The sequence below is a fragment of the Chloroflexota bacterium genome (assembly GCA_020850535.1).
Lineage (GTDB): Bacteria > Chloroflexota > UBA6077 > UBA6077 > JACCZL01 > JADZEM01.
In genome coordinates this window covers 1-57,127 of record JADZEM010000021.1, presented here as the reverse complement: position 1 = coordinate 57,127, position 57,127 = coordinate 1, and the positions used below count along the sequence as shown (strand labels likewise).

The 57,127-nt window shown below is 68.3% G+C and carries 54 protein-coding genes and 1 pseudogene (1 of these 55 cut by a window edge); 28 read left to right on the top strand and 27 right to left on the bottom strand.

The annotated features are described in order from the left end of the window. The 4 genes from IT306_03875 to IT306_03860 all read left to right on the top strand — a co-directional run. Positions 1–327: the final stretch of a rhomboid family intramembrane serine protease gene (locus IT306_03875; GenBank protein MCC7367534.1), read on the top strand. 375 nt of this gene lie to the left of the window's left edge; the window shows 327 of its 702 coding nt (coding positions 376–702); the start codon falls outside the window, past its left edge; it ends in the stop codon at positions 325–327. Positions 328–446: 119 nt separating this feature from the next. Beyond that, positions 447–1,196 (top strand): YebC/PmpR family DNA-binding transcriptional regulator, encoded by a 750-nt coding sequence (locus tag IT306_03870; GenBank protein MCC7367533.1) that lies wholly within the window; start codon positions 447–449, stop codon positions 1,194–1,196. 140 nt (positions 1,197–1,336) lie between these two features. After that, a complete protein-coding gene (locus IT306_03865) occupies positions 1,337–1,828 on the top strand; it encodes a hypothetical protein (GenBank protein ID MCC7367532.1) in 492 nt (163 codons plus the stop codon). A gap of 101 nt (positions 1,829–1,929) precedes the next feature. Next, positions 1,930–2,931: an NTP transferase domain-containing protein gene (locus IT306_03860; GenBank protein MCC7367531.1), complete on the top strand. Its 1,002-nt coding sequence runs from the start codon at positions 1,930–1,932 to the stop codon at positions 2,929–2,931. Positions 2,932–2,944: 13 nt separating this feature from the next. On the opposite strand, the gene IT306_03855 is transcribed toward IT306_03860, so the two are convergent. Beyond that, positions 2,945–4,219: an AI-2E family transporter gene (locus IT306_03855; protein ID MCC7367530.1), complete on the bottom strand. Its 1,275-nt coding sequence runs from the start codon at positions 4,217–4,219 to the stop codon at positions 2,945–2,947. Between the two features lie 227 nt (positions 4,220–4,446). On the opposite strand from IT306_03855, the gene thiE reads away from it, so the two are divergent. Beyond that, positions 4,447–5,136: a thiamine phosphate synthase gene (gene thiE, locus IT306_03850; protein ID MCC7367529.1), complete on the top strand. Its 690-nt coding sequence runs from the start codon at positions 4,447–4,449 to the stop codon at positions 5,134–5,136. Positions 5,137–5,156: 20 nt separating this feature from the next. On the opposite strand, the gene IT306_03845 is transcribed toward thiE, so the two are convergent. Beyond that, on the bottom strand, positions 5,157–5,579 hold the full coding sequence (locus tag IT306_03845; GenBank protein MCC7367528.1) for an NUDIX domain-containing protein: 423 nt from the start codon (positions 5,577–5,579) through the stop codon (positions 5,157–5,159). A 146-nt stretch (positions 5,580–5,725) separates the two neighbouring features. On the opposite strand from IT306_03845, the gene IT306_03840 reads away from it, so the two are divergent. Continuing rightward, a complete protein-coding gene (locus IT306_03840; GenBank protein ID MCC7367527.1) occupies positions 5,726–8,062 on the top strand; it encodes a hypothetical protein in 2,337 nt (778 codons plus the stop codon). On the opposite strand, the gene pepE is transcribed toward IT306_03840, so the two are convergent. Next, entirely contained in the window at positions 8,034–8,816 is a 783-nt protein-coding gene (gene pepE, locus IT306_03835) for a dipeptidase PepE (GenBank protein MCC7367526.1), read from the bottom strand. The genes IT306_03840 and pepE overlap by 29 nt on opposite strands. 164 nt (positions 8,817–8,980) lie before the next feature. On the opposite strand from pepE, the gene IT306_03830 reads away from it, so the two are divergent. Further along, a complete protein-coding gene (locus tag IT306_03830; protein MCC7367525.1) occupies positions 8,981–11,086 on the top strand; it encodes a diguanylate cyclase in 2,106 nt (701 codons plus the stop codon). On the opposite strand, the gene IT306_03825 is transcribed toward IT306_03830, so the two are convergent. Both IT306_03825 and IT306_03820 read right to left on the bottom strand, forming a co-directional pair. Further along, the gene (locus IT306_03825; GenBank protein MCC7367524.1) at positions 11,047–11,325 is read right to left on the bottom strand and encodes a hypothetical protein; all 279 of its coding nucleotides are present in this window, start codon (positions 11,323–11,325) and stop codon (positions 11,047–11,049) included. The genes IT306_03830 and IT306_03825 overlap by 40 nt on opposite strands. A gap of 33 nt (positions 11,326–11,358) precedes the next feature. After that, entirely contained in the window at positions 11,359–11,499 is a 141-nt protein-coding gene (locus IT306_03820) for a hypothetical protein (protein ID MCC7367523.1), read from the bottom strand. Positions 11,500–11,737: 238 nt separating this feature from the next. Here IT306_03820 and IT306_03815 point away from each other — a divergent pair, with 238 nt between their 5' ends. Continuing rightward, positions 11,738–13,711, top strand: coding sequence for a peptide ABC transporter substrate-binding protein (locus IT306_03815; GenBank protein MCC7367522.1), 1,974 nt, complete (start codon positions 11,738–11,740; stop codon positions 13,709–13,711). A gap of 51 nt (positions 13,712–13,762) precedes the next feature. Here the strand turns inward: IT306_03815 and IT306_03810 are convergent, their stop codons facing one another. Together IT306_03810 and IT306_03805 are read right to left on the bottom strand one after the other, a co-directional pair. Continuing rightward, on the bottom strand, positions 13,763–15,013 hold the full coding sequence (locus IT306_03810; GenBank protein MCC7367521.1) for a HAMP domain-containing histidine kinase: 1,251 nt from the start codon (positions 15,011–15,013) through the stop codon (positions 13,763–13,765). Then, entirely contained in the window at positions 15,010–15,705 is a 696-nt protein-coding gene (locus IT306_03805) for a response regulator transcription factor (GenBank protein ID MCC7367520.1), read from the bottom strand. The genes IT306_03810 and IT306_03805 overlap by 4 nt, the downstream gene beginning before the upstream one ends. A 67-nt stretch (positions 15,706–15,772) precedes the next feature. Here IT306_03805 and IT306_03800 point away from each other — a divergent pair, with 67 nt between their 5' ends. Next, positions 15,773–16,366, top strand: coding sequence for a hypothetical protein (locus IT306_03800; protein MCC7367519.1), 594 nt, complete (start codon positions 15,773–15,775; stop codon positions 16,364–16,366). On the opposite strand, the gene IT306_03795 is transcribed toward IT306_03800, so the two are convergent. Both IT306_03795 and IT306_03790 read right to left on the bottom strand, forming a co-directional pair. Further along, on the bottom strand, positions 16,249–17,436 hold the full coding sequence (locus IT306_03795; GenBank protein ID MCC7367518.1) for an MFS transporter: 1,188 nt from the start codon (positions 17,434–17,436) through the stop codon (positions 16,249–16,251). The two genes, IT306_03800 and IT306_03795, sit on opposite strands and share 118 nt — an antisense overlap. Positions 17,437–17,563: 127 nt before the next feature. Beyond that, the gene (locus IT306_03790) at positions 17,564–18,706 is read right to left on the bottom strand and encodes a response regulator (protein ID MCC7367517.1); all 1,143 of its coding nucleotides are present in this window, start codon (positions 18,704–18,706) and stop codon (positions 17,564–17,566) included. Positions 18,707–18,888: 182 nt separating this feature from the next. On the opposite strand from IT306_03790, the gene IT306_03785 reads away from it, so the two are divergent. The 3 genes from IT306_03785 to IT306_03775 are packed head-to-tail and all read left to right on the top strand — an operon-like array spanning position 18,889 to position 20,861. Next, entirely contained in the window at positions 18,889–19,401 is a 513-nt protein-coding gene (locus IT306_03785) for a thiamine pyrophosphate-binding protein (GenBank protein ID MCC7367516.1), read from the top strand. Positions 19,402–19,403: 2 nt separating this feature from the next. Next, on the top strand, positions 19,404–19,991 hold the full coding sequence (locus IT306_03780) for a phosphonopyruvate decarboxylase (GenBank protein MCC7367515.1): 588 nt from the start codon (positions 19,404–19,406) through the stop codon (positions 19,989–19,991). A gap of 42 nt (positions 19,992–20,033) precedes the next feature. Further along, positions 20,034–20,861 (top strand): transglutaminase family protein, encoded by an 828-nt coding sequence (locus IT306_03775; GenBank protein MCC7367514.1) that lies wholly within the window; start codon positions 20,034–20,036, stop codon positions 20,859–20,861. A gap of 87 nt (positions 20,862–20,948) precedes the next feature. On the opposite strand, the gene maf is transcribed toward IT306_03775, so the two are convergent. Next, on the bottom strand, positions 20,949–21,704 hold the full coding sequence (maf, locus tag IT306_03770) for a septum formation protein Maf (protein MCC7367513.1): 756 nt from the start codon (positions 21,702–21,704) through the stop codon (positions 20,949–20,951). 326 nt (positions 21,705–22,030) lie between these two features. Between maf and IT306_03765 the strand changes: the two genes are divergently transcribed. Together IT306_03765 and IT306_03760 are read left to right on the top strand one after the other, a co-directional pair. Beyond that, complete coding sequence (locus tag IT306_03765) at positions 22,031–23,731, top strand: hypothetical protein (GenBank protein ID MCC7367512.1); 1,701 nt, start codon at positions 22,031–22,033, stop codon at positions 23,729–23,731. Positions 23,732–23,881: 150 nt separating this feature from the next. Beyond that, entirely contained in the window at positions 23,882–24,301 is a 420-nt protein-coding gene (locus IT306_03760) for a hypothetical protein (protein ID MCC7367511.1), read from the top strand. A gap of 114 nt (positions 24,302–24,415) precedes the next feature. On the opposite strand, the gene IT306_03755 is transcribed toward IT306_03760, so the two are convergent. Continuing rightward, the gene (locus tag IT306_03755) at positions 24,416–25,864 is read right to left on the bottom strand and encodes an amidase (GenBank protein MCC7367510.1); all 1,449 of its coding nucleotides are present in this window, start codon (positions 25,862–25,864) and stop codon (positions 24,416–24,418) included. A gap of 225 nt (positions 25,865–26,089) precedes the next feature. Here IT306_03755 and IT306_03750 point away from each other — a divergent pair, with 225 nt between their 5' ends. The 6 genes and pseudogenes from IT306_03750 (at position 26,090) to IT306_03725 (ending at position 30,133) form a co-directional block, all read left to right on the top strand. Then, positions 26,090–27,169 carry an Ldh family oxidoreductase gene (locus tag IT306_03750; protein ID MCC7367509.1) on the top strand — a complete coding sequence of 360 codons (1,080 nt, stop codon included), beginning with the start codon at positions 26,090–26,092 and terminating at the stop codon, positions 27,167–27,169. A gap of 90 nt (positions 27,170–27,259) precedes the next feature. After that, the gene (locus tag IT306_03745) at positions 27,260–27,832 is read left to right on the top strand and encodes a hypothetical protein (GenBank protein MCC7367508.1); all 573 of its coding nucleotides are present in this window, start codon (positions 27,260–27,262) and stop codon (positions 27,830–27,832) included. A gap of 32 nt (positions 27,833–27,864) precedes the next feature. Continuing rightward, positions 27,865–28,224, top strand: a complete 360-nt coding sequence (locus tag IT306_03740; GenBank protein ID MCC7367507.1) for a PadR family transcriptional regulator — start codon at positions 27,865–27,867, stop codon at positions 28,222–28,224. Beyond that, entirely contained in the window at positions 28,214–28,813 is a 600-nt protein-coding gene (locus IT306_03735) for a hypothetical protein (GenBank protein ID MCC7367506.1), read from the top strand. The genes IT306_03740 and IT306_03735 overlap by 11 nt, the downstream gene beginning before the upstream one ends. A gap of 268 nt (positions 28,814–29,081) precedes the next feature. Further along, positions 29,082–29,222: pseudogene (locus IT306_03730) on the top strand (transposase). Positions 29,223–29,257: 35 nt separating this feature from the next. Continuing rightward, positions 29,258–30,133 carry a serine/threonine protein kinase gene (locus IT306_03725; protein ID MCC7367505.1) on the top strand — a complete coding sequence of 292 codons (876 nt, stop codon included), beginning with the start codon at positions 29,258–29,260 and terminating at the stop codon, positions 30,131–30,133. A gap of 278 nt (positions 30,134–30,411) precedes the next feature. Here IT306_03725 and IT306_03720 read toward each other — a convergent pair whose 3' ends face one another. The 4 genes from IT306_03720 to uvrB form a co-directional block, all read right to left on the bottom strand. Beyond that, positions 30,412–31,587, bottom strand: a complete 1,176-nt coding sequence (locus tag IT306_03720) for a thiolase family protein (protein MCC7367504.1) — start codon at positions 31,585–31,587, stop codon at positions 30,412–30,414. Between the two features lie 248 nt (positions 31,588–31,835). Then, complete coding sequence (locus IT306_03715; protein ID MCC7367503.1) at positions 31,836–32,363, bottom strand: Uma2 family endonuclease; 528 nt, start codon at positions 32,361–32,363, stop codon at positions 31,836–31,838. Between the two features lie 104 nt (positions 32,364–32,467). After that, complete coding sequence (gene uvrA, locus IT306_03710) at positions 32,468–35,581, bottom strand: excinuclease ABC subunit UvrA (protein ID MCC7367502.1); 3,114 nt, start codon at positions 35,579–35,581, stop codon at positions 32,468–32,470. 27 nt (positions 35,582–35,608) lie between these two features. Then, positions 35,609–37,723, bottom strand: coding sequence for an excinuclease ABC subunit UvrB (gene uvrB / locus IT306_03705; GenBank protein ID MCC7367501.1), 2,115 nt, complete (start codon positions 37,721–37,723; stop codon positions 35,609–35,611). Positions 37,724–38,002: 279 nt separating this feature from the next. Between uvrB and IT306_03700 the strand changes: the two genes are divergently transcribed. Next, entirely contained in the window at positions 38,003–39,016 is a 1,014-nt protein-coding gene (locus IT306_03700) for a CHAD domain-containing protein (GenBank protein ID MCC7367500.1), read from the top strand. A 47-nt stretch (positions 39,017–39,063) separates the two neighbouring features. Here IT306_03700 and codA read toward each other — a convergent pair whose 3' ends face one another. Both codA and IT306_03690 read right to left on the bottom strand, forming a co-directional pair. Then, a complete protein-coding gene (codA, locus tag IT306_03695) occupies positions 39,064–40,347 on the bottom strand; it encodes a cytosine deaminase (GenBank protein MCC7367499.1) in 1,284 nt (427 codons plus the stop codon). A 68-nt stretch (positions 40,348–40,415) separates the two neighbouring features. Further along, on the bottom strand, positions 40,416–41,204 hold the full coding sequence (locus tag IT306_03690) for an enoyl-CoA hydratase/isomerase family protein (protein MCC7367498.1): 789 nt from the start codon (positions 41,202–41,204) through the stop codon (positions 40,416–40,418). Positions 41,205–41,366: 162 nt separating this feature from the next. Between IT306_03690 and IT306_03685 the strand changes: the two genes are divergently transcribed. Together IT306_03685 and IT306_03680 are read left to right on the top strand one after the other, a co-directional pair. Beyond that, positions 41,367–42,332, top strand: coding sequence for a DUF4349 domain-containing protein (locus tag IT306_03685; protein MCC7367497.1), 966 nt, complete (start codon positions 41,367–41,369; stop codon positions 42,330–42,332). A gap of 80 nt (positions 42,333–42,412) precedes the next feature. Beyond that, a complete protein-coding gene (locus tag IT306_03680) occupies positions 42,413–43,198 on the top strand; it encodes a hypothetical protein (protein MCC7367496.1) in 786 nt (261 codons plus the stop codon). A gap of 134 nt (positions 43,199–43,332) precedes the next feature. Here the strand turns inward: IT306_03680 and IT306_03675 are convergent, their stop codons facing one another. Then, entirely contained in the window at positions 43,333–44,463 is a 1,131-nt protein-coding gene (locus IT306_03675; protein MCC7367495.1) for a glycosyltransferase, read from the bottom strand. Further along, positions 44,457–46,001, bottom strand: a complete 1,545-nt coding sequence (locus IT306_03670; GenBank protein ID MCC7367494.1) for a molybdopterin-dependent oxidoreductase — start codon at positions 45,999–46,001, stop codon at positions 44,457–44,459. Before IT306_03670 ends, IT306_03675 begins: the two co-directional genes overlap by 7 nt. Before the next feature lie 24 nt (positions 46,002–46,025). Here IT306_03670 and IT306_03665 point away from each other — a divergent pair, with 24 nt between their 5' ends. Both IT306_03665 and IT306_03660 read left to right on the top strand, forming a co-directional pair. Further along, complete coding sequence (locus IT306_03665) at positions 46,026–46,340, top strand: lycopene cyclase domain-containing protein (GenBank protein ID MCC7367493.1); 315 nt, start codon at positions 46,026–46,028, stop codon at positions 46,338–46,340. Beyond that, entirely contained in the window at positions 46,337–46,654 is a 318-nt protein-coding gene (locus IT306_03660; protein MCC7367492.1) for a lycopene cyclase domain-containing protein, read from the top strand. The genes IT306_03665 and IT306_03660 overlap by 4 nt, the downstream gene beginning before the upstream one ends. A 115-nt stretch (positions 46,655–46,769) precedes the next feature. On the opposite strand, the gene IT306_03655 is transcribed toward IT306_03660, so the two are convergent. From IT306_03655 to IT306_03630, 6 genes are all read right to left on the bottom strand, one after another. Further along, on the bottom strand, positions 46,770–47,636 hold the full coding sequence (locus IT306_03655) for a carotenoid biosynthesis protein (GenBank protein MCC7367491.1): 867 nt from the start codon (positions 47,634–47,636) through the stop codon (positions 46,770–46,772). Then, positions 47,636–48,805 (bottom strand): glycosyltransferase, encoded by a 1,170-nt coding sequence (locus tag IT306_03650; protein MCC7367490.1) that lies wholly within the window; start codon positions 48,803–48,805, stop codon positions 47,636–47,638. The genes IT306_03655 and IT306_03650 overlap by 1 nt, the downstream gene beginning before the upstream one ends. A 48-nt stretch (positions 48,806–48,853) precedes the next feature. Then, a complete protein-coding gene (locus tag IT306_03645) occupies positions 48,854–49,204 on the bottom strand; it encodes a DUF1232 domain-containing protein (protein ID MCC7367489.1) in 351 nt (116 codons plus the stop codon). A 164-nt stretch (positions 49,205–49,368) separates the two neighbouring features. Then, a complete protein-coding gene (locus IT306_03640) occupies positions 49,369–50,238 on the bottom strand; it encodes a metal ABC transporter permease (GenBank protein MCC7367488.1) in 870 nt (289 codons plus the stop codon). Beyond that, positions 50,231–51,052: a metal ABC transporter ATP-binding protein gene (locus tag IT306_03635; GenBank protein MCC7367487.1), complete on the bottom strand. Its 822-nt coding sequence runs from the start codon at positions 51,050–51,052 to the stop codon at positions 50,231–50,233. Before IT306_03635 ends, IT306_03640 begins: the two co-directional genes overlap by 8 nt. 158 nt (positions 51,053–51,210) lie before the next feature. Continuing rightward, positions 51,211–51,672, bottom strand: coding sequence for a transcriptional repressor (locus IT306_03630; protein ID MCC7367486.1), 462 nt, complete (start codon positions 51,670–51,672; stop codon positions 51,211–51,213). 754 nt (positions 51,673–52,426) lie between these two features. Here IT306_03630 and IT306_03625 point away from each other — a divergent pair. Both IT306_03625 and IT306_03620 read left to right on the top strand, forming a co-directional pair. Next, a complete protein-coding gene (locus IT306_03625; GenBank protein MCC7367485.1) occupies positions 52,427–52,819 on the top strand; it encodes a hypothetical protein in 393 nt (130 codons plus the stop codon). Beyond that, positions 52,816–54,354 carry a hypothetical protein gene (locus tag IT306_03620; protein ID MCC7367484.1) on the top strand — a complete coding sequence of 513 codons (1,539 nt, stop codon included), beginning with the start codon at positions 52,816–52,818 and terminating at the stop codon, positions 54,352–54,354. Before IT306_03625 ends, IT306_03620 begins: the two co-directional genes overlap by 4 nt. On the opposite strand, the gene IT306_03615 is transcribed toward IT306_03620, so the two are convergent. Together IT306_03615 and IT306_03610 are read right to left on the bottom strand one after the other, a co-directional pair. Beyond that, positions 54,351–55,115 carry a glycosyltransferase gene (locus IT306_03615; protein MCC7367483.1) on the bottom strand — a complete coding sequence of 255 codons (765 nt, stop codon included), beginning with the start codon at positions 55,113–55,115 and terminating at the stop codon, positions 54,351–54,353. The genes IT306_03620 and IT306_03615 overlap by 4 nt on opposite strands. Next, a complete protein-coding gene (locus IT306_03610) occupies positions 55,112–55,777 on the bottom strand; it encodes a methyltransferase domain-containing protein (GenBank protein ID MCC7367482.1) in 666 nt (221 codons plus the stop codon). Before IT306_03610 ends, IT306_03615 begins: the two co-directional genes overlap by 4 nt. Positions 55,778–55,947: 170 nt before the next feature. Between IT306_03610 and IT306_03605 the strand changes: the two genes are divergently transcribed. After that, entirely contained in the window at positions 55,948–56,814 is an 867-nt protein-coding gene (locus tag IT306_03605; protein ID MCC7367481.1) for a ChbG/HpnK family deacetylase, read from the top strand. Positions 56,815–57,127: the final 313 nt, after the last annotated feature.

Sequence of the window (57,127 nt, the reverse complement as noted above, 5' to 3'; positions counted from 1 at the left end):
TTCAACTGGGGCTCGACGGTCCCGAGCGTCGGCGCGAGCGGCGCCATCGCCGGCGTGCTGGCAGGCTACATGGTGCTCTATCCGTCCGCCCGCATCCGCACGCTGCTCTTGATCGGCCCGTTCATCACGATGACCCGCGTCCCGGCCATCATCATGATCGGCTTCTGGTTCGTCACGCAGCTGGTGTCCGGACTGGCAGCCGTGGGAGCGTCTGCTCAGACGAGCGGCGTGGCGTTCTGGGCGCACGTGGGCGGGTTCGTGGTGGGTCTGCCACTGGTACTGCTGCTGCGCGGCCGGGAGCAGACCTACGCCTACGCCGCACGCTAGTTCGCCTGCGGCCCGGCCCGGCCTGCTACACTTTTCTGCTACCACACTCGAAGACAGCATCTGCTCGGCAGCAGCAGCACCAATGCCAGGTTGTGCGAAACCCGGGGGAGGAACTCACCGTGTCCGGCCATTCTAAGTGGTCTCAGATCAAGCGCCAGAAGGGCGCCGCCGACGCCAAGCGCGGCCAGCTCTTCACCAAGCTCGGGCGTGAGATCTCAGTCGCAGCACGCGACGGCGGCGGCCCCGATCCGGACGCCAATGCTCGTCTCCGTCTCGCCGTCCAACGGGCGCGCGAGGCGAACATGCCGATGGACACCATTGACCGCGCGATCAAGCGCGGCGCTGGCGGTGGAGACGCCGCCGCGCTCCAGGAGATCCTCTACGAAGGCTACGGCCCGAACGGCGCGGCCATCCTCATCGAAGCCATGACCGACAACCGCAACCGGACGGTGGCGGAGATCCGCAACGCCTTCAAGAGTGGCGGCGGCAGTCTCGGAGAGGCCGGCTGCGTGGCCTGGCTGTTCGACAACCGTGGCGTCATCAGCCTCCAGCCGAACGGCGAGGATCCGGACGAGGTCGCGCTCAAAGCCATCGACGCCGGCGCTGACGACTTTCGCGTGGACGATGACGGCATCGAGATCTACACCGAGCCGGCCAGCCTGGACAGCGTGCGGAGCGCGCTCGAACAGGACAAGCTGCAGATCGCGAATGCTGAGCTGGCGATGATCCCGAAGACCACCCTCGAGCTGCAACCGAAGGAGACCGTTACCGTCCTCAAGCTGATGGAGCGGCTCGAGGAGCTGGACGATGTACAGCGCGTCTACTCGAACGTCGAGCTCTCGGAAGAGGCGCTGAGCGAGTACGCGTAGCCTCGACGGCGCTCGGGCGGCGCGACGGTTGGGCCTCGGTCCCGATCCGCCGCTGCGAGCGCCACCTGCCGCCCGGCCCCCCGCCGGACCCGCCTGCCGCCCGGTTCGCGCGGCCCCATTTCGAACTCGGTGGAGCACAGATGGTGATGGAAGAGGTCACGCAAGAAGAGAGCACGACGCCGTACTCGGTTGACGTGACCTGGTTTGAAGAGAACCACTACTCATTCGATGACTTCGTGCAGTCGCGCATGTGCGACTCGTGTCAGGATCGCGTTGACGAAGAGGTGGAGGAGCGTTTCACGGTCCTCGACAAGAAGACGGGACGCGCCAGTTTCGAGATCCGGCGCACCCGGTACGGCTCGAACCCGGTCCGCGTGATTCATGATTGCTGCTCGAAGAAGCGCCACTACATCACGCCAGACATGCCGACGCTCGAAGCGGTCTTCCGCGTGTTCCTGGCGAACAGCAATGTACCGCTCACCCTGGCACAGGTCCGCGAGCAACTGGCCGAGTGGTGCCCTGGCGGCGGCTGCCAGTGGCTTCTGCTCCCCGCCGAGCAGCTTGAGCGGCTCATCCAGCACGACCGCTACTATGGCATCCGTCCGGCCGCCCTCGACGCCGCCGCTGCCTGATCGTTCGCGACATTGGCTCAGAGCATGGCGGACACCCGCTGTCCGCTGCGCTCCCCCGGCCGCGGGCGTGCCTCCCAACACTCCTACAGGTTTGAAGCACTATGAAGGTGGTCATCCCGCTGGCCGGCCTCGGCAAGCGTATGCGCCCACAAACGCACTCGAAGGCGAAGCCGATGATCCGGCTCGCCGGCCGCCCGATCCTCGGCCATCTCCTGGAGTGGCTCGACGGCGACCACGTGGACGAGATCATCCTGATCATCAGTCCTCACCAGACCGACGTCGAGGCGTACGCCCGCGGCGCGACGAAGCGCCCGCTCAGAATCGTGGTGCAGGATCACCCGCGCGGACAGGCCGACGCCATCGCCCGGACGGCCCCGTACGTTGACGAGCCGGTGCTGATCGTGTTCTCGGACACGCTGGCCGATGTGACGTTCGACCACCTCGCCTCGACGGATGCTGACGGCCTGATCTACGTCAAGGAGATCCCCGATCCGTCCCGCATGGGCATCATCGTGGTCGAGAACGACCGTATCGTCGACATGATCGAGAAGCCGGCCAACCCGATCAGCAAGCTGGCGACCATCGGCATGTACTACTTCAAGCCGAGCGCCGGCCTGTACGACGCCATCGAACGGGTACTGGCCGCGCCGCCGCGCCTGGGCGGCGAGTACTACCTTGCCGACGCGATCAAGCTCATGATCGACGATGGCAAGCATCTCCGCCCGCACCTGGCCACCGAGTGGGAGGACAACGGCACGCCCGAGTACACGCTCCACGCCCACCGCTGGCTGCTCGATCGGTCCGGCGGGCAGGCGTCCCCGCGCGACGGCGTGACCATCGTACCGCCGGTCTTCATTGCCGACGACGCCGTCGTCAGCGAATCGGTCATCGGGCCATACGTAACAGTCGAGTCCGGGTGCCGTGTCGAGCGATCCGTGCTCTCGGACACGATCCTGGCCCCTGGCGCCTCGGTCAAGAACCAGATCCTGGAGCGGACGCTGCTCGGAGACCGGACGGCCCTGGTGGGGACGCCGCTCTCGGCGAACCTCGGCGACGACTCCACGCTGGGGCCGCCCGACCAGGACGAGCTGCCCAGCCTGTAGAGACCGGCTCGCGCTACCCCCGGCTGACGCCGCCGTCCGGGTGCAGGCGGCGGCGGACGCTCGGGCCGACCGGCGCCGTCGGCGGCACGTTCGCGGCTGGCGTCTCCAGCGGCGACGGCCCCTCAGATGACGGCACGGGCGAGTCGTCGGCGTCGTCGTAGAGCCGCTCGCCCATCGGCTGCGGGTGCCCAGGATTAACCGACGCGAGGCTGCTGGCGCTCCGCGTCCGCCGGTCCTCCAGCATCGCGTGGTAGAAGGTCGCCATCGTGGCCATGACCGCCACCACCGGCACGCCGAACAGCGCACCCCAGACCCCGGCGAGCTTTGCGCCAGCCAGGATGCCCAGGAACACCAGCAGCGGGTGAACGCCGACCGCGCTGCTCATCACGCGGGGCGCGACGACGTTGACCACGACCGTCTGAAGCGCCACCACCAGCACCCAGACGACCAGGAAGCCGGTGGTCGACTCGAAGACGGCGATGGAGAGCGGCAACACCAGCGCCAGCGGCGGCCCCACGAACGGGATCATCATCAAGACCGTGTTGACGACCGCCGTCAGCAAGATCAGGTCGAGACCGGCCATCCACATGATGAACGCCGTCCCGAGCGAGTACAGCAACGCCTGAATCAACTGCCCTCGCAGGAACCCGGCAAAGGCGCGGTTGACGCTGTCCAGAAAGAAGACGGCATCCTCGCGCACCGTCAGCGGCATCACGGCCAGCAGCCCTCGGATGATTCGCTGCCCGTCCAGCATGATGTAGAACGAGAGCATCAACACCAGGATCAGTTGGACGATGAACGAGGCGATCCCCGTCGCCAGCGTGACGGCGTTCGCCAGGATCAACGGGCCGACGGCCTCGACGCGCCGCACCAGCTCGTCGATCTGGAGCAGGGCCGCGATGTTCGCCGTCAGGCCGCGCTCGTCCAGCAGCGCCTGTGCCTGCACGAAGTGCCCTTCCAGGAAGGCGAGGTAGGCCGGCAACTCCGAGCTGAGCTGGATGATCTGGCGCGACAGCGCCGGCACGAACCAGATGACGCCCGTGGCCCCGACGATCAGCATGCCGACGTAGGCGACGGTCACGGCGGCCGGCCGAGGCATGGTTGCGCCACGTTCGAGGAAATCCACGACCGGCTCGAGGACGAAGGCGACGATCCACGCCAGGAAGAACAGCAGGATCACGTCCGCGAACTGAGCGGCGATCTGCCAGATCAGCCCGGCCAGATACAGACTGCATATCGCCACCAGCACGATGACGAGGGCGCGAATCCACGGGTCACGGGTGCTCATCGGTCCGCCTTCGTGGCCGGCCACGCCACCCAGGTGACGGTACGCCGTCTGCCGATTCTAGCGAATCGCGCCCGTACAGGACACGATTAGCAGCCTCCCACCAGGACGGGCCACAATCCTGGCAGCGCGTGGGCCGCTCCCGCCAGCCGGGACACCCATGCCGCGCGGACCCCGGTGACTGACTGACGCGGCAGGCCGGCAGACGGCGTGCCTGGGAGCAACCGAGCATGGCGAGCGACGACGCAGCTGACAAGGCGTATCGCGCCGAGCTGCTCGCGCGCATGACGCGCAGCGGCCTGTACCTCGTGACGGACGACCGGCTGCCGGCCGACGTCCTGGTTGAGAAGCTGACGGCGGCCATTCAGGCCGGCGCGGATGTGGTGCAGTTCCGCGACAAGCGCACGGACCGCGCGGCCGTCTGGGCCGTTGGTCGGCGCGTGGCGGAGACCTGCCGTTCGTTCGGGGCGCTGTTCATCGTGAACGACGACGCCGAGCTGGCCGCCGAGGTTCAGGCCGACGGCATTCACGTCGGGCAGGAGGACGCGCCGCCATCCGACGTACGCAGGGTGGTCGGGCCGCGTCAGATCATCGGACTGTCGGTCTCGCATCTCCACGAGGCCGACGACGCAGCCGTCAACCCTGATCTGGACTACATCGGATTCGGGGCGCTGTACGGCACGCCCACCAAGCCCGACGCCGAGCCGGCCGGCCCCGACATGCTGGCCGAGGCGCGCACGAAGGTGTCGTTCCCCATCGTCGGGATCGGCGGGATCACGGCAAGGAACCTCGGCCCGGCCTTCGCGGCGGGGGCGGACAGCGTTGCCGTCGTGAGCGCAGTTTTCAGCGCACCAGATCCTGCCGCGGCCACGCGCGACCTGCTGGCAGCCATCGCCGAGGCGCGGAAGGGCAGAACCTAGTCGCAGGCGCTGCCCGTTCGTCAGACCCGGCCCGCGCTGAGCGCCGTCCAGACATCGCGAATCCACGGGACGCAGTCGCTGGACGCCAGCTCGGCCGGGTCGATCCAGCGGTACTCGTCGTGCTCCCAGTCCAGGCGCAGGCTGGACGACGCAGTGTCGAACAGGAACGGGTACACCACCCAGACCCAACCCTGCCCGGGGCGCTCCATCCGCAGCGGTTCCGGCGCGCCGACCAGGCTGATCGCGGCAGCCTCCAGGCCGGTCTCTTCCACGATCTCAGTCAATGCCTGGTCGAGCGGTGCGATGCCGTCCTCCAGGAAGCCCGTCACACAGTGCCAGCGGCCCGGCGACGATCCGACCGACTGGCTGCGCTTGAGCAGACAGATACGCCCGTCAAACCGTAGGAAGCAGGCGACGACGGATCGTTCAAGCAGCGCCACCATCTCGCCCTCCCAGCCTGCCCCAACCGACACACAGACGCTGGCCTATTCTACCGCCGCGACCGCGCTGACCAGGAGAATTGTCGTCCTGCCGGGCCGTCCGTCGCCTGACGTCACACGGCTGGGGCCGCTACACTCGCAACGCCACCATGTCACGCTACGGATTCCCAGCAGACGACTACACGCCGCACGGGTACCTCGCGAACCCGCACGCCGTCGCGCACTCCTGGAGCGATGGCGAAGGCGGCTGCCTGCGGAGCAGCCGCACGCATCTGGGTGTCGGCTGGCAGTTGCCCTGGGCGCTCCAGGCAAAGGCCAGCGCCGATCTGGTCGTGGCGCTGGAGTGCCGGGGCGAGCGCATCGTCAGTCGTGCCGACTTTTCGGCCTGCGACGTGTTCAGCCCGCACCACTCGGCGACCCTGCTGACGTTGCGCTGGCAGGCGTTCGGACGAACCTGGGACGCCTCCTACGTGCAGGTCGACGCCGACCGCCTCGGGTTGGAACTCGTGTCGTCGGCGTTGCCGGGCGAACCCGACGGGCCAGTATCCGACCCCGTGGTGCTCACGGTCGGCGTCGTCGGCTGGCGGCAGCCCGGCGGCGACAGCCCGGCGCCAGCGGTCAGGCGCGACGGGCTGCTGAGCCTGGGCGAGCCGTTCGGCGGGTGGCGGCTCGACGTTGGCGATGCGCTCGTCACGACAGCGGACGGACGCATCCTGCTCCAGCACCCAGAGACGGACGAGGATGCTGGCTGGCTCACCCTGGGCCTCACGGATCGGGCAGCCGCCGCCGCGAGCGTCCTCCTGCCGCCGGGCGACAGCATCGTGCGCGCCTCGGCAGCCCGCGTTGCGCTTCAAGCTGACGCCAACGCACCCGCGTTCGACCCGTCAGACATCGTGCAGGCAGTCGCGAGGGCGCGGCGGGCCGACGATCGGTTCTGGTCAAAGGCGGCGCGGCTGGTCGGCGACTGGCCGCACCACTGGCGGCGCGGCTGGGTCTACGACATCGAGACTACCCGCATGTGCATGATCCCTGCTGGAGGCGTCTTCACCGACGTCTGGCCGGCCTGGATGATCCAGTGGCCGCGCGCCGTGGTGGCCGAGGGCACGCTCGACGTGGCGCGCCTCGCCTACGCCGACCCGGCGCTGGCCTTGCGGGCGGCCCTCTCGCTGTTCCGCGACACCACCGCCGACAATATCCCCTGCATCTTCCAGTACGGCGAGCCCAACATGGTGGCGGCGGATGGCGGCGTCTGCGGCACCTCACCGGCCTGGTGCGTGCCGTTCTACAACCTGGAGCTGCTCTACCGGCGGACGCTCGACCGCGCGTGGCTGGCGGCGATCTACCCGCATCTCGCCCGCTATCTCTCGTGGTGGCTGCGCGAGCGCACCGACGCCGATGGCTGGGCCGTCTACAAGTGCACCTGGGAGGCCGGCGAGGACGACACGCCGCGCCTGGACCCCGAGCGGCGCGGCGACAACGTCGTCTCGGAGTACGTGCGGCCCGTCGAGCTCCAGGCCACCAAGGCGCTCTCGGCTGGGGTGCTGGCGCGGTTCGCCAGCGCCCTGGGCCAGTCGGATGAGGTTGCGCGCTGGGAACGCGTCCAGAGCGACTTTGCCGAGCGCACGGGGCAGTTGTGGGACGACGAGGCCGGCCGCTTCCGGGACTGGGATCGGCGGCGCGCCGGCTTCCTGCAGCCGGCATCCGCGGGTGAGACGAACTACTGGGGCATCGATCCCTGCCGCTACTCAGCATTGGCGTTCACGCCAGTGCTGGCGGGGCTGGCGACCGGCGCGCAAGCCCGGGCGCTCGGGCGCGAGCTTGAGGCGTACGGCGGACCGCCGTGGACCCTCTGGGCCTCGTGGAGCTACGTCGTGCTCGAAGCCGCATGTCAGCTGAGCCAGTCGGCCTGGGCCGGCACCATCGCGGCTGGCATCGTCGACCGGGTGTACCGTGAGCTGGACGCCCGCCAGATTGACGCACCATCGCACCCCACGCCCGGCGTCGCGCGGGAGTACTGGCCGCTCGACCTCGACACCTGGGCCTCCTGCGAAGGGTACGGCTGGGGCGCGAACACGGCCACGCTGCTGATGCGCCAGATCGTCGGTTTCCGCGAGGGACCACTCGAAACCGATCCGACGCCCGGCGCGCCGGGCTGGCGAGCGCCGGTGTTGCGGTTTTCGCTCGCACCCCAGTTGCCCGACGATCTGCTGGTTCCCGGCGCGGTCTACAAGGTGGTGAACCTGCCGTATCGCGGGGCGCAGCTCTCCATCGGCTACCGCGTCGAGCGAGCCGCGACGGACGCCGAGCCGGCCCAGCTCACGGCGCTGGTCGCCGCCGAGGCACCGACCTCCTGCGCGGCCGTGGTGAACGCGACGGCTGTGGCGGTACCCGCCAGGCCGGTACCCGTCGTGGCCGCCGAGCACACCTGGCCGCTCCGCAACGGGGAGGCGATCTCCATCACCCTGCAGCCCGTGCCGGCCGGCTGAGGTCTCCGTACGCGGGCGGCGCGGGCGGGGGCGGGCTGTCGAACCGGGCCGGCTCGCGGAGCAGCCAGGAGAGATCCGTGCCCGGCTCGAACATCTCTGACTCACGGCCCCGCCTGAAGAGGCGCGCCCCGGCCACGCCGTGCAGCGTCAAGACGTCGTCATGCCGACGCAGCCACGACCCCTCGCGCAGCCCGAGCACCGGCACGTCATTCTCGTCCAGGAACTCTAGCAGCCGCTGCTCGCGGGTCTCGCCCTTGTGCTCGGAGTCGGGATCGGCGTCGACGTAGTGCGGATTGATCTGGAACGGCACCAGTCCGACCGCCTCGAAGGTCGGCGGCTGTACGATGGGCATGTCGTTCGTCGTCCGCAGCGTCGGGCAGGCCATGTTCGTGCCGGCGCTCGATCCGATGAAGCGCAGCTCACCGGCCTGCACGCGCCGCCGGATTGTGGTGACGAGGTCACGCTCCCACAGCGCCTTCAGCAGCCTGAACGTGTTGCCGCCGCCGATGAACACGACGTCCGCGTCTTCGAGCGCGGCCTGTGGATCGCTCGCGCTGTGCAGCCCGACGACCGGCACCCCGATGGGCGCAAGCCGTTCCTGAACCCAGGCCGTGTAGCGCTCACGATCTGAGCCGGCGAACGGTACAAATGCAACCGTCCGCGCGCCAGCCACGAACTCGGAGATGGCGTCCAGCACGTGCTGGAACGGCTCGTAGCCGTGGACGCTGGTGCTGCTCAGGAGGAGCAGATCGATCGACATGCAGGCAGACTCCGTCTCAGGCTCGCTCGGGATTGTAGCGTTGATCCTCCAGGCTCACTTGCCACGGAATGTCCACTGTTCCCGGGTTCGCTCCGTTGAATCAGGCGACGCACCGCTTCCACGCTCCATGACCCCTCACTTCTAGGAGACCAGTTGCTATGCCGCTCACCATCGTCTCGCGGCTCGATCCACGCCGAAGTCTGCGAGCGCGAGTGGGGCTGGCCTTCGCGGCCGGCTCGCTCATCTTCGCGGTGCTGGTCAGCCTGCTGGTCGGCAACTTGATCGCCCGAAGCCTGCACCGGTTCGCGGGCGTCCGGCTTGGCGAGCTGGCGTATCAGACCGCCGACAAGCTCGACCGCCAGATGTTCGAGCGGTACAAGGATGTCAGCGTCCTGGCCGCCGTCCCTGGACTGCGAGACGGCGAGTGGACGGTGGCCGAACAGCGCGAGGTGCTGGAGAAGCTCCAGCGCAGCTACCCCGACTACGCCTGGATCGGCGTTGTTGCGCCCGATGGCACGGTGGTGGCGGGCACGGGCGGCATTCTCGAAGGCGTCAGCATGGCCCAGCGCACACCGTTCCTGAACGGGCGAACCGCACCATCCGTCGGCGACGTGCACGAGGCGATCCTGCTGGCGAGGCTGCTGCCCGAGACCAGCGACGGCGTCATGCGGCTGCTCGACATCTCCGCGCCGATCTTCGCACCGGACGGCTCGCTGCGAGGCGTCCTGGTGGCCCACCCGAGCTGGGCCTGGACCCGCGAGGTTCAGGCTTCGCTGGAGCAGTCCGCCGGCTCCGAGCATGGCATCGAGATGCTGATCCTCGGGGCAGATGGCACGGTGCTGCTCCAGCCCGACGGCTCCATGCAATCCTCAGCGCCGCTCCCGCTGGAGAGCGTCTCGGCGGCAAGACAGGGGCAAACCGGGGCTCGCATCGAATCGTGGCCCGACGGCGTCGAGTACGTCACGGGCTTTGCGCGGAGCCGGGGCTTTCAGTCGTACCCGGGCCTGGGGTGGATCGTCCTGGTTCGTCAGCGCAGCGACGTCGCACTGGCGCCCATCCAGGCGATCCAGCTTGCCATCGTCCTCGTGGCGTTCGCCCTCGGCCTGGTCTTCGCCGTGGTCGGCTGGCTGTCGGCCGCTCGCATCCTTCGGCCGCTCCGTCGGCTCGCCGTGACGGCCGAGCGGGTGCGCCTGGGCCAGCGCGATCTGCCGCTGCCCGAGGTGAACGGCCGCGACGAGTTCAGCAGCCTCGCGCGCACCGTCCACCGGATGATCGCAGAGGTGGCGGCGCACGAGACCGAGCTACGCGAGCTGAATCAATCGCTGGAGGACCGCGTTCGCGAGCGCACCCGTGAGGCCCAGTTGCTGTCGCTGGTGGCTCGGCACACCGACAACGCGGTGCTGATCACCGACGGCGCTCACAAGGTGATCTGGGCAAACGCGGGCTTCATGCGACTGACCGGTTTCAGCCTGGGCGAGGTGCTCGGGCGACGCCCCGCCGAGGTGCTGGCCGTGGCCGCCGACTCGGACCTGTCGCCGACGGTGACGCCGTTCGCGGACGGCCGGACGCCAGACGGGCAGACCGTCGAGCATGTCTGGCGCACCCGCTCGGGAGAAGAGACCTGGGTGGCCGTCGAGTACCAGACCATCCACGACGAGGACGGCGCGCTGACCAACAGCGTGCTCATCGCCCGGGACGAGACGGCCTGCCGCGCCGTCGAGGACAAGCTGCGGCATGACGCGCTGCACGACTCGTTGACGGGCCTGCCCAATCGGGCGCTGTTCTCAGACCGGCTGGCGCATGCCGTGCGCCGGATTCTCCGCGAGCCGGGCCTGCGCTTCGCCGTGCTGTTCTCGGACCTGGACGGCTTCAAGAGTGTCAACGACACGCTTGGGCACGCGATGGGCGACCGGCTCCTGATCGGGACGGCCCGCCGCCTGGAGGCGTGCCTCCGCCCCGGCGACACGGTGGCGCGGCTCGGCGGCGACGAGATGGCCGTCCTGCTGGAAGCGCCGGTCAACGTCGCCGAGGCGCGTGCCATTGCCCAGCGCATCCTGGACACGCTGGAAGAGCCGTTCGTGCTGGACGGCAACCGTGTCCAGGTCGGTGCAAGCGTCGGCATCGCCCTGTGCGACGATCCGAGTCTGAGCGCCGAGGTGATACTGCACCACGCCGATACCGCGATGTACGAGGCAAAGCGGCGAGGCAAGGGCCAGTGGGCCGTCTACGGGAGCGACGCGGCGTCGCTCGCGCGGACGGCCTGATCGTCGTGCCTGAGGCGCAGCGCCGTGCGGTGCAGGAGCTGCAGGTGCGGTCCGACCTCTGCCGTGAACGCGTCCCCGGACCAGGGCGACGCGGCCTCGGCTGCTTCCGAGTAGGCATGCGCCACTACCTCGAACAGCACCGCCAGCGCTCCGAACGGGCCGCCCAGGGTGGCGCCACAGATCGCACACTCGGGAGCGTGCTCGGTGGCCGGCGCAACGGCATCAAACCTGATGGGCATCGGCGCCCCTCCCCATGAACGGCAGACCGTAGATCATCGGTGCTCCCAGTCGCGAAACACGCCGAGCAACGTCGCTCGGACCGTTGGCCTGAGATCGTCCTCAGACAGCGCGCCGTCCAGGTCTTCGGCGACCAGATCGACAAGCTCCCGGCAGGTCAGCTCTGTATCTCGCATGTTCGCTACGGACTCCCTGGCGTCGGCGCCGACACATCAGCAGCCCGCTCAGCGGAAAGCGACATGACGCAGGGGTCCAGTCCCCACTTTGCACCAGACGTTACACCCCAAACCTGGCGATTTCCGATCATCTTGTCGTGACCCATCCTGGTTTGAGCGCTTACGCCGTTCATGAGGGCGAACTCAGCTATCCTGAACACAGCACACCGACCAGGGGGGCATGTAGGTGGCGGGGGACGTGTACCAACGCGATGATGCAACGAGAATCCCGCTGAGGACTCGCCGACTGGTCAGTCGGCGGCGCTTTCTCGGCCTGATCGGTCTGTCTGGCGGGAGCCTGCTGTTGCAGGCCTGCACCACTGCCGCTCCCGCCGCTCCGACAGCCGCGCCGACGGCTGCCCCGGCGATGCCGCCAGCCAGTCCGTCACCCGCCCTCCAGACCACGACCAGTCCGTCGCCGGGCATCGCGCCGCTGCCGTCACCCTCGGCGTCGCCCGTTGCGTCGCCATCGCCGGCCGTCTCGGCATCGCCGGCCGCCACGTCGGCGGTCGTCGCCCCGCCAGCCGTGCCCGGCGCACCACCTGCGACCGGGACGCTCCGGATCCTCTCCTGGCAAGCGCCAAACCAGTTGAATCCGTACCTGAGCAGCGGACAGGCCGATCTGCTCGCTGCCCGCTGCTGTCTGGAGCCGCTGCTGACCGTGGACAACAGCGGCCGTCTGGAACCGGTCCTGGCAGCGGACGTGCCGTCGCGTGAGAATGGTGGTCTTCCAAACAGCCGGACGGTGGTCTACCGGCTGAAGGCCGGCCTGACCTGGGCGGACGGCCAGCCGCTGACCGCCGACGACGTGGCGTTCACCTACAGCTTCATCACCAACCCCGAGACGGCGGCCACCACCACCGCTGCGTACCGTCCACTCGCCTCGGTCGAGGCGCTCGACGCGCTGACGGTCAAGCTGACGTTCCGCGAGGCCACCGGCGGCTGGTACGTCCCCTTCGTCGGCAGCACCGGCATGGTGCTCCCGAGGCACGCCTTTGCCGGATACGCCGGCGCCGCGGCCCGTACGGCCCCGTACAACCTGAAGCCGTTCGGGACCGGGCCGTACATGGTCGACAGCTTCGCGCCGGGCGACCGGCTGACGCTGGTGACCAACCCGCGCTATCGGACTCCTGGCCGGCCGGCGGTGGGCCGCGTCGAGTTGAAGGGCGGCGGCGACGCCACCACCGCCGCGCGGGCCGTGCTCCAGACCGGCGAGTTCGACTACGCCTGGAATCTCCAGGTCGAAGGCCCGGTCTTGCAGGACATCCTGCGGTCGGGGCGCGGCGAGGTGGTCACATCAGGCGGCGCTGGCGTGGAGCTGCTGCTGCTCAATCAGGCCGATCCAGGTGTCGAGCCCGATGGTGAACGGTCCTCACCGGCCACCCGCCATCCGTTCCTGACCGATCCCGTCGTCCGCAAGGCGATGGCGCTCGCCATCGACCGCCAGACGCTGGCCGACGTGCTGTACGGCAACGGGCTGGCCGGGACGGTCGCGGCCACTGTCCTGACCACGCCGACCGATCTGGCCTGGACCGGCGCCCGCGCGACGTTCGACCTGCCAGAGGCCAATCGCCTGCTGGACGGCGCAGGCTACCAGCGCGGCTCGGATAGTATTCGACGCACGCCCGGCGGCGCACGAATGGCCGTGCTGTTCTCGACCAGCGTCAACTCGCTCAGGCAGAAGGAGCAGGCCATCATCAAGGACGGCTGGCAGAAGCTCGGCATCGATACCGAGCTAAAGGCCGTCGACTCGGGCGCGTTCTTCGGGCCGGCCAGCAATCCCGACGCGGTCATCCGCTTTGAGGCCGACGTCCAGATGCTGACGGTGCCGTTCACCTCGCCGTTCCCGGCGGCGCTGATGAAGCGGTTCTACGGCAAGGATCCGGCGAAGGACTGGGCCCAGAAGTCGAATAGCTGGGCGCCGGCCAACATCGTCAAGTGGGCCGACCCTGAATACGACCGCGTCTACGACGATGTCCTGGTCGAGACGGACCCAGGGCGAGCGCGGGCGCTCTGGCAGCGCCTCGACGAGCTGGCCGTCGGGTCGGGCGTGGTCGTGCCGCTGGTGGACCGTCTCTTCGTCGGGGCGCGCGCGCCGGGCCTCAGCGGACCGGCCCCGCGCGCGTTCGACGTGGAGACCTGGAACATCGCCGAGTGGACGCTGACGCCGTAGTCCGGGCAGGCGGTCCCGGCGTTTGAAACCGCCGCCGATCCCTGGCTGTACTCATGCCGATGCCTTCGGCAGCACGAAACTGAACCTGGCCCCCTGGCCGGGCGCGCTCTCCGCCCAGACGCGTCCGCCGTGCGCCTCCACCAGTCCGTGGACGATGGCCAGGCCAAGCCCGGCCCCGCCCTGCCCGCGCACCCGCGACTTCTCGCCGCGATAGAACCGCTCGAAGATGTGCGGGAGATCCGTCGGAGCGATCCCCTCGCCGGTATCGACGACATCCACCCGCACGGCGTCCGCCTCCTCGGCCGCTTCGAGGAGGATCGAGCCATCGGACGGGGTGTGGCGGATGGCGTTCTGCACGAGATTCACCAGGATGCGCTGCACGCGGGCGTGATCCATCAGGACCGGCGGCAAGTGTCCGTCGACGTGGCCCTGCAGCCGCACCTGCTTCTCGTGGGCCTGCGGCTGGAGCGATTCGAGGGTGTCGGAGATCAGATCGTGCAGAGAGCCCGGCTCGATGTTGAGCGTCAGCACGCCGGCGTCGAGCCGCGACAGCTCGAAGAGGTCGTCGATCAGGCCGTTCAGCCGCTGCACCTCGCCCAGCACGGTGTGCAGGTAGCGTTGAGTCGTTTCGGCATCCGTGACCACGCCATCGTTGAGGGCCTCCACCATGACCCTGATCGAGGCCAGCGGCGTGCGCAGATCGTGCGAGATCGCGGCGAACAGGTGGCGGCGGGCATCCTCCATCTCACGACGGCGGCGATCCGCGGATTCGAGCTGCTCGGCCATCCGGTTGAAGTCATGTCCGAGGGCGATCAGTTCGTCGGGTCCGGACGGCTGCACGCGAATGCCCGCCGATCCGCCGGCCACCTGACGTGCAGCGACCCCGATCCGCCCGACTGCGCGGCGCACATCCTCGGCTGTCCAGCTTGCGAATGCGACGGCAACCACCGCTGCGAACGCCAGCAGCAGGCCCAGCAAGCCGAGATCGTGCGGCGAGATGAACATCAGCACGGCAGTCACCACGATGTTGACAAACGCGATGCCGAGTACCAGCAACTGCGCCAGCAGCAGGCGGGCACGCAGGCCGCCCAGGCCAACCCGTGGCGCGAGCGTCATGGCGGCCACGCCGATCAACAGCGAACCGGTCCCGGACGCCGCAAGGCAGATCATCAGGTCGCGCAGGTCCGAGCCGGGCATCCCCATCACGCCTTTGCTCAGGAGGGCCGCCCCGACGATGCCACTCGCCAACGCCAGCAGCGGCGTGCGATAGGCCGCCAGCAGGCCGCCGACGCGCCCGCTCACGGCTGCGGCTCGACCTTGTAGCCGACGCCCCAGACGGTCTTCACGTAGCGCGGGCGCACCGGGTTCGGCTCGATCTTCTCACGCAGGCGGCGGATGTGGACCGTGACGGTGCTCGGGTCGCCGTACCACTCGAAGTCCCAGACGTTGTCCAGCAGCTGCTCGCGGCTGAAGACCTGCCCCGGGCTTTTCGCCAGGAAGTAGAGCAGGTCGAACTCCTTGGCGGTGAGATGGACGACCTGGCCGTCCCGCTCGACGACCCTGCCGCCCGGGTTGATCCGCAGACCGCCGAGCCGCAGGGCGTCGCCGGGCAGCGTGAGGGCGACGGCCTGGCTGCGGCGCAACACGGCCTTGACCCGCGCGATCAGCTCGCCGGGGCTGAACGGCTTGGTCAGGTAGTCGTCCGCGCCGATGCCCAGGCCCAGGATCTTGTCGCTCTCCTCGCCCTTGGCCGTCAGCATGATGATCGGGACGCTGGTTTCGGCCCGCAACTGGCGGCAGACCTCCAGCCCGTCGATCTCCGGCAGCATCAGATCCAGCACCACGAGATCGGGCGCCGACTGGCGGGCCAGCCGCAGCGCCGTCCGTCCGTCGGCGGCAGCGTCCACCTGGAACCCCTCACGGAGCAGGTACCGCTGCACGACCTCGGTGACGATTGCCTCGTCATCGACCACGAGGATTCGCTCGCCGCTCATGGCTCCTCTTTCCGCGGATGATGGATGGTCGCCGGTTCGGAGAGTGTCGCACTGGTCAATGAACGCCATGCCTGCCGACCTTCTACCCGCGAGCTTGATCCGAGCTTCCTGCCAGTGTGCCGGCGAATGTCGGGTCAGGCGACAACAGTTCTTACGACGATCTTACGGGCAGCCTGCCGAGCGCGGTCAGCCACACCCGACCGTAACGGCGGAAGTCGGCACGGGACTATCCCCATGGATCGCGGCTCAGCCCCGCGCCAGCCCGTCAGCCCTGGCCAGCCCACGGCACGCAGGTTGCCAGGAGCAAGCCGCCAGTCATCGGGACGCAGCACGGACACCAACGCCCCCGGGCATCACCATGTACGGCACCAGCCGGTGCAGCGACTGCCGCCGGGCCACGAAGTTCTTCGGCGACCATCGCGTCCGCTATACCTTCGTGGATGTTGACCGGGATGCCGAATCCCGACCTCGCCGACGCTCCAGACCAGCCTCGAAGGCGTGTAGGCTGCCGCGGAGGCTCGCGCGGCAGCCCGCTGAATCAGATCACGTACCGCGTGCCCCAGCAGCCGAGCGCAGACGCATCGCCGCAATCGTGCAGGCGGCGCAGACTATGGACGCAGGGATCGTCGCCAGGAAGCCCGGCGCGAACGTCCCGACTTGATCGTGCAAGACGGCGACGCCCCACGGTCCGAGGAATGCGCCACTGCCGAACCCGATGTCCAGGATGCCGGTCATGCGGCCCAGGCGCGGACCGGCAAACGTCCTGGTCTGGGCCGCCCCGAGCGTCACCCCGAACAGTCCCCGGCCGACCCCGCTCGCCAGCACATACGCCCCCAGGAGCCACGCCGCCTCTGGCGTACTCAGCGCGAGGCCAATGGTCCCGAGCGCGAACACGATCAGCGAGTAGATCAGCATCTGGGTCAGCCCCAGCTTGTCCACCAGCCAGCCGCCCGCCAACGATCCGACCGACATCATCAGGCCCCACGCCCCGGCGGCGGTGGCGGCCACGGTGGCGGCGTGGCGGAGATCGAGCATGTAGGCAACCTGATGCGTCGGGACCAGCATCTGAAAGCCGAGCGTGAAATTCGCGATCACGAAGATCAGGCAGACCAGGCTCAAGACGCCCGGCGCGTCGTTCCCACCGGTCTGGCCCGAACTGCCGCGCCCCTGGGACTCGTGGCGTCCAGGCGCCAGCAGCGCGCCCATCGGGAGCAACACGAGCAGGACGGCGAGTCCGCAGAGCACCGTGGCGAGCCGCCAGCCTTGCGCGTCCACCAGCAGCTGCACGGCCGGGCTGACCAGCAGCGATCCCAGTCCCTGCCCCATGAAGGCGATGCCGAACGCCGTCGCGAAGCGCGGTCCGGTCCGCAGCGACAGCGTCTTGATCAGCGTGATGAACCCGATGCCGCCGGCCCCGAGCCCGGCGATCATCAGGTAGGCCACGTAGAGCTGCCAGAGCTGGCTCGCGGACGCCGCCACGAGCAGCCCGATACCCATCAGGAGCGAGCCGGCCACCATCATGGTGCGGCAGCCCAGCCGGTCCACCCCGACGCCGAACCCGATGGCGAGGATCGCGTAGAGCAGCAAGCCCGACGAGTAGGCGCTGCTGATCTCGGCCACCGACCAGCCCTCGGCCGTCACCATCGCCGGGTACAACACAGCAAACGCCGTCCGCGACCCCATCAGCATGAACATCGCCGTGAAGGCCAGGGCCACGGTTGGCCAGTGCATGCCACGGTCAATGAGGGAGGGAGTCGGCGGCGGCGACGAGTCAGGGCGTTCTGAAGCTGGGCGTGCGGATACCGAGCGCACGCACGGAGTGTAGCCGGTCAGGCGGACCGGGCGCGGCGGGCCGACGCTACACCTTGAACGGCAGCTCGACGCTCGTCAGACCGTGGAGGTCGTCAAAGATCTCCAGGAACACGTCCACCACGCTCGGGTCGAAGTGCGTGCCACGTCCTTCGAGGATCTCGACGCGCGCCTCCTCCCAGGACCGGGTCGGGCGGTAGGGACGGTCCGTGGTGATGGCGTCCAACGCGTCCGCGACGGCGAAGATCCGCGCGCCGAGCGGGATGGCCGTGCCGCGCAGGCCGAGCGGATACCCGGCGCCGTCGAAGCGCTCGTGGTGGAAGCGGACGATGGCGAGCGCCGTCGCGAGGCCAGGAATGTGACCCAGCAGCCGCGCGCCATGCTCAGGATGCTTGCGGACGAGCGCCCACTCTTCGGGGAGCAGTTGTCCGGCCTTGAGCAGGATCGAGTCGGGCACGCAGATCATGCCCACATCGTGGAGGATCGAGCCCCAGCGGATCTGTTCCAGCTCTTCCTCGTCGACGCCCATGCGCCGGCCGGCTGCCACCGTGTAGACGCTGACCCGCTGCGCGTGGCCCTCGACCTGCGCGCCACGCAGCTCCAACGCGGTTGCCAACGCTTCGATGGTCGAGAGGAACGTGTCGCGGAGGACGCCGTTGCCGAGCAGGCTGCCGGCCGCCCCCACCGAGTCGGTCGTGGCCCGCTCGGCCGGCTCGCGCGACGCGGTCTGCTGCATCTGGGGGGCGATGCGGGGGAGACGGCGCGGCTCCAGTCCCCGCCTCCCGAATGACCGCGACGGAGATGCGCCGCTCGACACGCTCTCGACGCCCAGGAGCGCACGAATGGTCTCTTCGAGGCTGAGGGGGCTGAACGGCTTGGTCAGGAAGCCGTTGGCGCCGGCTGCCGCCGACCGGCGGCGCGTTTCGTCGTCGCCGTGCCCGGTCAGCATGATGATCGGAATGCGCGCGGTGGACGCCTCGGCGCGGATCGCCATGCAGACGTCCACGCCGTGGATGCCGGGCATCGCGTAGTCCAGGAGGATCAGGTCCGGGTGCAGCCGCATCGCCGCCCGAATGGCGTCCGCGCCATCCTCGGCAAACGACAGCTCATAGTCGTCGGCTGGCAGTGTCAGGCCAACGAGCTGGCGAACCCGTCGGTCATCGTCGACGAGGAGGATGCGTGGCCTCGGCATGCTCGGTCCGATCTCCCGGGTGCAACATGAAGTCGGCTCAGCGTCTCGGCGTCCGGGTTACCGATATGGGTGGCTGGCCGTCTCGGCAAAGATAACGTTGCCGACGGGCAGGTCAGGGACGGACGCCTATAATCAGGAGCCCGTGACGCCCAGACCGGGTACGAATCTACGAGGCGGTGCTGATGCCCGAGCCCGACGAGCGCAGTAAAGCGATTATCGACGGCCTTGAGACCATCGACCCTGAGTACGTGCTGCACCTTCCGAGCAGCACGCTGGTGTCGATCATCAACCACATGCTGGCGCGGCCGAACACGACGGCGTTCCCGATCCCGCGCGAGGAAGAGGGCGTCGGGATTCTGGCCGGGCTGGAGCTTGCAGGCAAGAAGGCCGTCGCGATCATCCAGGACAACGGCGTTGGCAACTTCCTGACCGCGCTGGCCACGTTCCCGATGGCCTACCACATCCCGCAGTTCTACATCGTGTCTCGACGCGGCGGCATCAACGAGTACAACTCGATGATCCACATGATCTGCGAGAAGGTGCCGGGGGTGCTCGACGCGGCCAACGTGCGCTACTTCGACCTGGACAGTCGCACGCCGGTGGACAAGTGGGCAGACACCATCGTCAAGGCCTACGACTTCAGCCGCATCACCCACCGCCCGGTGATGGTGCTCGTCAACCTGATGGGGGGCTGACCATGGCCGAGATGACCCGCACCGATGCCTTGGTTGCCGTGGACGCGGCCTTCCCAACCGACCCGATTGTCGTCAACGTCGGCGCGGCGATCCGCGAGATGGTGGCGGCCGTGGGCTACAAGAAGAACCATCTGCACATTCTCGACTCGATGGGGCTGCCGCCGGCCATCGGGCTGGGGCTCGCGATGGGCCTCGCGGACTCCCGATTCGGCAAGGTCGTCACCATCGAGGGCGATGGCGGCCTGCTGATGGGCTTTTCGGCGCTCACGACCATCGGCATGCTCAAGCCCGAGAAGATGATCCTGGTCATCCTCGACAACGGCACCTACGGCTCGACCGGCCACCAGCCGACTGCCGCCCACACCACGGACTTCGCGGGCGTGGCCCGGGCCTGCGGCATGCTGGCGCACGACGTGGACACGGTCGGCGGGCTCGAGGCGGCGCTCGAAGAGGCGAAGGGCGTCAACGGCCCGGTGCTGATCCGGGCGCGCATCAACCTCCAGGGCCAGAAGACCGACTACTTCTTGCACGATCCCGTCGTTCTGGCGGACACGTTCCAGAAGTTCCTGAGCGGTGCAGCGTCGGCCTGAAGGGCGAGGCTCGGCACGGGCAGAATTGGGGGAGAGCGACTGGTGGACCCGATGGATGCCTTTGCCGAGCTGATGGGCCAGGACGATGACGAGATCGAGATCGACCGAGCAGCGCTGCTGTTCTCGGCCGCTGAATACCCCGGCCTCGACGTCGAAGCGTGGCTCGACATGCTTGACGCCTTCGCCGAACGGCTCGGTCCACGGCTGTTCGGCCCCAAGCAACCGCTCGATATCGCCCGCATCGTCGCCGAGTTCCTCCACGTCGAGCTTGGCTTCCACGGCAACGCCGAGAGCTACTACGACCCGCGCAACAGCTATCTGAACGACGTGATCGAGCGCCGTCAGGGCATCCCGATCAGCCTCTCGACCATCTACCTCGCGCTCGGGCGGCGGCTGGGCGTGCCGTTCGAGGGTGTAGGCATGCCCGGCCACTTTCTGGTGCGGCTGCGCCACCATCGCTCACCCGTGCTGCTCGATCCGTTCCAGGATGGCGTGGTGATGGACGACGCCGCCTGCGAGGCACGTCTGCGTGGCCTCTACGGCCCGAATGTCCGGCTGCTTCCGTCGATGCTCACCGCCGTGACGCCGCGTCAGATGGTGTTTCGTTCGCTCAACAACCTCAAGAGCATCTACTTCGGGCAGGCGGACTGGGCGCGGGCCGTCCGGACCGTCGATCTGATGCTGCTGACGCAGCCGGGCGCGCTCGGCGAGTACCGCGACCGAGCCAACGCCCACCTGCGCCTCGGCGATCTGCGCCGCGCCCGCGCCGACTTCGAGCACTATCTGCTCAACGCGGTGGACATGGCCGACGCCGGCAGCGTCCGCGAGCAGCTTGAGTTGATCGACCGGCTGGAGTCGCGCCGCAACTGAGCAGCGCCCCTGCGCGCGACCCTGTGCGCCGACTGCAGCCGGGAAGCTCACGAACGGCGCCGACCCCCTGCGGAGCAGGCGGACGCGCTAGCGGGAGCGGCGACGGCGAGCGCTGCGCCGCCGAGCCGCCTCGCAGAGCGGCCCACACGACCCTTGCACCACGCCGCGTTCAATCGCCGTGACGCTCCCGCCGTTCACAACCTGCGCGTCAATGTGGCGCAGCGCCAGATCGACCTCGCAGAGCGGCAGCCCGACGACGTTCGAATAGCAGCCGTCGATGCGCTCGACGGGCCGAAATCGCACGTCCTGGATGCCGTACCCGCCGGCCTTGTCGAGCGGCGAGCCCGTCGCGATGTAGCGGGCCAGTTCAGGAAGTTCGTATCGCCGCATCCACACCGTCGTCTCGACCACGCTCGACCATGCCACCTGCCCCGCGACGGTCAGCGCAACCCCGGTCAGCACCCGATGATCCCGCCCGCGCAACCCGGTCAGCATCAGCAGGGCGTCCTGCTGGTCAGCCGGCTTGTTGAGGATGGTGTCGTCCAGCACGACAATCGTGTCGGCCGCCAGCACGACAGCGCGGTCTTCGCGCGCGGGGCCAGCCTCTGCCACATCGGGGCCAGCCTCTGCCACGCTCGACAGGTGCGCCGCGACGGCCTGGGCCTTCTGCACGGCCAGTCGCTGGGCGAGCAGCGCCGGCTCCTCACCGTCCGCGGGCGACTCGTCGATGTCGGCGACGGCGACCTGGTACGGGCGCTTGAGCAGGGCGACTAACTGGCGACGGCGCGGCGACGCCGAGGCCAGCACAAGTGGGATTCTGTCGCGAGCAGCAGGTTCTGCCATCTGTGTCACAGTCTCACCGGTGGTGGTCTTTTCCTCAAGCGAAACGCACGCCTATCACTTTGACACACCCTGGCTCACAGGGTATGATCCCAGCAGCGAGGGTTCCTGCCGCCGAGGTGCCCGCCGTGCGGCGGAATGGAGCTCCCTGTGGTCGCCGGCCCCCGACGGTCGATTGCGGGAGCCGGGCGCGCTAGACGCGCCCGGTTTCGCAGCCCTATTCTGACAGCCTCGCCCGCCTGATGGCTGTTCCCACACCCGAGGGTAGCACGCTGGCCACTTCGGACTCTGCCCGCGCCGCGGACGCCGGCCGCCAGCCCCCTCAGGACATGCACGAGCCGGCTCCGGCCGCTGCCAACGTGGCTGCTGCCGAGGAGACGGGCGCGGACCGCCCGTCTCCGCTTGGTTCAGCGCTTCTGGCCGTGGTGCGCACTGCCAATGACGGACTGCTGATCGCCACTGCGATGGTCGCCATCGTGTTCAGCACCATCCAGTGGTCGACGCCGTCGATCATCGGCATCGACGGCTACTACCACATCAAGATGGCCTGGCTGATGGCCCAGCAGGGCTGGCGCATCCTGCTGCCGCTCGATTTCCCGTGGCTGCAGTTGACGGTCCTCAACCCGACAGAGTTCACGAACCACCATCTGCTCTTTCACCTGATGCTGGCGCCGTTCACCCTGATCGATCTGCGGATCGGGGCGAAGCTTGCGGCGGTGGTCTTCGCGTCAACTGCCCTGCTGCTGCTGTATCAGGTGATGGCCGAGAATCGTGTCCGCTGGTCGCTGATCTGGCTGGGACTGGCGCTTGCGTCGGCTGGACCGTTCCTCTACCGCCTGAGCATGACCCGGCGGCAGTCGCTCACCGTGCTGCTGCTGCTGCTGACCCTGCTGGTCGCGTTTCGTGGCAAGGCGCGCTGGCTGCTGCTCATCGGCTTCCTGTTCACCTGGCTGTTCGACGGATTTCCGCTCCTGCTCGGCGTCTGCGGTGCGATCTTCCTGGGGCAGTGGTGGGAGCAGCGCCGGCCGACCTGGGGGCTGGTGCTCTATCCAGCGGTCGGCGTTCTGCTCGGCAACGTCGTCAATCCGTACTTTCCGAACAACATCCTGTTCTCCTACCTCCACATGCTGCCGAAGGTCTTTCAGCTGCTGGGCTTGAGCCACAGCGAGGACGTGATCCAGGTCGGCAATGAGTGGTACCCGTACGATGTCTCGTACCTGCTCGAATCGAGCTGGCTGGCGCTGCTGATGGTCCCCTTGGGCTTTGTGGCCATTGTGGTCGGGTGGCTGCTGGCCCTGCGAGATCGGCAGACCACCGACGTTCCAGAGGTGCAAAGGCCTTCGGTACTGGCGGCCTCCTGGGCGTGGGCGCGCAGCCTGGATGGGCGCGTGGCCGCCCTCGCCATCATCGCCGTGACGTTCCTGGTGCTCTACCTGCGCTCACGACGATGGGTCGAGGCCGAGCCGGCCTTCGCGACGCTGTTCTGTGCCTTCGCCTGGAATCACTGCGTCTTCAACCGCCTGTCCCCGCGTCTCCCGCGCTTCTCACTTGCCCGGCAAGTCGGGCTGGCGCTGCTGGCCTGCTTGCTGATCGCGCCGCAGATGCTGGACACCGTCGAGCGGGCGCAGGATGACGCCCGCCGCGCCCGCGACCACACCCGCTATCGAGGCGCGGCGCTCTGGCTGTCCCAGAATACTCCGGCCGGCGCACGGGTCTTCGCGACCGACTGGGATGACTTCCCCGAGCTCTTCTTCTGGAACACCCACAACACGTACCTGCTCGGACTCGACCCGACGTACATGTACCTGCACGACGGGCCGCTGTATCTCCAATGGCGTTCGATCACGCGCGGCGAGGTCGCCGATCCCGGCGCGATCATCCGCGACGAGTACCGCTCCGGCTGGGTCTTCACTGACCTGCAACACGCAGCGTTCCTGCGTCGCGCCGCGACCGATCCGCTCCTGGAAGAGGTCTACCGCGACCGCGTAGCCGTGGTCTTCGCGGTGCGTGGCTGGACGCCCGGACCATGACACCGGCGTGAGGCGGCCGGTATACTCCGCGCGCTGCGACCGTGACGGTCATCTACACCGCCCGTAAGCAGGGAGAACGAGCGCCCGGCGCGACCTTCGGGCGTCTCGTTCGTTGTGCGATGAGGTGGTTATGCCTGAGGAGGGATTTCCATGCGTGACGCGGGTTTTCGGCTGAGCCGCCGGTCGGCGCTGATCGCGCTGACGGCCGCACTGGCCGTGCCAAGCATCGGCTACGCCGCGCCGAGCTTTGACGACGACAAGGACAAGAAGGGCAAGAAGGAAGACGCGAAGACCGACAAGCAGCGGTCCGAGCGCGACGACCGCCAGACCACGGGGCAGGTTCTGGAGATCGACACGCTCAAGAGCCCGCCCGAGATGATCATCGCGAACACCGACGGGCGCGTCACCGTGCGCTGCCTGAAGACCGACATCATCGCGCTCAACAGCGTCCGCCTGGGCGACCACGTCACCGTCACCGGTGAGAAGGTCAGCGAGATCCTGTTCGAAGCGCAGGATATGAGCGTCGACGGGCACCTGGGCGACGACCCGGACGATGACGACGACGATTAGGACACCATTGAGCTGATCCCTCATCCGGGCAGCACGACGCCCCCGGCTCGTCAGCGAGTCGGGGGCGTTTCACTTCGTTGGCTGCACGTGGCTGGCGCCGCCCGCCGGTGCGCCTCAGTCCAGGGCTGGCCGGTGCTGCGCCCACGGCTGGGCCGCCTCGAAGCAGGCCGCTGCGCGGAGCACGGTGGCGTCGGCGTGCCAGCGCCCGACGATCTGGAGTCCCACCGGCAGCCCCTCCGACGTGAAGCCGCACGGAACCGTGGCGGCCGGCTGGTTCGTCAGGTTGAACGGGTAGGTGAAGTGCAGCCGGTCGAACATCGAGCGCGGCTTGACGCCGCCAATGGTGGCCGGCCCCTCGTTCGGCCCCGGCTGGTGCGACCACGCGCCCACCGGCATCTGCGGCGTCAGGAGCAGATCGACGTTCTCAAACCAGGCGCGGGCCTGATTGTAGAACAGCGTCCGCTGCATGATCGCCCGCTGGTAGTCGAACGCCGAGTAGCGCGCGCCATCCTCGAGCATCACCCGCATCGTGGCCTCGATCCACTCCGGGTGCTCCTGGGCGCGCTCGGCGATGCGCGTGCCGACGCCGACGTGGTAGAGGACGCGGTGGAACTCGTAGGGGTCGTCCCAGACCGGATTGCGCTCCTCGACCGTGCAGCCGAAGTCGGCGAACCGCTTCGCGGCGGCCTCGGCGATCTGCCGTACCTCCCGGTCGACCGGTGCGTAGCCGAGATCGGGACTCCAGACCACGCGCAGGCCCTTCAGCGCCTGCCGCGTGCCTGCCGAAGGGTCGCCCTCGACCAGCGAGAGGAAGTCCGGCACCGGGCCGTCAATCGAGAGCGGATCGCGGTCGCTCGGGCCGGCCATGACGCCGAGCAGCATCGCCGCGTCGCGCACCGTGCGGGTCATCGGCCCGACGTGGCTGCGACCGCCCCAGTAGTCGGCAATCGGGCTGTAGGGCACGCGGCCAAACGACGGCTTGAGGCCGACGATGCCGCAGAGCGCGGCCGGAATCCGCACCGAGCCAGCGCCGTCGGAGCCGTGCGCAACCGGCCCGATGCCAGCCGCCACGGCCGATCCCGCGCCGCCGGACGACGCCCCGGACGTGCGATCCAGCTTCCAGGGGTTCTTGCACGGCTCCCCCAGGAAGTTGTCGCACATGTCCTTGTAGCCGAAGTGCGGCGTGTTGGTCTTGCCGAGCATCACGCCGCCGGCTGCCCTGATCCGCGAGGTCGCGACGCCGTCCTCGGCGGCGATGTTGTTCTCCGTCCACTTCGAGCCGAAGGTGCAGCGCACGCCGGCCATCGGCTCCAGGTCTTTGATCGAGACAGGAATGCCGTCGAGCGGCCCGAGCAGCTCGCCCTTGCGCGCTCGCTCCTCCGAGGCTCGGGCGCAGTCCATGGCGATCTCTGGCGTCGGCGTCAAGAACGCGTTGAGGGTCGGATTGAGACGGTCGAGTCGTTCGAGCACCGTCGAGGCGATCTCGACCGGCGAGACCTCGCGAGCGCGGATCATGCGCCCGAGGTCGAGCGCTGAGGTGTAGCAGAGGTCAGCGGCATCCACGGTTCACATCTCCGCGCCGGGCCTCGCGCATCAGCTGCCGACCGCATAGCGCGGCGCGGCAGCGGCCCGAGTCGGCGTTCGCGGCATCATGACCGCTCGGCGCGGCGGCTGCAACTTGTCGACCGGACATCGCCATCAACGCTCGGGCCGCCATCGCCCACCTGAGGCTGGTATCCTGCTGTCACCCAACCACACTGTTCGACGACGACAGAAGGGGACCGACCGATGGCTGACTACTCGCGGTTCGACGCGACCGAGATCAAGCAGTGGACGAGCGCTGTCTTCCAGAAGCTGGGCACCTCGGCCGACGATGCCAGGATGACGACCGACGCGCTGATCCACGCCGACCTGATGGGCATCGACTCGCATGGACTGAACCGGGTGACGGTCGCCAGCTACGCCGGCGGCCTCAAGAGCGGCGCTATCGACGGTAGGGCCCAGCCCGAGATCGTGCACGAGGCGGCCTCGACGGCCGTCATCGACGGGCAGAACGGCCTCGGCCCGGTCGCCAGCACCGTCGCGATGGATCTGGCGATTGCCAAGGCGAAGGAGACGGGCGCAGGCTTCGTCTCGATTCGCGGCAGCAACCACTACGGCGCATCATCGCACTACAGCCAGATGGCGCTGCCGCACAACATGATCGGCTTCTCGATGACGGTCGGCGGCCTCGGCGTCGTGGCGACGGGCGGGCGCGGCCGGCGGGTCGGCATCAATCCGATGAGCGTCGCTGCCCCGGCTGGCGCCGCGATGCCGTTCATTCTCGATATCGCCACCAGCGTCGTGGCGGCCGGCAAGCTCGAGCTGGCGAGGATGAAGGAGCAGCAGATCCCCACCGGCTGGATCGTCGACGCCAAGGGCAACGACACCAACGATCCGAATGACTGGTGGAAGGGCGGCGCGATTCTGCCGCTGGGGGGCGGGCCGTCGACCGGCGGCTACAAGGGGTACGGCCTCTCGGTAATGATCGACGTGCTGGCCGGCGTGCTCTCGGGCGCGGGCCACATCGGCGAGCTGCGTGACGGTCGCTCGGGCGGCACCTGCCACTTCCAGGGCGCGCTGGCCATCGAGCACTTCGGCTCGGTGGAGAACTTCAAGGCGATCATGGATCGACTGGTCGCCTACCTCAAGGCCACCGAGCCGGCCGAAGGGTCGCTGGGCGTGCTGGTACACGGCGAGCGCGAGGTCACCATCGAGCAGCAGCGCACGAAGGACGGCATTCCGTACCACAAGGAAGTCGTGGGCCGTCTGACGGAGCTGGCCTCCGAGGTAGGCGTGCCGCTCCCGACGCCGGTGGCCGTCGAGTAGGCGTTGGCGAACGCCGAGGCAGCGCCTTGACTGAGGTCCGCCTTGACTGAGGTCCGCCTTGACTGAGGTCCGCCTTGACTGAGGTCCGCCTTGACTGAGGTCCGCCTTGGCGAAGACGATGGGCGGCCCGTCCTGCTGGTGGACGGGACCGTCCAATCGGTCCTGGATGACGACCCCGAGGGCTACTGGCGTCGGATGGTGCCGGATGTCCGGCCCGACCGCGCCGTGCTGCTGGGCCTCGGGGCCGGCACCATCGCGCGGCTGCTGGACGCCAGGTTCCCCGGCGTCACCATCATCGGCGTCGACAATGACCCCGGCGTCGTCGTGTTCGCCGCCGAACTGCTGCGCGAGGTCTCTGGCCTGGAGATCGTCGAGGCAGACGCCTTCGCCTACCTGGCCGAGGCGGTCGCTCGCGGCGAGCATGCCGACTACGTGGCCGTCGATCTGTATCGTGGCAACGTGATGGCACACGGGGTCGTCGGACGGCCGTTCCTGAGGAGGCTGAAGACGCTCCTGGGGCCGCGCGGCGTGGCCGTGTTCAACCTGTTCTACGAGCGCCGCCTCTACGACCGGCTCGCCCGCATCGAGCGGGTGTTCCGCATCACCGAGAAGCGGCTGGTGCGGCGCAACATCGTGGTCTGGTGCCGCGCTCCCGGCTCTTGACACTATATCCGTGGCGGATATATCCTGGCAGCATGACGACCTCCAGCTCTGCCCCGCTGACCCCCGCCGTGTTCCACATCCTGTTCGCCCTCTCCACGGCAGAACGGCACGGCTACGGCATCATGAAGCAGGTCGAGGCGGACTCACGCGGTTCCGTCTCGATGGGTCCGGGCACGCTATACGGCTCGCTCAAGCGAATGCTGGACGCTGGCCTCGTGAGGGAGTCCACGGAGCGCGTGGACCTCGAGTTGAACGACCAGCGTCGCATCTACTATCAGATCACGAGTCTCGGTACTGAGGCCCTGACCGCGGAGCTTTCACGGTACCGAAACCTCGTGTCGCTTGCACAGGAGCGGAGGCTGTTTCCGCAGCCGTTCAGCTATGGCGCGTGATGGCCGCTCGGCTGCGCGGGTACTCTATGGGCTGATCCTGCTGCTCTATCCACGCGCGTTCCGGGAACGCCTGGGCGCTTCGATGGACCAGACGTTCGCGGACATCCTGAACGAGAATCGCGGCCGACCCAGGTTGCGTCAGCTGCCAACCGTGCTCTGGCTATGCACCGAGACGGCCGCCGGAGCGCTCAAGGAGCAACTGCGTCGCCTCGAGAATATCACTACGAAACCGAGGTTGGCGGCCCTGGTCAGCGTCATCCTCTCCATGCCGCTCATCGTGCTCTACACGACCATCGTGTTCGACCTGCGGCCCATCGAGCGTGCACTCAAGTACATGCTCACCGATGATGGCGATCAGCCGAACACGCTCGGCTTCGCGTTCATGATCGGCAGTCTCATCCTCCTGCCGATGGCGTTCCTCCTGAACCTATCACCGATGCTCAGGCGGATCGGGCCTGACAAGCGCCGTGCGCTCTATCCGCTCAACTTGATCGTGGGTGCGGTCATCCTGGTCTACCTCTCGCAGACCTGGGGCGCGCTCATTGTGGATCAGATCGCCTGCCGTTCGGGCGTGCCAAACTGCGACTAATGGCTCGGCAAGCGTGAATCGCAGGGTCGCTCGGTGCCCATCGTCATCCCGACTGTAGCGAGGAACGAGCGGAGTGGAGAGGGACTACCTGAAGCGGCTGTGTGACCAGGAGCCGACGATCGCCCACGCCTACGAGCTGGCCCAGGAGTTCGTCGCGATGGCTCGTGAGCGGACGGGCCAGGGGATCGATGCCTGGCTGGCGCGGGCCACCACCAGTGAGATCCCGGAGTTGGATCGGTTCGCGCGTGGTTTGACGGATGATCGAGAAGCGATCGAGGCTGGGCTGACGCTGGAGTGGAGCAACGGTCAGACCGAGGGCCAAGTCAACAAGCTGAAGCTGCTGAAGCGGCAGATGTATGGGCGAGCCAACTCCGACCTGCTACGACGTCGTCTTCTGCATGTAGCCTGATGCGGTAGCCTAGCGAGGCGAGGACGGAGCCGCCGATGCCACACCCTCTGTTGGACCATGACGTAGTTGATCTGGCCGCCGAGCAATATTTGCGCTCGGTGGGTACGGTGTTTGCCGAGTTCGGCGCGCTGACCCAGGATTCTGGCAATGTTTCCTACGGCGTCCGGATCGGCGCGCAACGCTACTTCGTCAAGACGGCTGGACGCCCAGACGATCCGCTCCCCGCCCTCGACCATCCAGCCCGCATCGCGCTGCTCCGCAACGCGGTTCGCCTGCGCAGGAGCTGTGAGCATGTGACCTTACCAAGTCTCTACCATGTCATCGAGTCGCCGACCGGCCCCTTGCTGATCTACGAGTGGCTCGACGGCGAGCTGCTCAACACGCCCCATGCCCAACGAGACGATCCCACGAGCGCATTCCAGCGGTTTCGCAGCCTGCCGGCGGACGTGATCCTGGGCTGCCTCGACGCCATCTACGACCTGCATGACCAGATCGTGCGGGCCGGATGGATCGCGATCGACTTCTACGATGGGTGTCTGATCTACGATTTCGCGGCGGGGCGTCTCGGAGTGATCGACCTCGACACGTACGCGCCAAGCCCGTTCCACAACTCGATGGGGCGCATGTTCGGCTCCACGCGCTTCATGGCGCCGGAAGAGTTCGTATTGGGGGCACTGATCGACGAGCGGACCAACGTCTTCGTGATGGGCAGAACGGCGCTGGTGTTGCTCTCCGACGGTACGCTCGACACGGATACTTTTCGCGGATCGCTCGCCCTCTTCCAGATCGTCGCCAAGGCGTGCGACCCAAGGCGTTCACACCGGTTCAACTCGATGGCCGCCTTCTGCCATGCTTGGCGGACCGCAAGAGCACAGTCGAACGATTCTCTCGCGACTCCCGACCATACTTAGCATGGCTCTCACCAAAAGTGAGGGAGAGCCAGGAGGCTCTGGCCAGGCTCGATCCCTCGACTGCGTTCGCACGCTCACTCCGCTCGGGATGACGGTGAAGGGAGCAGCCTCACGCCGCTCGGGATGACGGGGGGAGGTCTCAGGCTTGCCCTGAGCGTGCCGAATGGGTCGCTTCGCTCGGGATGACGGCGGAAGCATCGAGTGACCCGACCCGGTCGTTCACGACTGACAGACCACGAGCCGCGCGACGCACCGACAGAGCCTCTGAGCCTGTCGCTCTACACCAGCTCGAAGCTCATCGCGACGGCACCGCCGCCACCGTGGCACAGCCCGGCCATGCCGCGCCTCACGCCGCGCTGCTGGAGTGCGTGCAGCAGCGTCACCACGATCCGTGCGCCGGTCGCGCCTATCGGGTGGCCGAGCGCAATCGCCCCGCCGTTGACGTTCACCCGGTCCCAGTCCCAGCCGAGCGACTTGCCGTTCGCCAGGATCTGCGCCGCGAACGCCTCGTTGACCTCGATCAGGTCGTAGTCGTCCAGCGTCGTGTTCGTCTTCTTGAGCAGCTTCTGGATGGCGATGGTCGGCGCGTCGAACAGCCACAGCGGTTCGAGGGCCGCCGTACTGTGCGCCACCACCCGGGCCAACGGCGTGAGGTTCTGCGCCCGCACGGCGTCTTCGCCAGCAACCACCAGCGCCGCCGCGCCGTCCGTCAGGCCGGGCGCGTTGCCGGCCGTGACGCTGCCATCCGGCAGGAAGGCAGGACGGAGCTTCGCCAGGGCCTCGGCTGAGGTGTCGCCGCGGGGACTCTCGTCGCGGCTGACGACGGTGGCAGTCTTGCCCTTTACGGTGACCGGTGCGATCTCGCCGTCGAAGCGGCCTGCCTCGATGGCGGCCACGGCCTTCCGGTGGCTGTTGAGTGCGTACGCGTCCATCTCCGCCCGACTGATGCCATGCTTCTCGGCTATCGCCTCGGCGGCGTTGCCCATGTGATGCTTCTCAAACGGACACCAGAGTCCGTCGTGAATCACGGCGTCGTCGAGCTGGCCATTGCCCAGGCGGACGCCCTGGCGCATACCGTCCAGCAGGTGCGGCGCACGGCTCATGCTCTCCATGCCGCCGGCCACGATGACGTCGGCGTCGCCATTGCGGATCGAGAGGGCAGCCGCGTTGATCGCCTCCAGGCCGGAGGCGCAGACTTTGTTGATCGTGGTGGCCGACGCCGAGGCTGGCAGGCCCGCGCCGAGTGCAGCCTGTCTGGCCGGCGCTTGCCCGACTCCGGCCTGCACGACGTTGCCGATGATGACATCCTCGACCGACTGTGGATCGATCCCGGATCGCTCGACCGCCGCCCGCGCTGCCACCGCGCCCAGCTCAACGGCCGGGACGCTGGCCAGTCCCCCGAGGAACCGTCCAATCGGCGTCCGCGCCGCCCCAACGATGAAGACGTCCGTCATCAGCACGCTCCCCCCAGCCGGCGAGACGATGGCCGCTGCATGGTGCACCCAATTGTAGCCAGTCGGGCGCACCCGGTCCGGATGCTATTTGCAATGAAAGAGGCATCACATACGCGCCAGCACAATCGATCTTCTCACCGAGAGGGTGGACGACGCTCGAAGGACGACACGCATGACGTGGCTGCGACGGCTGCGGACCCTTCTGCCGCTCGGACTACTTGTCAGCTCACGCGTCGTCGGGCGAAGCGTCAGAGGGCCGGCGGCCAGATCCACGAGACCGCCATACTGAACCCGGGCAGCAGTACCGGTGACTCCAGCACGTCGTCGTCAACCGCCGTCCCGATCATGGCGAGCTGATCGCCGGCGCGGCGGTAGATCTCGACGCTCTGCCGTGCCAGATCCACGATCCAGTATTCCTGGACGCCGTGCCGCGCATAGAGGCTCAACTTGACCTGGCGGTCGCGCCGGATGTTCTCCGATCCAGGGCTCAGGATCTCGACAACCAGCTCAGGAGCCTGCGTGAAGTGGCCGGTGGCATCCATCGAGGCCCGCGCGCGCTCCCAGCTCATCCAGATCACGTCGGGAATCACGCCGCTCTCGCCCGGCAGGACAATTCCCGGTACCTCGACGACCAGACCGATCCCTCGATCATCACTCCAGAGACCGAGCGAAATATGGATCTTCCCAGCTGCATATTGATGTTGCCAGGCCGGCGAATGCGACACGAAAAGCTCTCCGTCGATCAGTTCCAGACGCTCGCCCTCTCGGGGCGTCATCAGCTCAAGATCGGCGAGCGTGTAGCGGCGCGCGATGCTCACGATGCGCCTCCGGGCGGATTTGGCCGCGGACCGTGACGGAAAGCGGGGCGGGGCGATGGCGGTCAGGAGACCGCTATCGCCTCGCGGTCGTTCGATGGCTCAGCGGTCAGCGTACCACGCGCGTCGCCGTTCGCCTTGCCGTTGACGGACTTCCCACTGCCGACCTCGCCATTCTTTTGCGCGGACCCCGCAGCCCGCGCCGCCGAAGCCGGCGGCAGGTCTCCCAGCATCGGCTTGAGGAACTGGCCGGTGTACGACTGCGGCGCGCCTGCGATCTGCTCCGGCGTCCCGACGGCGACCACCGTCCCGCCGGCGTCGCCGCCCTCCGGCCCGAGGTCGATCAGCCAGTCCGCCGTCTTGATGACGTCCAGGTTATGCTCGATCACGACGACGGTGTTGCCAGTGTCCACCAGCCGGGTCAGCACCTGGAGCAGCTTCGCCACGTCCGCGAAGTGCAGGCCGGTCGTCGGCTCGTCCAGGATGTAGATGGTCTTGCCGGTCGCGCGCCGCGACAGCTCGGTGGCGAGCTTCACCCGCTGCGCCTCGCCCCCTGAGAGCGTGGTCGCCGGCTGCCCGAGCCGGATGTAGCCCAGACCGACGTCGAACAGCGTCTGAAGCTTGTTCTTGATCGGCGGGATCGCGTCGAAGAACTCCAGGGCTTCACCAACCGTCATGTCGAGCACGTCGGAGATGCTCTTGCCCTTGAACTTCACTTCGAGGGTCTCACGGTTGTAGCGGCGTCCCTTGCAGACCTCGCACGGGACGTAGACGTCCGGCAGGAACTGCATCTCGATCCGCAGGATACCGTCGCCCTCGCACGCTTCGCAGCGGCCGCCCTTGACGTTGAACGAGAAGCGGCCGGGCTTGTAGCCACGGATCTTCGCGTCGGGCACCTGGGTGAACAACTCACGGAGCGGCGTGAACAGCCCGGTATAGGTGGCTGGGTTCGAGCGCGGCGTCCGCCCGATGGGTGACTGATCGATGTCGATGACCTTGTCGAGGTGCTCCAACCCGCTGATCCGCTCGTGGCGGCCAGCCCGGTCGCGGGCCTTGTGCAACGCCTGGGCCAGCGACTTGTACAGCACCTCGCGCACCAGGGTGCTCTTGCCCGAGCCGGAGACCCCCGTCACGGCCACAAACGCCCCGAGCGGGATCGTGACGTCGATATTCTTGAGGTTGTTCTCGGTCACACCCTCGATCGCGATCGCCTTGCCGTTGCCCGGGCGACGGGTAACAGGGACCGGCACATACTGCTTGCCGCTCAGGAACTGGCCGGTCAGCGACTCCTCGCAGGCGACGATCTCGGCCAGGGTGCCGGCAGCGATCACCTGACCGCCGTGCTCGCCCGCACCAGGACCGATGTCGATGACGTAGTCGGCCTCGCGGATCGTCTCCTCATCGTGCTCGACCACGATGAGCGTATTGCCGACATCCCGCAGCCGTTCCAGCGTCACGATCAGGCGGGCGTTGTCACGCTGGTGGAGGCCGATGCTCGGCTCGTCCAGGATGTACAGGACGCCCATCAGGCCAGAGCCGATCTGCGTCGCGAGGCGGATCCGCTGAGCCTCGCCGCCGGAGAGCGTGCCGGCCGACCGATCCAGCGTCAGATAGTCCAGGCCGACATCGACCAGAAAGCCCAGCCGGGTCCGAATCTCCTTCAGGATCTGCCGCGCGATGGTGAAGTCACGGTCCGAGAGGATGTCCCCACGCTCGTCCTTGAACCGAAGCTTTGCCGAAGCCTTGCTGGTCTTCGTCGTGGGTCCGTCCGCGAACGGCTGCCGCTCTTCCAGCGCCGTGAAGAACGCCAGCGCATTGACGACCGAGTAGTTGGTGACCTCGTCGATGGCCCGCCCGATGATGCTGACGCTCAGCACCTCCGGCTTCAGACGCGCGCCCTTGCAGCCCGGGCACGGGCGCTTCGCCATGTACCGCTCGATGTCCTGGCGGATGTAGTCGGACTCGGTCTCTTTGAAGCGTCGCTCCAGGTTGGTGATGACGCCTTCGTACTCGACCTTGTACTCGTGGACCCGGCCGCCACGCTTCGAGACGTGGCGGATCGGGATGCGCTCGCCCTTCGTGCCGTAGAGCAGCACCTGGAGGTCAGCTTCCGACAGGTCCGCGACCGGCGCGGTCAGCGAGAAACCGCGATGCTTCGCCAGCGCCGCGACGATGTCGCGGTACCAGACGTTGCCGTTGATGCCGGCCTTGCCCCAGGGCACGATCGCGCCGCCGTCAATCGAGAGCGACCTGTTCGGGATGACCAGCTCGGGGTCGATCTCCAACCGATGGCCCAGGCCGGTGCAGTCCGGGCAGGCGCCGTGCGGGCTGTTGAACGAGAACGTCCGCGGCTCGATCTCGCCCAGCGAGATGTTGTCGTAGACGCAGGCGAAGTGCTCCGAGTAGATGTGCTCGGCCGGCTCATCGCCCATCGCCGCGACGATGACCGTGCCGCTCCCGAGCTTCAGCGCCTGCTCGACCGAGTCCGCGATGCGGCCCGTGTCGGTGTCGGCGCTGCCCTCGTCGCCGGCCACCAGCGGCTCAGGCACAACCAGACGGTCCACTACCACCTCGATGGTGTGCTGCTTGTAGCGGTCGAGCTTGATCTCGTCGTCTACGTCGCGGACCTCGCCGTTGACGCGGACGCGCACGAAGCCAGCCTTCCGCACGTCCTCGAAGACCTGGTGGTACTCGCCCTTGCGCCCGCGCACGAGCGGCGCCAGGATCATGATCCGCGAGCCGGGATCCAGCTCCAGCACGGCATCCACGATCTGCTCGGCGGACTGCTGCTGCACCAGCCGTCCGCACTTCGGGCAGTGCGGCTTGCCGATCCGCGCGAACAACAGTCGGAGATAGTCGTAGATCTCGGTGACGGTGCCGACGGTTGACCTCGGGTTGTGGCTCGCGCCCTTCTGGTCGATGGAGATGGCCGGCGACAGCCCGCCGATGAAGTCGACGTCGGGCTTGTCCATCTGGCCCAGGAACTGCCGCGCGTACGACGAGAGCGACTCGACGTACCGACGCTGTCCCTCGGCGTAGATCGTGTCGAACGCCAGCGAGGACTTGCCCGAGCCAGACAGGCCGGTGATCACGACCAGCTTGTCGCGCGGGATGGTCACGTCGATGTTCTTCAGGTTGTGCTGGCGGGCGCCCTTGACGACGATCTGATCCAGCGGCATACGGCTCCTTCGTGCGCGCAGCGAGAACTACCGGCGGCCCTTGGACCGGCCGGGACGGGACGACTTCGGACGGCCGTCTGACCTGCGGCCAGCGCTCTCAGCGGTCTGGTAGGTCACGGGCGCGGCCGGCTTACTAATCCAGGCCTCGGGGACCAGCGGCTGCTCGGCCACCAGCAGCCGCTTCAGCTCGACCACCTGATCGCGGATCGCGGCGGCCTCCTCGAAGTTGAGGTTCTTGGCGGCCTGCCGCATCTGCACTTCCAGATCCTGGATCAGCCGCGCGATCTCGTCCTTCGGCATCGTGGCCGGGCCGTCGGTGGCGTACTCGACCGCCTGTTCGGCAACCGCCTTGACGCGATTCGAGATGTCGCGGATCGCCTTCTGGATGCCGCGCGGCTGGATGCCGTGCGCCTCGTTGTACTCCATCTGGATCTTGCGGCGGCGGTAGGTCTCGGCAATCGCCCGTTCCATCGAGCCGGTCATCGTGTCGGCGTACATGATGACCTGGCCGTCCACGTGCCGGGCCGCCCGGCCAATCGTCTGGATCAGCGAGCTTTCGGAGCGCAGGTACCCTTCCTTGTCGGCGTCGAGGATCGCGACCAGGGAGACCTCGGGCAGATCGAGACCTTCGCGCAGCAGGTTGATGCCGACCACGACGTCGTAGACGCCGAGGCGCAGGTCGCGCAGGATGTCGATCCGCTCGAACGTGTCGATCTCCGAGTGCAGGTACTGCACCTTGATGCCCATATCCCGGAGATAGTCAGCCAGATCCTCGGCCATTCGCTTGGTGAGCGTCGTCACCAGTGCACGCTCGCCGCGCGCCACCCGCTGCCCGATCTGGTCGATCAGATCGTCGATCTGGCCGGCCGTCGGCTTGACCTCAATCGGCGGATCGATCAGCCCAGTCGGCCGGATCACCTGCTCGACCACCTGCTCGCTGTGCTCCTGCTCGTACGGGCCGGGCGTGGCCGACACGAAGACCGCCTGGTAGATGCGCTCCTCGAACTCCGGGAACATCAATGGACGGTTGTCGAGGGCGGATGGCAGCCGGAAGCCGTGCTCGACCAGCACATCCTTACGCGCCTTATCGCTGAAGTACATCCCGCGCACCTGCGGGACCGTCATGTGCGACTCGTCCACCAGCAGCAGGAAGTCGTCCGGGAAGTAGTCGAGCAGCGTCCACGGCCGGCTGCCGGCCGCTCGCCGCGACATGTGTCGCGAGTAGTTCTCGACGCCCGAGCAGACGCCGGTCTCGCGCAGCATCTCCAGGTCGAAGTTGGTGCGCTGGCGCAGGCGCGCCGCCTCCAGGATCTTGTCCTGCCGCTCCAGCTCGGCGACTCGCTGCTCCAGCTCCACCTCGATGTCTTCGAGCGCCGCCAGCAGCTTCTCACGAGAGGTCACGAAGTACTTGGCCGGGAAGATCTCGACCGACGTACGCTCGACCAGCAGCGTGCCGGTCAGGGGATCGACCTCGGTGATCTTCTCGATCTCATCGCCCCAGAACTCGATCCGGATGGCGATCTCCAGCCCGGCCGGGTGTACTTCCAGGGTGTCGCCGCGCACGCGAAACGTCCCACGCTTGAAGTCGTAGTCATTGCGCTCGTAGTAGATGTCCGTCAGGTGCCGCAGCACCTTGTCCCGCTTCCGCAGCTCGCCCTTGCGGAGCTTGAGGACGGCCTGCCCGTAGTCTTCGGGCGCACCGAGACCGTAGATGCAGGACACCGACGCCACCACCAGCGTATCCCGACGCGTGAGGATCGACTGCATCGCCGAGTGGCGCAGTCGGTCGATGTCCTCGTTGGTGATCGTCTCTTTCTCGATGTACGTATCCGTCCGAGCGACATACGCCTCAGGCTGGTAGTAGTCGTAGTAGGAGACGAAATACTCGACCGCGTTCTCGGGGAACAGCTCCTGAAACTCGGCGCTGAGCTGCGCGGCCAGCGTCTTGTTCGGCGCGAGCACCAGGGTCGGCATCTGGACTTGCTCGACCAGCCACGCCATGGTGGCCGTCTTGCCGCTGCCGGTCACGCCGAGCAGCGTCTGAAAGCGGCGGTTCGTGCGGACGCCTTCGGTGAGCTGCTGGATCGCCTGGGGCTGATCGCCCATCGGCTGGAACTCGGAGACGACACGGAAGTCTGGCATGACTCGTAAAGGATACCAGCGTTCCGTCACGCTATGCAGAACATCTGCTCTACTCTTCCTGGTATTGCCAGAGTGGGCAGAGCTGCCAGAACGTCCCGGCGATGTGGCGGTCATGCCCGCGCTCACTCGGTCCGGAACCGCCCGACCATGTGCATTTGGAAGTATTCCGGCGAGTCGTTCGTTGTACCAGGACGTTGAAGGTTCCAGCAGCCGTCGCGGAGACCCGAGGGTGGCTCCAACACCGGCACGGCATCTGATGGGCGGCGAGGGAGGCTTCTGGTGCAGTCACAGTTGCGGGTAGGGCGGCGGGCCTTCGGTGGATTGCTGCTGAGTTTTGCGCTCCTGCCACGGGCGGTCGCGCTCGCCCAGAGCGGCCCTGACAATCGAACGCCATCCTTCACGATCTCAGAGAACGGACCGTATTCATCGGTCGCGAGCAGCGCCGTGGTCGCCGCGTTCGACCGCGCGATGGGCGAGCTTGACGGCTTCTCCGAGGGCGTCAGGCCCGAGCAGGCGCGAGAGTCCGTCTTTCGGCGGCGGCTGCTGGAGCTGCGGCTGCTGATGGACCTGTACGCCTACGCCTACGATCCAGAGCCGCTCAGCACGTTCCGCGAGCTGGTAGACGACGCGTACGAGCGGGTCGGCGGCTACCAGGATATCCCGGTTATTTCCACGATTCTGCAGACCGGCTTCCGTGGCGACCTTGTCGACCTGAGACGCCTGCGGATGAACGTGGCGCTGGCGGCGCTCCGCACCAGCTCCGTGCGCGAGGCCGCCAAAGCGTTCCTGGGGTCGCCAACGGGCGCGATCTACGCCCTGGAAGGCAAGGATGTGCCGCGCATCTGGCAGTTCGCCGGCCAGACTGCCACCAACGACTTCGACTCGGTCGGGAATGCGGCGCGGATGGGCGCGAGCGCCCTGGCCGGCATCCGGGCGTCAGGGCCGTTCGTGGAGAACATCTTCGACCGCGAGCAGGAGGCGCACTTCCACGACGTGCGAAAGTCCGTCAGGTCAGTGCTGCTGCTGATGCTGATGTTTCCCGACACGCGGGCAGCCATCCAGCCCATCGCCGAGCCGATGTTCCAGTTGATCTCGCAGTACGGTGACGTGAACGACGCCTTCGTGGCGTACCGGCTGGCGCCCGCGCTCGGAGCGAACCAGGGGACGGCCAGCGACTTCCTCCGCGCGGAGTACGTCAAGGCGCAGCGCCGCGAGCAGACCGTCCGCGACCAGCACACGTTCGAGAACTTGGTCGGCGCGCTCAGCGGCGTGCAGGACCGCCATCACGTCTGACCGCCGACCAGCGCGCACAGCAGCAGCCGCTGCCGATCTTTGACGGATCAGGATGGCCGCAGGAAGTCCACCGGCTCCTCGCGGCCGTCCCAGACCACCGTCCTGCGGGCAGGCTCGGCCCGCGCCACCACCGTGCCGCCTCGGATCACGGCGCGGCGGACGGGCGCCAGCCTGACGGCGTCCATCTCGGACGGCGCGTCGAAGACGACAAGGTCAGCCCGGCAGCCCGGCGTCAGCCCGTACCGCTCCAGCCCCAGCGCCTTCGCGCCGTTCGGCCCGATCATGTCGAACAAGGTCTGGATCTCGTCGTAGCCGGACATCTGGCCGTAGTGGGCCAGGACCGACGCGCACTGGAGCGGGTCGCCGTACCCGAGCGGGTACCACGGGTCCATGATCGAGTCGTGGCCGATGCAGACGTTGACGCCCGCCGCCAGCAGCTCTTTGAAGCGGGTGTGGCCGCGCCGAATCGGGTAGGTATCGAAGCGGCCCTGCAGCGTCGAATTGTCCATCGGGTTGGTGACCATGTGCAGGCCGGCCCGGCGCACGTTGTGGATCAGCCGGTAGGCGTAGGCGTTGTTGTACGAGTGCATGGCCGTCGTGTGGCTGGCCGTGACGCGGCCTTGCAGCCCGAGGCGGATCGTCTCGGCGGCCATGACCTCCAGAAACCGCGACTGCTCGTCGTCGGTCTCGTCACAGTGGATGTCCACGAGCTTCCCGTGCTCGGCCGCCAGCCCCAGCGCCAACTCGACCGACCGCACACCGTACTCGCGGGTCAGCTCGAAATGCGGGATCGCGCCGACGCAGTCAGCGCCCAGGGACACGGCCCGCCGCATCAGGTTCTCGCCGTCCGGGAACGAGAGGATGCCCTGCTGCGGAAAGGCGACCAGCTGCAAGGTCATCTGGCCGGCGACTTCCTCGCGCAGCTCGACCAGGGCGCGCAGGGCTGTCAGCTCCGGGTCGCAGACATCCACGTGGCTCCGCACGAACAGGACGCCGTTCGCAAGCTGCCAGCGCAGCACCGTTCGAACGCGCTCCTTGACGTCGCTGACCGTCAGATCCTTGACGCGCTCGCCCCAGATCGCGATGCCCTCGAACAGCGAGCCGGTCTGGTTGTAGCGGGGCTGGCCGACCGTCAGGACGGCGTCGAGGTGGATGTGTGGCTCGACCAGGGCTGGCGTGACGAGACAGCCGGCCGCGTCGAGCGTCTCGCGCGCGCCCACCGCCGGCTCGGTGGCGTCGACAATCAGCCCATCCCGAATGGCGATCTCAGAGACGCCGGTCGCACGGGGCAGGCGGGCGTTCCGAACGAGCAGATCGAGCGGCTCTGACATCGTCGGTACAACCCCTCTCACCCGGGTGTGCGCGCTGCGCGGGCTCTCGCTCTGCTGTCAGGTTTCGCCTACTCGCCACGGAACGCCGGCTTGCGCTTCTCCAGGAACGCCCGCATCCCCTCGGCAAGGTCGGCGCTGCGGTTGACCCGCTGGATCTCGGCGGCGATACGTACGGCGGCGTCACCTGCGGCTGCCTCGCCGCGCATCGCCCGCACGATAGTCTTGGTGCCCTGCACCGAGAGCGGGGCGTTGGCAGCGATCTCCTCGGCCAGCGCGTAGGTGTGGGCCTCCAGCTCGTCGTCCGGCAGCACCTCGTCCACCAGGCCGTACTGCAAGGCCCGCTGGGCGTCGATGATCCGGCCGGAGAAGAACATCCACTTCGTGCGGGCCGGCCCGATCAGATCGACGAACGGTCGCAGTTCCGTCGCGCTGTAGACCAGCCCGAGTTTGGCCGGCGGCATCCCGAAGCGTGACGACGCCCCGACGATCCGCACATCGCAGCCGGCCGCCAGCGTACAGCCGCCGCCGACCGCGAACCCGCCAACCATCGCGATGATCGGCAGCGGATGCTCGACCACCGCCGCCAGCGCGACCTCGAACGGGTCGGCCGGCGTCGAGAGGACGATCCCCTGCTCCTCCAGCTCGCGCAGGGCGTTGATGTCATACCCTGACGAGAACGCTCGGCCGCCCGCGCCACGCAGCACGATCACCCGCGCCTCGCGATCCGTCCGGAGATCGTGGAGGAGGTCGGCAAGCTCGATCCAGGCTGCCGGCGGCAGGGAGTTGCGGGCATCTGGCCGGTTGATCGTGACGGTGCGGATGGCCCCGCGGGCCTCGACAAGCAGCATGTCGCTCATAGTGTCGCGATGCTACCGTACCGGCCGCGCGGGAACCAGCCTCCCGGCCCTCGTCAGGTCGTTTGTACGACGGAACATCTTCGGCGCTCCGCTCGTCTAGGAATGCAGAAAACTCGCGGCGGCAGCCAGGCTGCCCGCCACCCGGACGTTCAGGGGGAACGGATGCGCGCTCGGATCGTCGCCATCCTCGCACTGCTGCTGACGGCAGCGCTGCTCACGACCACCGGCTGCGCTGCCAGCCCGAGCGCATCGCCGCCGCGCACCGCCGAGAGCGCCGCCAGCGCACCGAAATCGGCCGCTGCCCCGGCCGCCCCGGCGCCAGCAGCGGTTTCGCGTCCAGCCAGCGGCGGCGCGAACCAGCCGGCCGATCAGGCCCAGCAGAACCTGCCCTCGCTCGACCGCATGATCGTCCGCACCGTCACCATGACCATCGCCGTGCCGAACGTGCAGGAGGCCTACAACAAGGTCGAGGCGCTGGCGGCGGCCCAGCGCGGCTACCTGTCCGGCACCCGCATCCGCCAGGAGGGCGACCGGACGGTCGCCGATGTGACGCTCCGCGTGCCGGCCGATCCGGCCACCTACCAGGCCACACTCGATCAGTTGCGCGCCCTGGCCGACCGGGTCATCGACGAGCAGTCCCAGGCCCAGGATGTCACCGAGGAGTACGTTGACCTGGAGTCGCGGATGCGAAACCTCCAGGCGACCGAGCAGAGCCTGCTGGCGCTGCTCGGCAAGGCGACCAAGGTCGAGGACATCATCAACGTCCAGCGTGAGCTGACCAACGTGCGCGGCCAGATCGAGCAGATCCAGGGACGCAAGCAGGCCCTGGAGCGCCGCGCCGACATGGCGACCATCACCCTGACCATCCGCGAGTCGGCCACGTTCACCCGGCCCGGCTGGAGCGCCGGCTCGACGTTTGAGCGGGCCGTCAACGCGCTCGGGTCGGCGCTGCGCGTCCTGGCCGAGTTCGGCATCTACGCCCTGGTGTTCGCGCCGATCTGGGGCGGCATGCTGCTCCTGCTCTGGGCGTTCATCATGGGGATTCGCTGGCTGTCGCGACGCACGGCCCGGAACTGGCCCCCGCGCCCACCTGTCGGACCGGGCGGCCCGGCCGGCCCGCCCGCCTGACCTCCGTCACCCGCCGTTCTATCCGTCGTCCCGTTGCCGTGCCAGCACGCCCGCTGGCACGGCCCCTGCGAGTCCACCAGATGATGAGCGCCAACCAGGCCGACCGCTATCCCGCCCGTCGACAGCCTCGCCACGACGACGATCTGCTGCTGGATCGGCCGGCCCCCCAGGATCTCCGACCGATTCGCGAGGCCGAGTCGGCTCCGGCCAACGTCCATGACGCGGCGCGCCCGATCATCTTCCAGCCCGCCCCAAGGCCTCGATCGGCCCTGGACACCGTCAGCCGAGGGATCGGCCTGCTGCTCAGGCTGACGATGCTCCTGATTCTGGGAGCGGTGCTGTGGGGCGTCGTATCGTTCGTGGGCGCGGGGATGCGCGCGCCGGCTGCCATCGGGGAGGGCATCGGGAACGCCATCGAGCGTGGAGCCGGCGTGGCAGCCGCCGCGGCTCAGCGGGTCACCGACACGTTCGACCCGGCCCATCCCCCACGGCAGGCGCTGGCCCAGGATGCCGAGATCGACGAGCTGCTGCGCCTGAACATCGGCGGGGAGATCCAGGGATCGACCACGCGATCCATCACGCTCGCCTCGATCCAGCGTCGGGCCGAGCCGACCGGGCAGGACTCGGCCATCTACGCGGTGCTGCACAGTGAGCTGCGACAGCCTCAGGAGACGAAGGTGCTGGGCGTCACCGTGCGCTCGACGCGCGATCCGCAGGACCACTATCTCTACAAAGGCGAGACGGTCCGCATCGGCGCGCGGCTGTACAAGGTCAACTGGGTCTCGATGGAGCGACAGCAGCTTGCCCTGGTGGCGTACCGTGAGCAGGATCGCGTGGCCGCGCCGCTCAAAGCTCAGGTTGACTGAGTCTGCCACCCGGTCTGCCGACAGTCGGCTCGTGCAGGGCCGCCCGCTGAGGCGTTTCCCGCACGAACCGACCCACACGGGACAAAGAATGGCCGGCCCGCCTCCAGGAAGGGCGGGCCGGCCCCTGCCGGACGCTAGACGGGGTAGTCGCGGTCCTTCCAGCGGACCCGGATCCCGAGCAGCCAGCGTACCAGGCTGTCGAGCGCCACGACCTGAAACAGCGCATAGGCCAGCGGCTGCGCGACAACTGTCCACCAGCCAGCGTTGAACCAGCGCGCCCACGGCCACGCGCCTGCCACGCCAACGACCCAGGATGCCGCGGCGAGTCGCCCGGACCCCCGCCCCAGCCGCCACTCGACCAGTCGGATCAGCGGCAGCCCGGCCAGGGCGGTCGCGGCGACGATCTGCACGCCGTGTACTGGTTCGGCCAGCAGGTATCCCACCATAAACTTGCGGAAGCCGGTCTGAAGCCCGGCCAGCGACCGGTACATTCTCACGCGGACCAGCGACTCCGCTCGGAAGACGCGCACGCGTCCGCCCGCCCGCCGCGCCAGCCGCGCCAGCGCCACGTCCTCCCCCAGACTGGTCCGGACGGCAGCATGACGGCCGACCCGGTCGTAGAGCGCGCGGCGCACGAGCAGGTACTGGCCGTTCGCCAGCGCCGAGGACGCGCGGTCGTCGGCGGCCCAGCGCGGGTTGACGGCGGCCAGATACTGCGCGAAGGCGAATGGCAGCAGCAGCCGCTCCCAGAGGGTCCGACACTCCTGTTGCGGGAAGACACTCAGAAGGTCCGCTGCCTCACGCTCGGCGCACGCGCATGCTGCCCCGAGCGACCCCGGTGCCTGCCAGGTGTCAGCATCGGCGAACAGGAGCCAGGGAGCGGTTGTCTGCGCCGCGCCGACCACGCACGCCCAGTTCTTGCCGCTCCAGCCCGCTGGCGGTTCGCTGGTCTGCACCACACGAATCCCGAACCCCCGGCCGACGGCTGCCGTGGCATCGTGGGAGCGGTCGTCCACCAGTACGATCTCGGCCGGTGGCGGCTCCAGGCAGAGCAGGGACGGCAGCAGGAGCAGCAGATTCTCTGCTTCGTCGCGGGCCGGGATCACGATGGCGACTGGCAGCGGGCTGAGGGGAGCGCCGTCGCTGGATTCGGGCAGTGCTTCGAGCCGCGGCCAGGAGCGGTAGTGCCACCAGGAGCGCAACGCCAGCAGCGCCTGCACCAGCAGCAGGAGCCAGGGCAGCCAGCGGCGTACGCCTGTCACCATGTGACCGACAGCCCGTGCAAGCCGGTCGCGCCGTTCGGGAACTGGCCGCGCGCCGCCTCGTCCTGCGGCACGCCGGCCCCGTCGATGGCACGCACCTCGACGCGCGCCGTTCGACCGGTCGGGGCGTCGAGGCGCGCCCGCCACTGCACCCACATCGCCGGCCCGAGAGGCGGCAGATGGAGCATCGCCGGCTGCCATGCGCCATCCGCGATTCGCACCTCGACGGCCCGTACGCCCCGCCGTCCTGCGAACGCCACGCCGGCCGCCAGAAGTTCGCCGCCCGGTTCCCGCTGCACGAGGTCGACGCGGGCTGTGGTGTGGATCTCGGCGGCCGTCCAGCCTCGCTCCTCCCAGTGGCCGGGGCGGGGCTGGCTCAGCAGCTCGACGGCGGCCAGCCACTTGACACTGCGGAAACCGTACAGGCCGGCCGCCAGCACGCGGGCCGGAAATCCATGCTCGGGCGTGAGCCAGTCGCCGCCCATGCCGTAGGCGACGAGGATCGATGGGTCCAGCGCCCGGTCGAGCGACAGCTGCTCGCGGTGGCCGTCTGGAGCGGAGAAGCTGACCCAGGCGGCGTCCGGCAGCGGCTCGGCCAACGAGAGCAGGTCGGCCAGCCTCACGCCGCTGAAAAGGGTCGCGCTCCAGAGTGGACCGCCGACCGGATTGCTGACGCACTGCATGGTGACATGCTGGTCCGTCCGTGGCATCGCTGCGAGATCGTCCAGCGACAGGCTCAGGCTGCGCCGCACCCGGCCATGTACGCCCAGGCTCCAGGCGGACGCCGTCAGCACCGGATCGGCCACGTTCTTGCTCATCAGGTAGAACGACGCCAGCGGCGTCACCTCCGGCGTCAGCCCGGCGAGGGAGAACTCGGACGAGCGCGCGGCCGGCGGTGCGTACGCAAGAAGCGGTGGCCGCGAGGACCGGCCGAACAGGCGCACCCGCAGGGCCGACGCCGCGACAGGCAGACCACTCACGACGGCAAGGACCGACGCATTCGCAGCCATCGCCAGCAACGCCCGCCGGCGTGGCTCAATCGGGTGTGGCACGCCGCCGGCGGCCACGGCTGGACGGACGCGCCGTCCCCTGAGCGTGCCGTAGACGACCCAGAAGCCGCCCACCAGCGTCAGCACGCCCGGCAGGCCTCCGGCCCGCGTCAGCACCCACCCGATGAGCGCTGACGCCAGCAGCGCAGCCGGCAGCGCCAGCCGCCCGAGCCGTCCGGCCGACGCCACTGCTCCGAGCAGACCCGCCGTCGCGAGCCAGACCGCCGACGCCCCGAACAGCGCCAGGGGCTTACCGGCCGCGCCGAACGACTCCAGCAGCCAGTTGGCGACCGGCACCGGCGTCCATTCCATGATGGCGGCAGCCAACGGCTCCAGGGGCGGAGGGCGGTCCAGCCCCACGGCCACCAGCGCCGACGCCAGCAGCGAGGCCAGCGCTGCCAGGTCGGCGTGACGCGGTGCAGCGCGCGGGCGGCGGTCCCCGTCCGCCTCAGGAATCGGATCGACGCCCACGGCCGACGCCGTATCATCCACCTCAACACCAGCCCTGGATCGCATGTGACGTACGGTCAATTTCTGCTGATCTTCCTGGTGGTCCCAATCTGCATGCTGACGCTGCTGCTGCACCGCCACCTGACGACGGGCTACCTGCGTGTGGTCGGGCTGATGGCGCTGGCGGCCTTCGTGTACGCGACGCCGTGGGACAATCTGATTGTCGCGCAGGGCGTCTGGACCTACGATCCGCAGCGTGTCGTCGGCGTCATTCTCGGCTGGGTACCCCTGGAAGAGTACCTGTTCTTCCTGCTCCAGCCGCTGCTGTCCGGCCTGATCGTCCTGGCCCTGCTCGTACGCACGCGGCGGGCCGCCGGCTGATGCTGGGGCAGTGGACGTATCTCGTGTACGAGCTAGCCTGGGCGCTGCCGGTCATCCTGGGGCAGTGGGCGCTGGCCCATCGGACGCTGCGGGCGTACTGGCGCGTGGTGGTCCCTGGCATCGCCATCCCCACGCTCTACCTGTGCGCTGCTGACGTCCTGGCCATCCACATCGGCATCTGGAGCCTCCATCCTGAGCTGACCCTCAACATCTGGCTAGGCGGGCTGCCGCTCGAAGAGGGCGTGTTCTTCCTGGTCACGAACGTCATGGTGGTGCAGGGGATCGTGATGCTGGTCTGCAAGCCGCCAGCCTGATAGGGCCGAGTCGCATGCCGTGCGATCGTCCGCGCAGCTGTGAATCGAGCGGGCGTCAGTCGCAGGCTGGCAGGCTGCACTGTCGGGGTCAGTCGCCGACGCTGCGACCGAGCCGTTATGCGGAGACACCGGACGGTCCGGGCAAGGGCGTCCCCTGGCCGGGCAGCACGAGCCGATCCCGCAGCGCCACGAGAGCCGGCGCGATCCCGAGGGCAGTTGCCAGGAGGATCGGTCCCCACAGCCCGACGCTCGCGCTGAGGGCCATCGCCCAGATGACGTTCGCGACGTAGACGGCGAAGGGGATCATCGCGGGAGCCTGTCCGGGCCGCACATCGCCCTGCCAGAGCAGCCGGCTGACGGCCATGAACGCGAGTCCAGTCGCGATCCACCCGAGCAAGTTCTGCAGCGGCATCCCGAAGTAGAAGCCGGTCTGGTGCCAGACCCAGAATTTGAGCGGCAGGCTGTCGTGAGCCATCGCGGGGTCCAGCACGAGATCCCAGGCCATCAGCAGCCATCCGCCGAAGAGAACGCTCGAGAGTCCCAGGCGCGGCGCCCGCGCCTGCGCCAGGATGGTTGACGCCAGCAGGTACGAGCAGAACCCCATGTAGAACCAGGACAGCGGGATGGTGTACGGCACCCGGTCGAGCACCTTGGCGCCGAGGCCGGCGGTGTACTCGTACGCGCCGAACGGCCAGCCCGTCCCGGTCCCGAGCAGCTCGAAGCCGAGCGAGATGGCGCAGGACGCCACGAAGAAGATCGCCGTTCGGGCTGGCCCGACGGTCGCCAGGCCGTAGACCAGCATCACGGCTGCGCCGAGCCAGATGTGCAGCGCCCCGGCGTACTCCATGCTGGCCGCGAAGACCGACGTCAGCAGCGGACTCCCCGACCAGAGCCACGGATTCGGGATCATGACCAGCATGCCGATCAGGCCGAACACGAGTGCAACGATGTGCGCGACGAGCAACCCTCTGGCAGCGGACATCAGCTATGCACTCCCGTAACAAGAGGTCGGCCACGCCAGGTGTGCCGTCTCTTGAGGATACTGGCCCACAGGCGCAGCGCAACAGGAAAATCGGCCAGCGGGGCCAGCCAGAATGTCCACGGCGGCGCGGAGTAGGCCCGCCGAATGCCCACCAGCACGCCGACGCGGAGCACCAGCAGCAACACGTTCAGGGCCACTAGCAGACGACACGCGGTATCGCCGCGCGCACCCGGTCCACGGCCCAGCAGCAGCGCCAGGAGCGGCAGCGGCAAGCCCTGTGCCAGCGTCACCTCGGCCAGCCCGACGAGGCTCGACCACGGCGTATAGCGGTCGCGCAGTGGCAGCGAACGGGTCCACCCGTTCCAGGCCTCGTGCCAGCGGTCGTACATGCGGACGCTGACCAACCCGTCCGTCTCGTAGAACGCGGCCAGCCCACCCGACACGACCAGCGTCCGGGCGATGGTCACGTCCTCGCAACGGGAGGCGCGGGCGACGCCGAAGCCGCCAGCCGCGCGGAGGGCCTCACGGTCGAGCAGCTGGCACTGCCCGTTCGCCTGCACCTCGCCCCTGTACCGCGCCACGCGGCCCGGCCGACCGAGCCGGTAGACGAGGGTCGTCAGGCAGGCCGGGTGCAACAGCCCGAGCGCCGGGCCGCTGACGTCCTGCACGGTCGCGACGCTGGCCGTCACGACCCGGTCGGCGAGGGCGCGCGCCACGAGGCCGGCCGCCAATCCAGCACGCGGGCGAACGTCGGCATCGATGGTCAGCAGCCAGGGGGAGGCCGCGCTCGCGGCGCGCCGTCCGACCTCCAGCCCCCAGGCCTTGCCGTTCCAGTCGGGCGGGATCGGCGCGGAGTCCAGCAGTCGCACCCGAGGATCACGATGGGCGACCGCCCGCACCAGCCCCTCGGTGCCGTCCTCAGAGCCGCCGTCCACCACCAGGATCTCGCGGACGGTCGCGTCCTGTGCCAGCAGCCCTTCCAGGCACGGCTCGAGCCGCAGGGCTTCGTTCAGGACCGGGACCACGACGCTGACCGCGCCCGGCTGGATGCGTGCGCCCGCGGAGATGGACGGCCCGCATGGACCCGCCCGCAGCCGACGAATCACCCGCGACGCTGCCGCTGCCTGCAGGAGGCCGAGTAGGACGACGCCCGCATGCCATCGTCGCATACGGGCGTTGTACCTGATCGGTGGGGTCGGGCCACTCGATAAGCGGAGTCAAGCCACCCGCCGATACGCTCCGTCGATGGTCTCGCCGGGCCGCGCGCGCCGCTCGGCGTCGCCGGACTCGGGCAGCCGGCCGTCCAGGTCCGCCTCGTGCTCCTTGACGATCCAGGACGGGCAGGCCCGGAAGAACAGGTTCAGACCGGCCAGAATCGCGACGAGATCGTCGCCCTGCCCGAGCACCGGAATCCAGTCTGGCGCGAAGTCGAGCGGCGACACCACGTAGATCGCCGTGGCGTAGAAGACGACCTTCGCCAGCAGCGGCACCCGCGAATCGCGCAGCAGGCGATAGGTTAGCCGCGCAGAGCGCCAGAGCTGCGACAGGAGCGAGAACTTGCCGAACATCGATGAGGCCTCCACTGGTGGACGGGCGCAATTGGCGTGCCAGGAGCCGGTCCGCGGCAGAAAGGCCGGGCCGCGCTCAGCAGTAGGACGCTGGGAACGGGCCGGTTGTTGCATTTCCTGGCAGGACGGGCCGCCAGGGCGGCGCGCCGTCCGTCAGCCTGGCCTCAGGCTGGAACCTCGCCAGCCGGCGCCACGGTGTGCGGTCGGGCGCGGTCCCGCAGCACGACCGCCGCCAGCACGACCAGGAAGATGGTGGTGCTGACCAGCACGATGGCCCCGCCCGAGGCGACGTTGGCGTAGAACGACAGGTACAGCCCGGCAATCGACGACACGGCCGAGATCACCGCGCCCATCAGCATGATCCGGTGGAAGCGGCGCGTCAGCAGGGACGCCGTCGCCGCCGGCGTGACGAGCATCGCCACCACCAGCACGATCCCGACCGCCCGCATCGCCACGACCACCGTGACGCCGATCATCGCCAGCAGCAGGTACTGAAGCACACCGACCGGCAGCCCGCTCGCCTCGGCCATCACCGGGTCGAAGGCGACGAAGAACAGCTCCTTGTAGACCAGGAAGATCGTCAGCAGGACGAGGCCGCCGGCGATCGAGATCAGGGCCAGGTCGTCGAAGCCCACGCCCAGCACGTTGCCGAACAGGTAGGCGAACAGATCGACGGTGTAGTTCTGGACGCGGCTGATGATGACGATGCCCAGCGAGAAGGCGAAGGCGAACAGGACGCCAATCGCTGTGTCCGAGCTGATGCGGGCCGTCCGGCTGAGAAAGGCGATCAGCAGGGAGGTCGCGACCGCCGCGACCGCCGCGCCAAGGTAGATGTTCGCGCCGCCGACGAACGCCACCGCCACGCCGGCGAACGAGGCGTGCGCCAGCGCATCGCCCACGAACGACAGGCCCTTCCAGACCACGAACGCCCCGACCACCGCGCAGAGCACCCCGACGATCAACGTGGCGGCCAGTGCGCGCTGCATGAAGGGAAACAGGAACGGATCGAGGAGCAGGCGGGGCAGATCAAGCATCGCCGACGCCCACGACCTCGGCGTGGCTGCCCACGTCGATGGCGTAGTACCGATCCCCGACGCGCACCAGCGCCATCCGGGGACCGTAGGTGGCGCGCAGGTTGGCCTCGTTGAACACGTCCTCAGGCCGGCCGACCGCCACGATGCGCCGATTGACGAACGCCACGAGGTCGAACTGCTCGGCCACGCTCGACAGGTTGTGGGTGGTCAGCAGCGAGGTGACGCCACGGTCGCTCAGGTGGCGCAGCAGGTGGTAGATGTCGCGCTCGGTCAGCGCGTCCACGCCGGCCAGCGGCTCGTCGAGCAGCAACAGCTCCGGTTCCTGCACCAGCGCCCGCGCGAAGAAGACGCGCTGCTGCTGGCCACCAGACAACTCCCCCACCTGCCGGTCGATCCGGTCGCCCATGCCGACGCGATCCAACGCGTCGCGGACGAGCTGCCAGTCAACGTTGCCCGGCCGGCGCAGCCACCCGAGCCGACCGTACCGCCCCATCATGACGACCTCGCCGACGGTGGCCGGGAAGCGCCAGTCGCCGGAGCCGGTCTGCGGCACGTACCCGATGCGCTTGCGGGCGTCTGACGGTCGCTGGCCCAGGACGCGCGCCTCGCCGGTCCAGGGCGGCAGCAGGCCCAGCAGCAGCTTGAGCAGCGTGGACTTGCCGCCGCCGTTCGGCCCGACAATCGCCATCATCGTGCCGCGCGGGGCCTGGAGGGTGACCTCGTTCAGCGCCCGATGGCCTCGGTAACCGGCCGCGACGTCCCGCAGATCGACGGCCAGCGGGACCTCAGCCGGCCGGCGTTTCGGACCGGAGATGTCACTCGCCGCGCCCAGTGAATCGGTCGCCGTCACGCTGGCCGCCAGCAATCGGGGCGTCGAGATCGACCACAGGTCGAAGCAACATCGCTATCGACACTGAATCTCAGCGACAGAGCACGACCAGATGAGAAGCGCATACGCCCAGACATCGGGTATTAGTGCGACGCCGTGATGCTGGCGGAGACGTCCACGCCACGCTCGCGGCAGGCCGCGCACCGCCCGACCAGCTCAAGATGGTGGGTCAGCAGGTCGAAGCCGGCCTCGGCGGCCATCTTGCGGATCTGCCCCTCGATGCCGGCCGCCTCAAGCGGCAGGACCGTGCCGCACGAGACGCACATCAGGTGATGATGGTGCTTCGTCTCGCAGACGGTGTAGCGGTGGCAGCCGTCGCCGGTGTGAATACGGTTGAGCACGCCAAGCTCGGTCAGCAGGTCGAGCGTGCGGAACACCGTCGCTCGGCCGATGCCGCGGTGCCGCGACCGCACATCCTCCCAGACTTCCTGGGCGCTGAAGTGGTCCTGGCGTGGCGCGACCATCTTGATGATGGCCTGGCGCGGAGTGGTCAAGCGATGCCCTTCCTTGGTCAGTTGTCCAATGATCTGCGTTGCATCAGCCACGGTGAAGGGCTCCTCGTCGACGACCTGAGACACGGTTCCACACTCGATAAGTTTCCCAAACACGCTCTCAACTCGTCAACAGGAGCCGGCCAGCACCCAGGGCGATCGCATGCTGATGTCGTCGTGCAGCGGCGTCGGGGCTTGAAAGCCCCGCCTACCATCCTGCAGTCGCTGCGCGACGCGCCGGTCGCACCAGTGCTTGCCGTTCCCGGTGTCCGTCGCGCAGCGACTGAATGAGTGTACGCGGGGACTTCAGTCCCCGACCGCCCGTTCCATGATGTTTCGGGTACACCGATGAACATGCAATCGCCCTGAGTCACGAACCGGAGCAATCGCATGTTGATGTCGTCGTGCCGCCGCGTCGGGGCTTGAAAGCCCCGCCTACCATCCTGCAGTTGCTGCGCGACGCTCCAGTCGCACCAGTGCCGGCCGTTCCCGACGGCCGTCGCGCAGCGACGGCGTGACGGTAGGCGGGGACTTCAGTCCCCGACCGCCCGTTCCATGATGCTCCGGGTACACCAATGAACATGCAATCGCCCTGGGCCAGCACCGCGCCCCCGAGCAGGATGATGAGATTCTATCTCAACAGGCGGCCGTGGACAAGCGGCTGGCTCGACGCTTTCAACACGCTGGCAGCGGCCGCCCGCGAAAAGATGGCAAGATCATGCGAGCAGGCTCAGGCGCAGCGCGCCACGCCGCCTGTTCACGGCCCGACCGATCCCCCGTCCGACCGATCCACGAGAGTGAGGTTGCCATGCGCGGATTCATCGTCGTCTGGCTGGCAGCGTTCGGCATCGTCACGATGGCGGCGTCGGGCATCACCTACGTCGTCGCTCGCAGCACGCCGTCTGCCCCCCTCCCGCCGCGCCAGGCGATCAGCTTCGAGTCGGACGCCTCGACCATTCCTGCGCACGGCCCAGCCGACGCGCTGGAGATCGTGTCGCTCCGGCTCCCGGTGGACGCCACGGGCGATCAGGCCCGCCGGAAGCTCCAGAGCGCTGTCATCTACCCGTATTCGACCCCGCAGCACTGGCGCGTCTGCCTCGACGACGCTTGCTGGATCGCGCACGGACCAGGGCGCTACGCCGAGCCGGAGAACGACGCGGCCCGTACGCTCGAAGCCCGTGCGCCCACCGCGCCCAGATGACCGACGCGTCGTCAGGGACTGCCGCTCAGCCGCGCGGCCTGCTGGCGTCGTGGCCCTGGCTGCCGGTGGTGCTCGTCGGGGCGGCCAGCGCGGCGATCTACGCCTGGGCCTTCATGATGACCTGGCCCCTCTGGGAGCTGTGGCAGCAGCCCCAGGCGGACTACACCTGGTTCGGTCGGTACACCGTCGCCAGCCAGGTCCAGTACGTCGGGGCGTTCCTGGCGCTGTTCCTGCTCCAGTACGTGGCCTACCACTACCTCCGCCGCGTTCCTGACGCCGTCCCCATCGACCTGATCCTGGCCGGGCAGCTGGTCTTCGGCATCTTGCAGGTGTGGATCTATCCGGTCGCCGCGCTGGACCTGTACGACTACCTGATGTACGGTCGGACGATCCTGGTCTACGGCGGGAACCCGTTCTTCCAGCCACCCTCGGCGTTTCCCGATCCGCTGGTTGCCTACTCGCCCTGGCCGAACGAACGGTCGGTCTACGGGCCGGTCTGGCAGGTGCTGAGCCTCGTGCCGACGGCCATCGCCGGCGAGAGCATCCTGCGCGGCCTCGTGCTGTTCAAAGTGCTCGGCCTGATCGCGTTCATCGGCTGCACCCTGGTGATCTGGCGTGTGCTGAAACGCCTGTGCCCCACGATGGCGGCGTCCGGCACGCTGTTGTTCGCCTGGAACCCGTTGCTCCAGTTCGAGCTGGTCGGCAACGGCCACAACGACGTGGTGATGGCGCTGTTTCTGCTGCTGGCCGTCTGGGCGCTGCTGGCCGAGCGGCGACTGCTCGTCCTGCCCTTGCTGGCGCTCGCGGTGCTGACCAAGCTGCTGGTGATCGCGCTGGGGCCAGTCTTCCTGTACGCCCTGCTGCGCGGGCCGCGGCCCTGGCGGGTCAAGCTGCGGGAGATCGCCGCCGGCGGCCTCGTCGGACTCGGACTGGCCGTCGTGCTCTACGCGCCGTTCTGGCGCGGGCTGGACACCCTCTACTTCCTGACGCGCGGCAACTGGTTCACGGCGTCATTGCCGACCATGCTGCGCGAGCTGCTGCGCCAGTGGATGCCTTTCGAGGAGGCAGGCCGGCTCTCGGCGACGGTGGTCGGGCTGGCGTTCGGCCTGTTCGTGCTGGTGCGCCTCTGGCTGGCGTGGCGCGAGGACCGACAGAGTGTGCCGTTGTCATCTGCCGTCGCGTCGGAGCCGATCACTGCCCGTGATCCGACGCCACCGTGGCTCGGGGCGGCCTACGACATGACGTTCGTCTACCTGGCGTTCTGCACCCTCTGGTGGCAGCCGTGGTATCTGGTGTGGCTGGTGGCCCTGGCGGCGCTGCTGCCCAATCGGCTGGTCCACGACCGCGTGCTGCTCTTCTGTTTCGGGGCGACCCTCAATTATGTCGTGTTCAAGTACATCTGGTCGGTGGCTCAGCCGATGACCTACACCACGATCATGGGGATCTCGGTCGTGTTGATCTTCGGGCTGCCGCTGCTGCACCTCGCCGCGACGGTGCGGATGCGGCCCCGCCTTGACCTCGATCCGGCGCGCTAGCGACCGGACGCTTCGCACGAGGCACGCAGGTAGACGCCGCGCCTACCGTTCTGGCGGATCTTCCAGAGGTCGTACAGCATCAGGACGGAGTCCTTGACCAACTGGACGCTGCTCTGCTCGCCAAGGTAGAGGAAGTAGACGGGTAGCTCGGTGATGCGGTAGCCAAGCTGCCGCGCGATGAACAGCGCTTCCACGTCAAAAGCGAAATCGAAGAGGGTGGTGCGGGCGTAGATGTTCCGGGCGGCCTCGCCCCGCATGCACTTGAAGCCGGCCTGGGTGTCCGAGACGCCGAGCTTCAGGATGCGGTTGACCACGTTGATGTAGGTGCCGCCGATCAAGTACCGCTGGTAGATGTACGAGAAATGGCGCGGGTGCAGCGCGAACAGCGTACCAGGGTGCCGCCGCGAGGCGATGGCCACGTCCGCGCCCTGCTCCAGGGCTTTGACGAACGGCTCGACGCCCTCAATCGGGAACACCAGGTCGGCGTCGGTGAAGAGCACATACTCCCCGCGCGACTCCATGATGCCGTGCTTGATCGAGTAGCCCTTGCCGCGATTGCGGTCGTTCTCCACCAGGCGCAGGAACGGGAAGCGGCCCGTCAGCGCGGTGACGATCTCTCGGGTGCGGTCGCGGCTGCCGTCATCGACGATGATCAGCTCGGGATCGGGCGTCGCTTCGAGGTATGCGCCGACCCGCTCGACCGTATCGGCGATCACCTTCTCTTCGTTGTAGGCGGCGATGACGACCGACAGCCGTGTCATACCGGCCGGCTCACGAACATCACGTGCGGGTACGGCAGCCAGTTGTTGAGATCGACGATGCGGGGCTGGAATCCGGCCAGCTCCAGCAGCCCGGCGTTCTGTTCGCGGCTCAGGAAGTGCAGGTCGCCGTGGCTGAGCGTCAGGCCTAGGCCCGTCATCACCTGCTCTTGCAGTCGGGCCACGCGGTACTTCCAGGGCGGACGAGTGTCGTTGGTCTTGAGCACCAGCACGCCGTTCGGCGAGATCCGCTCGCGGCAGGCCCGCAGGATCGCCAGCTTCTCCTCGACGGGCAGCAGGTACAGCACGTCGAGGATCGAGATGCCGTCGAAGCCGTCCTCCTGCACGTCCTGGACGAGGCCCTTCTGGAAGCGCGCGTTGGGCAGCCCGGCCGCGCTGGCACGCGCCACGGCGATCTTGGCTCCTGACGGGTCCACGCCGAGCACGTCGCGCTCTAGCGATCCGAGCGCCAGCGCGTTGGCGAACAGGCCGTGGCCGCAGCCGACATCCAGCAGCCGGCCAGCAGGCGGCATCGCGTCGAGCACTCGGGCCAGCGGCGCCAGGATGTGGCGGGCCAGCACGAACCCTCGAATTCCGAGCGATTGGCCGCGATACCGGCCTAACGCGCGCTGAATGGCGACGGACGGGGGGAGTGGATCGCTCACGGGACCGCTGTGGCTCCTTCGCACCATACCCCTGGCGTCGCTGGGCTGGCCGCCTCCTGGCGACGCCCACAGGGGGCGTCATGGCGCTGGCACGGCCGCTGGCGCGGGAGTATACAATCGCCCGCTTGACCCGCCGCAATCGGCGGCCCACCGTCAGGAGCCTCCCGCACGTGATGTCGCGACACGCTCGACAGTTGATCGTCAACGCCGACGACTTCGGCATCAGCCGGGGCGTCAATCGCGGCATCGTGGAGGCGCACCGACACGGTCTGGTGACCAGCGCCAGCCTGATGGCGAACCTGCCCTCTGCCGAGGACGCCCTGACTCGCGCCACGACCTGTCCCGATCTGGGGCTGGGCCTGCACCTGACATTGACGGCCGGCCGGCCGCTGAGTCGGCCCGATCAGGTGCCGACGCTCGTGGACGCCGATGGCGGCTTCTTCCTGCTGGGCGTGCTGCTCACACGCCTCTCGACCGGCCGCGTCAGCACGGACGAGCTGCGCCGCGAGCTGACGCTCCAGGTGGAGTGGGCGCTGCAGCGCGGCGTTCAGCCGGACCATCTCGACGCGCACCACCACGTGCACATCCATCCACGGGTCGCGCCGGTCGTGATCGCGTTGGCGCGCGAGCACGGCATCGGCTGGGTACGCAGCCCGGTCGAGGGCGGCCCGTCGCCAGCCCTGCTGGCACAGGCCCCCCGCGACGCTGTGCGGACGGTCGCGATCTCGACGTTCGGCATGCTGACTCGGGTGCTGGTGCGGCAAGCCGGCCTGCGGTCCACCCGCCATTTTCGCGGTATCGGGATGGGCATGGGGTTTGACGAGGCCGTGCTGCTGCGCGCCCTGGACGACCTCCCGACCGGCCTGACCGAGCTGATGACACATCCGGGCCACCCGGACGACGAACTGGTGCGCCTGACATCGTTCTCCGAGGGCCGCGACCGCGAGCTTGCCGCCCTGACCGGCCGCGCCGCCAGCGACCGGGTGCGCGAACGGCGGATCCGGCTGGTCCGGTACCGGCCCGGGGTCGCGGTCTAGTGGCTCATCAGTCGTGAAACACGGGGTAGAGATGATCGAGTTTGATGCGGGCGTCCTCGGTCGTGAAGCGCCAGTCGATGGTCTTAGGATCCGCCGAGAAATAACAGGCTCATCACGATGGCGTAGAGACGGCGGCTGGTGGGCGGTGCCCGATACTGTCAAGTATGGATCTGTCAAGTATGGATAGGGTGGAAGCGATTCGGCAGCGGTATGCGGCGGTGTCGCCAGGACTTGACGAGCGGCAGCGGCGCTTGTTGGTCGCGGCGGAAGCGGTGGCGTACGGTCATGGCGGCGGGGTGGCGGTGTCGCGGGC

Bases quoted from the DNA above. Each gene is read 5' to 3' on its own strand.
- IT306_03640 (MCC7367488.1), bottom strand. From the start codon at position 50,238: ATGCTTGATCTGCCCCGCCTGCTCCTCGATCCGTTCCTGTTTCCCTTC.
- IT306_03790 (MCC7367517.1), bottom strand. From the start codon at position 18,706: ATGCCGAGGCCACGCATCCTCCTCGTCGACGATGACCGACGGGTTCGC.
- IT306_03655 (MCC7367491.1), bottom strand. From the start codon at position 47,636: ATGTCCGCTGCCAGAGGGTTGCTCGTCGCGCACATCGTTGCACTCGTG.
- IT306_03780 (MCC7367515.1), top strand. From the start codon at position 19,404: ATGGCCGAGATGACCCGCACCGATGCCTTGGTTGCCGTGGACGCGGCC.
- IT306_03805 (MCC7367520.1), bottom strand. From the start codon at position 15,705: ATGAGCGGCGAGCGAATCCTCGTGGTCGATGACGAGGCAATCGTCACC.
- IT306_03615 (MCC7367483.1), bottom strand. From the start codon at position 55,115: ATGACACGGCTGTCGGTCGTCATCGCCGCCTACAACGAAGAGAAGGTG.
- IT306_03620 (MCC7367484.1), top strand. From the start codon at position 52,816: ATGACCGACGCGTCGTCAGGGACTGCCGCTCAGCCGCGCGGCCTGCTG.
- IT306_03680 (MCC7367496.1), top strand. From the start codon at position 42,413: ATGATGAGCGCCAACCAGGCCGACCGCTATCCCGCCCGTCGACAGCCT.
- IT306_03795 (MCC7367518.1), bottom strand. From the start codon at position 17,436: ATGCACTGGCCAACCGTGGCCCTGGCCTTCACGGCGATGTTCATGCTG.
- IT306_03760 (MCC7367511.1), top strand. From the start codon at position 23,882: ATGCGTGACGCGGGTTTTCGGCTGAGCCGCCGGTCGGCGCTGATCGCG.
- IT306_03685 (MCC7367497.1), top strand. From the start codon at position 41,367: ATGCGCGCTCGGATCGTCGCCATCCTCGCACTGCTGCTGACGGCAGCG.
- maf (MCC7367513.1), bottom strand. From the start codon at position 21,704: ATGGCAGAACCTGCTGCTCGCGACAGAATCCCACTTGTGCTGGCCTCG.
- IT306_03690 (MCC7367498.1), bottom strand. From the start codon at position 41,204: ATGAGCGACATGCTGCTTGTCGAGGCCCGCGGGGCCATCCGCACCGTC.
- IT306_03840 (MCC7367527.1), top strand. From the start codon at position 5,726: ATGTCACGCTACGGATTCCCAGCAGACGACTACACGCCGCACGGGTAC.
- IT306_03845 (MCC7367528.1), bottom strand. From the start codon at position 5,579: ATGGTGGCGCTGCTTGAACGATCCGTCGTCGCCTGCTTCCTACGGTTT.
- IT306_03820 (MCC7367523.1), bottom strand. From the start codon at position 11,499: ATGCGAGATACAGAGCTGACCTGCCGGGAGCTTGTCGATCTGGTCGCC.
- IT306_03740 (MCC7367507.1), top strand. From the start codon at position 27,865: ATGACGACCTCCAGCTCTGCCCCGCTGACCCCCGCCGTGTTCCACATC.
- uvrA (MCC7367502.1), bottom strand. From the start codon at position 35,581: ATGCCGCTGGATCAGATCGTCGTCAAGGGCGCCCGCCAGCACAACCTG.
- IT306_03860 (MCC7367531.1), top strand. From the start codon at position 1,930: ATGAAGGTGGTCATCCCGCTGGCCGGCCTCGGCAAGCGTATGCGCCCA.
- IT306_03715 (MCC7367503.1), bottom strand. From the start codon at position 32,363: ATGACGCCCCGAGAGGGCGAGCGTCTGGAACTGATCGACGGAGAGCTT.
- IT306_03855 (MCC7367530.1), bottom strand. From the start codon at position 4,219: ATGAGCACCCGTGACCCGTGGATTCGCGCCCTCGTCATCGTGCTGGTG.
- IT306_03675 (MCC7367495.1), bottom strand. From the start codon at position 44,463: ATGGTGACAGGCGTACGCCGCTGGCTGCCCTGGCTCCTGCTGCTGGTG.
- IT306_03825 (MCC7367524.1), bottom strand. From the start codon at position 11,325: ATGCCCATCAGGTTTGATGCCGTTGCGCCGGCCACCGAGCACGCTCCC.
- IT306_03650 (MCC7367490.1), bottom strand. From the start codon at position 48,805: ATGCGACGATGGCATGCGGGCGTCGTCCTACTCGGCCTCCTGCAGGCA.
- IT306_03785 (MCC7367516.1), top strand. From the start codon at position 18,889: ATGCCCGAGCCCGACGAGCGCAGTAAAGCGATTATCGACGGCCTTGAG.
- uvrB (MCC7367501.1), bottom strand. From the start codon at position 37,723: ATGCCAGACTTCCGTGTCGTCTCCGAGTTCCAGCCGATGGGCGATCAG.
- IT306_03725 (MCC7367505.1), top strand. From the start codon at position 29,258: ATGCCACACCCTCTGTTGGACCATGACGTAGTTGATCTGGCCGCCGAG.
- IT306_03735 (MCC7367506.1), top strand. From the start codon at position 28,214: ATGGCGCGTGATGGCCGCTCGGCTGCGCGGGTACTCTATGGGCTGATC.
- thiE (MCC7367529.1), top strand. From the start codon at position 4,447: ATGGCGAGCGACGACGCAGCTGACAAGGCGTATCGCGCCGAGCTGCTC.
- IT306_03625 (MCC7367485.1), top strand. From the start codon at position 52,427: ATGCGCGGATTCATCGTCGTCTGGCTGGCAGCGTTCGGCATCGTCACG.
- codA (MCC7367499.1), bottom strand. From the start codon at position 40,347: ATGTCAGAGCCGCTCGATCTGCTCGTTCGGAACGCCCGCCTGCCCCGT.
- IT306_03830 (MCC7367525.1), top strand. From the start codon at position 8,981: ATGCCGCTCACCATCGTCTCGCGGCTCGATCCACGCCGAAGTCTGCGA.
- IT306_03865 (MCC7367532.1), top strand. From the start codon at position 1,337: ATGGTGATGGAAGAGGTCACGCAAGAAGAGAGCACGACGCCGTACTCG.
- IT306_03645 (MCC7367489.1), bottom strand. From the start codon at position 49,204: ATGTTCGGCAAGTTCTCGCTCCTGTCGCAGCTCTGGCGCTCTGCGCGG.
- IT306_03765 (MCC7367512.1), top strand. From the start codon at position 22,031: ATGCACGAGCCGGCTCCGGCCGCTGCCAACGTGGCTGCTGCCGAGGAG.
- IT306_03800 (MCC7367519.1), top strand. From the start codon at position 15,773: ATGCCTGCCGACCTTCTACCCGCGAGCTTGATCCGAGCTTCCTGCCAG.
- IT306_03750 (MCC7367509.1), top strand. From the start codon at position 26,090: ATGGCTGACTACTCGCGGTTCGACGCGACCGAGATCAAGCAGTGGACG.
- IT306_03720 (MCC7367504.1), bottom strand. From the start codon at position 31,587: ATGACGGACGTCTTCATCGTTGGGGCGGCGCGGACGCCGATTGGACGG.